Source organism: Paenibacillus sp. PastF-3 (genome assembly GCF_029893135.1).
Lineage (GTDB): Bacteria > Bacillota > Bacilli > Paenibacillales > Paenibacillaceae > Paenibacillus_AQ > Paenibacillus_AQ nitricinens.
In genome coordinates this window covers 1-57,671 of the sequence record NZ_JARXWM010000029.1, presented here as the reverse complement: position 1 = coordinate 57,671, position 57,671 = coordinate 1, and the positions used below count along the sequence as shown (strand labels likewise).

At 43.3% G+C, this 57,671-nt stretch carries 58 protein-coding genes and 1 pseudogene (1 of these 59 running past the window's edge); 48 read left to right on the top strand and 11 right to left on the bottom strand.

Going from position 1 to position 57,671, the window contains the following annotated elements; genetic code table 11:
* From M2444_RS32010 to M2444_RS31980, 7 genes are all read left to right on the top strand, one after another.
* On the top strand, nt 1–83 hold the final stretch of the coding sequence (locus M2444_RS32010; RefSeq protein WP_280789004.1) for a (Fe-S)-binding protein. Its footprint begins 646 nt before the window's first position; the window shows 83 of its 729 coding nt (coding positions 647–729); its start codon lies beyond the left edge, outside the window; its stop codon occupies nt 81–83.
* Nucleotides 80–1,633, top strand: coding sequence for a LutB/LldF family L-lactate oxidation iron-sulfur protein (locus tag M2444_RS32005; RefSeq protein WP_280789003.1), 1,554 nt, complete (start codon nt 80–82; stop codon nt 1,631–1,633). Before M2444_RS32010 ends, M2444_RS32005 begins: the two co-directional genes overlap by 4 nt.
* Nucleotides 1,626–2,354: a LutC/YkgG family protein gene (locus M2444_RS32000; protein WP_094870145.1), complete on the top strand. Its 729-nt coding sequence runs from the start codon at nt 1,626–1,628 to the stop codon at nt 2,352–2,354. Before M2444_RS32005 ends, M2444_RS32000 begins: the two co-directional genes overlap by 8 nt.
* Before the next feature lie 27 nt (nt 2,355–2,381).
* A complete protein-coding gene (gene rhaB / locus M2444_RS31995; RefSeq protein WP_280789002.1) occupies nt 2,382–3,869 on the top strand; it encodes a rhamnulokinase in 1,488 nt (495 codons plus the stop codon).
* Between the two features lie 249 nt (nt 3,870–4,118).
* A complete protein-coding gene (rhaA, locus tag M2444_RS31990; protein ID WP_280789001.1) occupies nt 4,119–5,393 on the top strand; it encodes an L-rhamnose isomerase in 1,275 nt (424 codons plus the stop codon).
* Between the two features lie 119 nt (nt 5,394–5,512).
* Nucleotides 5,513–6,151 carry a Vat family streptogramin A O-acetyltransferase gene (locus M2444_RS31985; protein WP_094870142.1) on the top strand — a complete coding sequence of 213 codons (639 nt, stop codon included), beginning with the start codon at nt 5,513–5,515 and terminating at the stop codon, nt 6,149–6,151.
* 111 nt (nt 6,152–6,262) lie between these two features.
* Nucleotides 6,263–6,634: a YkvA family protein gene (locus M2444_RS31980; protein ID WP_094870141.1), complete on the top strand. Its 372-nt coding sequence runs from the start codon at nt 6,263–6,265 to the stop codon at nt 6,632–6,634.
* Nucleotides 6,635–6,650: 16 nt separating this feature from the next.
* Here the strand turns inward: M2444_RS31980 and M2444_RS31975 are convergent, their stop codons facing one another.
* Nucleotides 6,651–7,043 carry a winged helix-turn-helix transcriptional regulator gene (locus M2444_RS31975; RefSeq protein WP_094870140.1) on the bottom strand — a complete coding sequence of 131 codons (393 nt, stop codon included), beginning with the start codon at nt 7,041–7,043 and terminating at the stop codon, nt 6,651–6,653.
* A gap of 151 nt (nt 7,044–7,194) precedes the next feature.
* Here M2444_RS31975 and M2444_RS31970 point away from each other — a divergent pair, with 151 nt between their 5' ends.
* The 12 genes from M2444_RS31970 (at nt 7,195) to M2444_RS31915 (ending at nt 13,862) form a co-directional block, all read left to right on the top strand.
* Entirely contained in the window at nt 7,195–7,869 is a 675-nt protein-coding gene (locus M2444_RS31970; protein WP_094875121.1) for an NAD(P)H-dependent oxidoreductase, read from the top strand.
* 209 nt (nt 7,870–8,078) lie between these two features.
* Nucleotides 8,079–8,489, top strand: coding sequence for a CidA/LrgA family holin-like protein (locus M2444_RS31965; RefSeq protein ID WP_280789000.1), 411 nt, complete (start codon nt 8,079–8,081; stop codon nt 8,487–8,489).
* Nucleotides 8,489–9,175, top strand: coding sequence for an LrgB family protein (locus M2444_RS31960; protein ID WP_280788999.1), 687 nt, complete (start codon nt 8,489–8,491; stop codon nt 9,173–9,175). Before M2444_RS31965 ends, M2444_RS31960 begins: the two co-directional genes overlap by 1 nt.
* A 91-nt stretch (nt 9,176–9,266) precedes the next feature.
* Entirely contained in the window at nt 9,267–9,446 is a 180-nt protein-coding gene (locus M2444_RS31955; protein ID WP_042126589.1) for a hypothetical protein, read from the top strand.
* 177 nt (nt 9,447–9,623) lie between these two features.
* Complete coding sequence (locus tag M2444_RS31950) at nt 9,624–9,812, top strand: hypothetical protein (RefSeq protein WP_280788998.1); 189 nt, start codon at nt 9,624–9,626, stop codon at nt 9,810–9,812.
* A 163-nt stretch (nt 9,813–9,975) separates the two neighbouring features.
* The gene (locus M2444_RS31945; RefSeq protein WP_280788997.1) at nt 9,976–10,542 is read left to right on the top strand and encodes a putative ABC transporter permease; all 567 of its coding nucleotides are present in this window, start codon (nt 9,976–9,978) and stop codon (nt 10,540–10,542) included.
* Between the two features lie 226 nt (nt 10,543–10,768).
* Complete coding sequence (locus M2444_RS31940; protein WP_156113097.1) at nt 10,769–10,915, top strand: hypothetical protein; 147 nt, start codon at nt 10,769–10,771, stop codon at nt 10,913–10,915.
* Between the two features lie 209 nt (nt 10,916–11,124).
* The gene (locus tag M2444_RS31935) at nt 11,125–11,598 is read left to right on the top strand and encodes an NUDIX domain-containing protein (RefSeq protein ID WP_094870182.1); all 474 of its coding nucleotides are present in this window, start codon (nt 11,125–11,127) and stop codon (nt 11,596–11,598) included.
* Between the two features lie 18 nt (nt 11,599–11,616).
* Nucleotides 11,617–12,204, top strand: coding sequence for a histidine phosphatase family protein (locus tag M2444_RS31930; protein WP_280788996.1), 588 nt, complete (start codon nt 11,617–11,619; stop codon nt 12,202–12,204).
* A gap of 185 nt (nt 12,205–12,389) precedes the next feature.
* On the top strand, nt 12,390–12,626 hold the full coding sequence (locus M2444_RS31925; protein WP_280788995.1) for a hypothetical protein: 237 nt from the start codon (nt 12,390–12,392) through the stop codon (nt 12,624–12,626).
* Between the two features lie 9 nt (nt 12,627–12,635).
* Nucleotides 12,636–13,046: a ribosomal maturation YjgA family protein gene (locus tag M2444_RS31920; protein WP_280788994.1), complete on the top strand. Its 411-nt coding sequence runs from the start codon at nt 12,636–12,638 to the stop codon at nt 13,044–13,046.
* A gap of 24 nt (nt 13,047–13,070) precedes the next feature.
* Nucleotides 13,071–13,862: a lipid II flippase Amj family protein gene (locus tag M2444_RS31915; RefSeq protein ID WP_094870132.1), complete on the top strand. Its 792-nt coding sequence runs from the start codon at nt 13,071–13,073 to the stop codon at nt 13,860–13,862.
* 18 nt (nt 13,863–13,880) lie between these two features.
* Here M2444_RS31915 and M2444_RS31910 read toward each other — a convergent pair whose 3' ends face one another.
* Nucleotides 13,881–14,657 carry a hypothetical protein gene (locus tag M2444_RS31910; protein ID WP_094875126.1) on the bottom strand — a complete coding sequence of 259 codons (777 nt, stop codon included), beginning with the start codon at nt 14,655–14,657 and terminating at the stop codon, nt 13,881–13,883.
* Between the two features lie 195 nt (nt 14,658–14,852).
* Between M2444_RS31910 and M2444_RS31905 the strand changes: the two genes are divergently transcribed.
* A complete protein-coding gene (locus M2444_RS31905; RefSeq protein ID WP_094875127.1) occupies nt 14,853–15,710 on the top strand; it encodes an SDR family oxidoreductase in 858 nt (285 codons plus the stop codon).
* A 368-nt stretch (nt 15,711–16,078) separates the two neighbouring features.
* Nucleotides 16,079–16,441, top strand: a complete 363-nt coding sequence (locus M2444_RS31900) for a DUF4265 domain-containing protein (RefSeq protein ID WP_280788993.1) — start codon at nt 16,079–16,081, stop codon at nt 16,439–16,441.
* A 108-nt stretch (nt 16,442–16,549) separates the two neighbouring features.
* Here the strand turns inward: M2444_RS31900 and M2444_RS31895 are convergent, their stop codons facing one another.
* Nucleotides 16,550–17,527: an alpha/beta hydrolase gene (locus M2444_RS31895; protein WP_094875129.1), complete on the bottom strand. Its 978-nt coding sequence runs from the start codon at nt 17,525–17,527 to the stop codon at nt 16,550–16,552.
* 169 nt (nt 17,528–17,696) lie between these two features.
* Here M2444_RS31895 and lepB point away from each other — a divergent pair, with 169 nt between their 5' ends.
* A complete protein-coding gene (lepB, locus tag M2444_RS31890) occupies nt 17,697–18,194 on the top strand; it encodes a signal peptidase I (protein WP_094875130.1) in 498 nt (165 codons plus the stop codon).
* A 126-nt stretch (nt 18,195–18,320) separates the two neighbouring features.
* Complete coding sequence (locus M2444_RS31885) at nt 18,321–19,358, top strand: HD-GYP domain-containing protein (RefSeq protein WP_094870125.1); 1,038 nt, start codon at nt 18,321–18,323, stop codon at nt 19,356–19,358.
* 105 nt (nt 19,359–19,463) lie between these two features.
* Here M2444_RS31885 and M2444_RS31880 read toward each other — a convergent pair whose 3' ends face one another.
* Nucleotides 19,464–19,781 carry a MazG nucleotide pyrophosphohydrolase domain-containing protein gene (locus M2444_RS31880; protein ID WP_094870124.1) on the bottom strand — a complete coding sequence of 106 codons (318 nt, stop codon included), beginning with the start codon at nt 19,779–19,781 and terminating at the stop codon, nt 19,464–19,466.
* A 97-nt stretch (nt 19,782–19,878) separates the two neighbouring features.
* On the opposite strand from M2444_RS31880, the gene M2444_RS31875 reads away from it, so the two are divergent.
* The 5 genes from M2444_RS31875 to M2444_RS31855 all read left to right on the top strand — a co-directional run bounded on the left by M2444_RS31875 (nt 19,879) and on the right by M2444_RS31855 (nt 24,790).
* Nucleotides 19,879–20,457 carry an LOG family protein gene (locus M2444_RS31875; RefSeq protein ID WP_094875131.1) on the top strand — a complete coding sequence of 193 codons (579 nt, stop codon included), beginning with the start codon at nt 19,879–19,881 and terminating at the stop codon, nt 20,455–20,457.
* 185 nt (nt 20,458–20,642) lie between these two features.
* Entirely contained in the window at nt 20,643–21,392 is a 750-nt protein-coding gene (locus M2444_RS31870) for a GTP pyrophosphokinase (RefSeq protein ID WP_094875132.1), read from the top strand.
* Nucleotides 21,393–21,547: 155 nt separating this feature from the next.
* Nucleotides 21,548–23,173, top strand: a complete 1,626-nt coding sequence (locus M2444_RS31865; RefSeq protein ID WP_280788992.1) for a glycoside hydrolase family 9 protein — start codon at nt 21,548–21,550, stop codon at nt 23,171–23,173.
* Between the two features lie 124 nt (nt 23,174–23,297).
* Nucleotides 23,298–24,047, top strand: a complete 750-nt coding sequence (locus M2444_RS31860) for an ABC transporter ATP-binding protein (RefSeq protein WP_280788991.1) — start codon at nt 23,298–23,300, stop codon at nt 24,045–24,047.
* Nucleotides 24,044–24,790 (top strand): ABC transporter permease, encoded by a 747-nt coding sequence (locus tag M2444_RS31855; RefSeq protein ID WP_280788990.1) that lies wholly within the window; start codon nt 24,044–24,046, stop codon nt 24,788–24,790. Before M2444_RS31860 ends, M2444_RS31855 begins: the two co-directional genes overlap by 4 nt.
* A 25-nt stretch (nt 24,791–24,815) precedes the next feature.
* On the opposite strand, the gene M2444_RS31850 is transcribed toward M2444_RS31855, so the two are convergent.
* Complete coding sequence (locus M2444_RS31850) at nt 24,816–25,085, bottom strand: excalibur calcium-binding domain-containing protein (protein ID WP_280788989.1); 270 nt, start codon at nt 25,083–25,085, stop codon at nt 24,816–24,818.
* Between the two features lie 180 nt (nt 25,086–25,265).
* Here M2444_RS31850 and M2444_RS31845 point away from each other — a divergent pair, with 180 nt between their 5' ends.
* A complete protein-coding gene (locus tag M2444_RS31845; protein ID WP_280788988.1) occupies nt 25,266–25,763 on the top strand; it encodes a hypothetical protein in 498 nt (165 codons plus the stop codon).
* A gap of 280 nt (nt 25,764–26,043) precedes the next feature.
* Here M2444_RS31845 and M2444_RS31840 read toward each other — a convergent pair whose 3' ends face one another.
* Complete coding sequence (locus M2444_RS31840; protein WP_280788987.1) at nt 26,044–26,901, bottom strand: alpha/beta hydrolase; 858 nt, start codon at nt 26,899–26,901, stop codon at nt 26,044–26,046.
* 172 nt (nt 26,902–27,073) lie between these two features.
* Between M2444_RS31840 and M2444_RS31835 the strand changes: the two are divergent.
* Nucleotides 27,074–27,661: pseudogene (locus M2444_RS31835) on the top strand (cupin domain-containing protein); the annotation flags it as partial.
* Nucleotides 27,662–27,979: 318 nt separating this feature from the next.
* Here the strand turns inward: M2444_RS31835 and M2444_RS31830 are convergent.
* Entirely contained in the window at nt 27,980–28,975 is a 996-nt protein-coding gene (locus M2444_RS31830) for an acrylyl-CoA reductase family protein (protein ID WP_280788986.1), read from the bottom strand.
* A 224-nt stretch (nt 28,976–29,199) separates the two neighbouring features.
* On the opposite strand from M2444_RS31830, the gene M2444_RS31825 reads away from it, so the two are divergent.
* The 6 genes from M2444_RS31825 (at nt 29,200) to M2444_RS31800 (ending at nt 34,108) form a co-directional block, all read left to right on the top strand.
* Nucleotides 29,200–29,700, top strand: a complete 501-nt coding sequence (locus M2444_RS31825; protein ID WP_094874567.1) for a GNAT family N-acetyltransferase — start codon at nt 29,200–29,202, stop codon at nt 29,698–29,700.
* 84 nt (nt 29,701–29,784) lie between these two features.
* Nucleotides 29,785–31,203: an NAD-dependent malic enzyme gene (locus M2444_RS31820; protein WP_076298432.1), complete on the top strand. Its 1,419-nt coding sequence runs from the start codon at nt 29,785–29,787 to the stop codon at nt 31,201–31,203.
* A gap of 255 nt (nt 31,204–31,458) precedes the next feature.
* The gene (locus M2444_RS31815; RefSeq protein WP_094874566.1) at nt 31,459–32,688 is read left to right on the top strand and encodes a sensor histidine kinase; all 1,230 of its coding nucleotides are present in this window, start codon (nt 31,459–31,461) and stop codon (nt 32,686–32,688) included.
* Nucleotides 32,681–33,127, top strand: coding sequence for a hypothetical protein (locus M2444_RS31810; protein WP_094874565.1), 447 nt, complete (start codon nt 32,681–32,683; stop codon nt 33,125–33,127). Before M2444_RS31815 ends, M2444_RS31810 begins: the two co-directional genes overlap by 8 nt.
* A 52-nt stretch (nt 33,128–33,179) precedes the next feature.
* The gene (locus tag M2444_RS31805; protein ID WP_094874564.1) at nt 33,180–33,623 is read left to right on the top strand and encodes a GNAT family N-acetyltransferase; all 444 of its coding nucleotides are present in this window, start codon (nt 33,180–33,182) and stop codon (nt 33,621–33,623) included.
* A 14-nt stretch (nt 33,624–33,637) separates the two neighbouring features.
* Nucleotides 33,638–34,108, top strand: coding sequence for a DinB family protein (locus tag M2444_RS31800; protein ID WP_280788985.1), 471 nt, complete (start codon nt 33,638–33,640; stop codon nt 34,106–34,108).
* A gap of 28 nt (nt 34,109–34,136) precedes the next feature.
* Here the strand turns inward: M2444_RS31800 and M2444_RS31795 are convergent, their stop codons facing one another.
* Nucleotides 34,137–35,831 carry an ABC transporter substrate-binding protein gene (locus M2444_RS31795; RefSeq protein WP_094874562.1) on the bottom strand — a complete coding sequence of 565 codons (1,695 nt, stop codon included), beginning with the start codon at nt 35,829–35,831 and terminating at the stop codon, nt 34,137–34,139.
* A gap of 111 nt (nt 35,832–35,942) precedes the next feature.
* Between M2444_RS31795 and M2444_RS31790 the strand changes: the two genes are divergently transcribed.
* The 10 genes from M2444_RS31790 to M2444_RS31745 all read left to right on the top strand — a co-directional run bounded on the left by M2444_RS31790 (nt 35,943) and on the right by M2444_RS31745 (nt 49,353).
* Nucleotides 35,943–37,448 (top strand): DUF4153 domain-containing protein, encoded by a 1,506-nt coding sequence (locus M2444_RS31790; RefSeq protein ID WP_280788984.1) that lies wholly within the window; start codon nt 35,943–35,945, stop codon nt 37,446–37,448.
* Between the two features lie 24 nt (nt 37,449–37,472).
* On the top strand, nt 37,473–37,997 hold the full coding sequence (locus tag M2444_RS31785; RefSeq protein WP_094875145.1) for a hypothetical protein: 525 nt from the start codon (nt 37,473–37,475) through the stop codon (nt 37,995–37,997).
* A 97-nt stretch (nt 37,998–38,094) separates the two neighbouring features.
* Entirely contained in the window at nt 38,095–38,793 is a 699-nt protein-coding gene (locus tag M2444_RS31780; RefSeq protein WP_094874559.1) for a Crp/Fnr family transcriptional regulator, read from the top strand.
* 160 nt (nt 38,794–38,953) lie between these two features.
* On the top strand, nt 38,954–40,648 hold the full coding sequence (locus M2444_RS31775; RefSeq protein WP_280788983.1) for a methyl-accepting chemotaxis protein: 1,695 nt from the start codon (nt 38,954–38,956) through the stop codon (nt 40,646–40,648).
* A 366-nt stretch (nt 40,649–41,014) separates the two neighbouring features.
* On the top strand, nt 41,015–44,887 hold the full coding sequence (locus M2444_RS31770) for a discoidin domain-containing protein (RefSeq protein WP_280788982.1): 3,873 nt from the start codon (nt 41,015–41,017) through the stop codon (nt 44,885–44,887).
* Between the two features lie 153 nt (nt 44,888–45,040).
* Nucleotides 45,041–45,961 carry a cysteine synthase A gene (gene cysK / locus M2444_RS31765; protein ID WP_094874556.1) on the top strand — a complete coding sequence of 307 codons (921 nt, stop codon included), beginning with the start codon at nt 45,041–45,043 and terminating at the stop codon, nt 45,959–45,961.
* Nucleotides 45,962–45,981: 20 nt separating this feature from the next.
* Nucleotides 45,982–46,935, top strand: coding sequence for a hypothetical protein (locus tag M2444_RS31760; protein WP_280788981.1), 954 nt, complete (start codon nt 45,982–45,984; stop codon nt 46,933–46,935).
* Nucleotides 46,936–47,180: 245 nt separating this feature from the next.
* Nucleotides 47,181–47,999: a sensor histidine kinase gene (locus tag M2444_RS31755; protein WP_094874554.1), complete on the top strand. Its 819-nt coding sequence runs from the start codon at nt 47,181–47,183 to the stop codon at nt 47,997–47,999.
* Nucleotides 47,996–48,661, top strand: coding sequence for a response regulator (locus tag M2444_RS31750; protein WP_094874553.1), 666 nt, complete (start codon nt 47,996–47,998; stop codon nt 48,659–48,661). Before M2444_RS31755 ends, M2444_RS31750 begins: the two co-directional genes overlap by 4 nt.
* A 50-nt stretch (nt 48,662–48,711) precedes the next feature.
* Nucleotides 48,712–49,353, top strand: a complete 642-nt coding sequence (locus M2444_RS31745) for a YcnI family copper-binding membrane protein (protein WP_280788980.1) — start codon at nt 48,712–48,714, stop codon at nt 49,351–49,353.
* Between the two features lie 209 nt (nt 49,354–49,562).
* Here M2444_RS31745 and M2444_RS31740 read toward each other — a convergent pair whose 3' ends face one another.
* Genes M2444_RS31740 through M2444_RS31730 form a run of 3 tightly spaced genes read right to left on the bottom strand, consistent with a single transcriptional unit; the run spans nt 49,563 to nt 52,923 of the window.
* Nucleotides 49,563–51,446, bottom strand: coding sequence for a CotH kinase family protein (locus tag M2444_RS31740; protein WP_280788979.1), 1,884 nt, complete (start codon nt 51,444–51,446; stop codon nt 49,563–49,565).
* A gap of 32 nt (nt 51,447–51,478) precedes the next feature.
* Nucleotides 51,479–52,207, bottom strand: a complete 729-nt coding sequence (locus M2444_RS31735) for a DUF4956 domain-containing protein (protein ID WP_094874550.1) — start codon at nt 52,205–52,207, stop codon at nt 51,479–51,481.
* 2 nt (nt 52,208–52,209) lie between these two features.
* The gene (locus M2444_RS31730) at nt 52,210–52,923 is read right to left on the bottom strand and encodes a polyphosphate polymerase domain-containing protein (RefSeq protein WP_094874549.1); all 714 of its coding nucleotides are present in this window, start codon (nt 52,921–52,923) and stop codon (nt 52,210–52,212) included.
* Between the two features lie 219 nt (nt 52,924–53,142).
* On the opposite strand from M2444_RS31730, the gene M2444_RS31725 reads away from it, so the two are divergent.
* Entirely contained in the window at nt 53,143–54,384 is a 1,242-nt protein-coding gene (locus tag M2444_RS31725) for a purple acid phosphatase family protein (RefSeq protein WP_280788978.1), read from the top strand.
* A gap of 351 nt (nt 54,385–54,735) precedes the next feature.
* Nucleotides 54,736–57,671: X2-like carbohydrate binding domain-containing protein (locus M2444_RS31720; protein ID WP_280789007.1), on the top strand; the 2,936-nt coding region annotated here is incomplete at its 3' end.

The following is a 57,671-nucleotide window of genomic DNA, read 5'->3' as shown; positions in this document are numbered from 1 at the left end:
CTGGGAATTTGCGTTATCGCCACAAACCGGTCCGAGTCATGCATTTAGCAGAGCTACTGTATGAGGGGGTGAGTGGACAATGAGTCAGAATGCCGCTCAGACTAAATCGGAATCGAATAAGGTGAAGCCAGCTACGGTAAAACAGCGTGCAGATTTGGCGCTGAATAATGATTTTTTACGCAAGGCGGTTCGCTTTACTACGGAAAGACTGCGTGACGGGAAACTGAAAGCAGCGAACGATCATGGGCACTGGGAAGAATGGCGCGAACGTGGGCGACAAATTCGCCTGCATACAATCGCTCATCTGGATTATTACTTAAATCTATTTGCGGACAATGCAAGAGCGAACGGCACGCATATTCATTTTGCGGCAACGGGTGAAGAGGCAGTGAAGATTGCTTTAGAGATTGCGCAGCGGAAACAAGCGGCTTCCGTGGTCAAATCAAAATCGATGGTGACTGAGGAGCTGCATTTGAATACGGCGCTTGAATCCATTGACGTGGAGACGATTGAGACAGATCTTGGCGAATATATTATTCAGCTTGCCGGAGAAACCCCGTCTCATATCATTATCCCAGCCATCCATAAAAACCGCTATCAGATTGCTGAACTGTTGTCCAAGGAGGCAGGGGAGGAGCTTTTGCCTGAGACTACAATCCTTGCAGGATTTGTACGGCGCAAGCTACGGGAGAAGTTCCTCGAAGCGGATATTGGGATGACGGGATGCAATTTTGCGATTGCAGAGACAGGTTCCATGGTGCTATTCGAGAATGAGGGCAATGCTCGTATGGTCACTACCTTGCCGAAGACGCAAATCACTTTGATGGGGATGGAGCGGATTATTCCTTCCTGGAGCGACCTTGAGGTGATGGCTACTTTATTGCCTCGTTCAGCAACTGGCCAGAAGCTAACAGTGTATATGTCCGGTATTTCGGGACCCCGTAGGAAGGATGATGGGGACGGGCCGGAAGAGCAGCATATTATTATCCTTGATAATGGTCGATCTGAGCAGCTAGGCGATCCAGAATTTCAGGAGCTACTGAACTGCATCCGCTGTGGAGCCTGTCTGAATGCCTGCCCTGTCTACCGTCATATTGGCGGTCATGCCTATGGTGGGACTTATAGTGGACCGATCGGAGCGGTGTTGACCCCAGCGCTGAACAAAAATGTAGATCAATGGGATGATATCGCGGGTGCATCAAGTCTGTGCGGTGCGTGTTATGAAGCTTGTCCAGTCAAAATCCCTCTGCATGATATGCTTATCTATTTACGTCGGCGTAAGGTAGAGCGAGGTTACGGAGACAAAGCGGAAGGTCTTGGCATGAAAGGCTTTGGTGCGATTATGGCGAAGTCACAGCGATTCAGTAATGTGATGAAAGTAGGCAGAATCGGACAAAAGCTGCTTGTGAGAGACGGCGGAATTCCGTCTAAGTTTGGGCCGCTGAAAGGCTGGAATAACTATCGGATCGCTCCGAAGCTGGCGGATGAATCCTTCCGCGAGAGCTGGAAAGGGCTTCAGGAGGAGTTAGACAATAATATTCGCGAGATGGACCCGTCGATACAGAAACGGATGGAAGATTTATTAGCGAAGCGAAAGCGTGAAGAGCTGAAAGGAGAGCCCGGATATGACTGAGGAAACGCACATAGAATGGCTGGAGCGTATGGACCATGATTCTCGTGAGAAACAGCAGGTATTCATGAACGATATCGCTCGTCGCTTGAAGCATCCAAGAACGACTACGGCTCCTGCACATCCTTTTCGCGGCGCTCCAGATTATTGGCAAGAATTCCAGTGGAGTCCAGAAGAACGCATCGATCAATTTACTGCGAATTTTCAAAGTGCAGGTGGACATGTGTTTCGCGTGGCAACGATGGATGAAGCTAAAGCTTTTATCGTCAATAAAGCGAGTGAGATGCTCGCCCGTTATATTCTTCGGCAAAATGTAGCTGAGCTTGCGGCACTTCGATTAGAAGAGGAACTTGAAAATACTCGGGTATCTGTCTGGAATACGGATATGCAAGAAGCATGGAAAGCTAGGGCGGCGGAAGCTGATATTGGGATTGTGCTCGCGGATTATGCAGTTGCTTATACCGGCTCAATTACAGTGTTATCTTCTGCGGATAAAGGGCGCTCTGTCAGCCTTTTACCCACCGCATTAATTGCCATCATTCCGCTCGAACGGCTGAAGACTCGTCTGGGTGAGGTGCTTATTGATTTTGATGAAGCGGGACAATCGGGTCTCCCCGCAGGTATCCACTTTATCTCTGGACCCAGCCGTTCAGCGGATATTGAGAATGATCTGACGATAGGTGTGCATGGCCCGGGAATCGTATTCGCCTTGCTGGTAGGTTGATGAGGAGATAAGGAGTGTTGTTTAAGAATGAATGCTGGGGCGCATAAACAGGGTCAGAATCATATTGCTATTGATATTGGAGCCTCTAGTGGGAGAGTCGTTTGCGGAACCTTGCAAGAACCGGAAGGAAACTTATCATTAACAGAAATCCACCGTTTTAGTAATGGGTTCTCTGAGAAGAATGGTAATCTTTATTGGGACGTCGATTATTTATTTGCTGAAATAGTAAAAGGCTTGCAGAAGGCGAAGTCAAAAGGAATTGAGCAGTGTACCGTCGGAATTGACACTTGGGCCGTGGATTACGTACTTCTGGATCAGAAGGGTACACGAATTCATGAAGTTTTTTCTTATCGTGATTCCAGAACAGATAGAGCGGTACAAAGCCTACATCGTAATATATCAACTGTAAGCGTTTACGGTAAGACGGGGATACAAGTTCTCCCGATTAATACGTTGTACCAGCTGTTTGTGCATGATCAGGCAGATCTTGAAGCAGCACATTCAATCCTGCTGGTCCCTGATTATCTCTATTATCGGCTTACGGGACGCAGAATTAGTGAAGTCACGAATGCTTCAACCACGGGTCTGCTGAATCTGCAAACTCGGGATTATGATACTGATTTACTGGCACTGCTTGGTCTTTCAAAAGAGAAATTTCCCCCCTTAACGGAACCTGGGGAACAAATTGGCGGATTGACTGATGACCTGGCGGCACGCGGTGATCTTCCAGATTGTGAGTTCATAGCAGTTGCCACTCATGATACAGCATCAGCTGTACTAGGCGTTCCTGCAAGTAGCGACAAATGGGGATTTCTCAGTAGTGGTACTTGGTCACTCATCGGGGTGGAACGAGCTTCAGCTATCACAAGTCCAGAAGCGATGGAGCGCAATTATACAAATGAATGGGGAGCCTTCGGATCGTTCCGTTTTCTTAAGAACATTATGGGGATGTGGCTGATCCAAAAGGTTCGTGAGGAATATGGTGGTCAATACAGCTTCGGCGAACTGGTGGAGCTGGCAGAGCAAGAGATTCCTTTTAGATCCATCATCTACTGCAATGATGAACGATTCATGAATCCATCCAACATGATCAGCGAGATACAGGGCTATTGTGCGGAAGTCGGACAGTTGGTACCAAAGACACCAGGGGAGATTGCCAGATGTGTGTTTGACAGTCTTGCTCTTTCTTACTATTTCTATGTTCAGGATCTTCAGCTATTAACCGGCGAGAAGTGGGAGCGTCTGCACATTGTAGGCGGAGGGGCGAATAATGGTTTGCTATGCCAAGTTGCGGCGGATTTGCTAGCGATGGAGATTTACGCTGGTCCAACGGAATCCACCGCATTAGGTAATGTAGTTATGCAAATGATCAGCGTGGGTACGGTCGCAAACATTAAAGAAGCAAGAGAAATTATATATCGTTCATTTGATGTAACAATCTACATTCCACATGAGATGGAGGCTTCCCTAAAAACCGCGGCATTGGCTGAGTTTGCTCGGCTGCAGGTCGTTTAAGAGTAACTTTGATTGGGTGAAATAGCTGCGGGTGAGCGGAGAAGGGCGAAAATACCCCACATTGGGAGTGAAAAGCGGAAAGTGAGTGAAAAAGGGGTATAAATGCTCCAGATTGAGCTAAAGTAGCGGGAAGTGAGCGAAAGAGAGGTATAAATCCCTCTCATCGGGCGCAAAAAGCGGAAAACGTGCCAAAGTGGAGCAAAAATCCCCCTAAATGAAATCACAAAGACAATAACAGGAGGCTCAAGCATGGATCAGAATACAGAAAGCTTAAGGAGCATTCAGACGAGCTATAATGAGGCGAAAAAGCTCTACGAACTGCACGGCATTGACGTAGATAAAGTATTAGAGCAGCTTGCAGCAATCAAAATTTCATTGCACTGCTGGCAAGGAGACGATGTAAAGGGCTTCCTGAATAAGGAAGAGGAACTAAGTGGCGGGATCGCGGTCACGGGCAGTTACCCGGGGCGAGCTAGAAATCCGGAGGAACTGCGCCGTGATTTGGAGCAAGCACTAGCACTTATCCCAGGACGTCATAAAGTTAATTTACATGCTATTTATGCCGATACGGAAGAAACAGTAGATCTTGATGCGTTAGAGCCTAAGCATTTTGAAAGATGGGTGAAATGGGCTAAGGAGCAGGGACTAGGATTAGATTTCAATCCCACTTGCTTCTCTCATGAAAAAGCTAATGATGGCTTCACACTAAGTCACTCGGATCCTGAAATCCGCAACTTCTGGATTGCTCATTGCAAGGCTTCACGCCGAATCTCCGAATCTTTCGGTCAGGCACTGGGTCAGCCTTGTGTAACCAACTTCTGGGTTCCAGATGGATATAAAGATACACCGATCGACCGTCTGTCACCGAGAGTGCGACTTCAGCAATCACTGGACGAGATCTTCAGCGAGGAGATCGATCAGCAATATAACATTGATGCTGTAGAAAGTAAGCTGTTCGGAATTGGCTCGGAAAGTTATGTGGTAGGTTCGCATGAATTTTATATGGGTTATGCACTAAGCCGGGGCAAAGCGGTATGCTTCGATGCTGGGCATTTCCACCCAACCGAGACTATCTCGAATAAATTATCCTCTTGGCTGATGTTTGGTGATCAATTGTTGCTGCATGTTAGCCGTCCAGTACGCTGGGACAGTGATCATGTGGTGACTATGGATGATGAACTGCTGGAGATTGCTCGTGAACTAGTTAGAGGTCAATTCCTAGAAAGAACTCATATTGGACTTGATTTCTTTGACGGAAGTATTAATCACATTGCCGCTTGGGTGATCGGAACACGTAACACAATCAAAGCCCTGCTACGTGCGATGCTGGAACCGATAGAGCTATTGAAGCAAATTGAACTGGATGGAGATTATACTACTAGACTTGCACTGGTAGAGGAATTGAAATCTTATCCATTCGGAGCTATTTGGGATTATTATTGTGCGACGAATGGTGTGCCTGTCCGAGAAAGCTGGCTGAGCGATGTGAAGCAATACGAAGTAGATGTTTTATCAAAGCGATAAAGTACTTGTAATGGCGGTTACCACACGGTAGCCGCTTTTTATGTTCATGATTCGTACTTATTTGAAAAGATCTTTGATCTCTGGTATGTTTTATCAAAAAAAGAGAGAGAGGCTTTATTATGGAGAAATATGGACCCGATCCGAATGCGCTCTATCCAAATGAACAGATCAAAAGCATCTGTTATATCAAAAATGTGATTACAAGAAACAATATTACGGTTGGCGATTATACGTATTATGATGATATAGACGGTGCGGAAAAGTTTGAGGAGCATGTGACTCATCACTATGATTTTATTGGGGATAAGCTTATTATTGGGAAATTCTGCGCGATTGCTAAAGGTATTGAATTTATCATGAATGGTGCGAACCATCGAATGAATTCCGTTACGACCTACCCTTTTAATATCATGTCTAATGGCTGGGAGCATGCGGTTCCAGAACTATCAGATTTACCCATAAAGGGAGATACGGTGATCGGCAACGATGTGTGGATTGGACAGAATGTTACGGTTATGCCGGGTATACATATTGGAAATGGAGCCGTCATCGCGGCCAATTCAACAGTTGTGAAAGATATCCCGGCTTATAGTGTCGCTGGAGGAAATCCATGTAAAGTAATTAGACAACGTTTTGATGACGAATTGATCGAATATTTAGAAGCGCTTAAGTGGTGGGATTGGGATGCCGAGCGAATCTTTAAGAATCTTGAAGCGTTATGCAGCAGTGATTTGAATAAAATCAAAGAAATTAAATGATATTGTGTAAGTTTCATAGAACGAGCTATAGTTTATCTTAAAGATATAAATAATAGCTGAGGGTATACTGACTGTATGAACTTCATATGAACCTTGCGGAGGGAAATTCTAATGAAGAAAGATGATGATAAGATCACCACGGAACTCACAGCAGAGAAGTTTCCATACAGTAAAGAGAACGAGGAGATGGTGACGCGGAATTTTTGGACAAAAACTAAAAAGTTCGCAGGCAAGATCCCATTTACTAAAGATGCTATTGCGATGTATTATTGCGCAGTCGACGCAAAGACCCCTTTATGGGCAAAAGGAATTGCCTTCGGAGCGTTGGCTTATTTCATCTCCCCGATTGATGCGATACCGGATGCGATTCTCGGACTTGGATTTACGGATGATGCTGCAATTATTGCAGCAGGAATCAAAGCGATCTCAGGTCAGGTTACGGATGAACATAAGGAAAAGGCTGAAGCATTTTTTGAAAAATAGAAGGTGCAGCTTTGAGCTACACCGTAATATCCATACCTTCTGGACAGCTTTCTGCGGAAAGCTGTTTTGTTTTGTAAACCTCTCCCCAGTCTTTCATGAGTTTAATAATAGGGGTCAGCGTCTTGCCAAATTCAGTTAACGAGTATTCGACTTTCGGGGGAACCTGATGGTAGACCTCACGGTGAACAACTCCATCTTCTTCCAGCTCTCTAAGCTGCAAGGTTAACATGCGTTGAGTGATTCCTGGGCATATCCGTCGAAATTCGTTAAAGCGTTTCGTTCCATCCATCAAGTGATAGATGAGGATCCCCTTCCATTTTCCTCCTATAACATCGAGCGTAAATTCCACAGGGCAAGCTTCCTTATTGCTTTCTGGGTGATCTCCGAATCCACCTTTTCGATCACGCATAGCCGTTCAACTCCCATAGTATCATTTTGTATACTACATAACATTAATGTGCGTACTTTTAAAGAAGTGATATATATTCTAATATTATGCATGAGAACGGCAAACAGTCAAATGGGTCGTTGGTTCTAAGCAAACAAAAGGAGTGTTAAATATGGGTACTTTATCATTAAACAAAAATGAAATCCTGTCTGCCTACCAATTCAGACATGCAACTAAAGAATTTGATAGTCATAAGAAAATTAGTGAGTCAGACTTTCAGTTTATTCTGGAAACAGGACGTCTGTCACCAAGTTCATTCGGATTTGAGCCTTGGCGTTTTGTCGTAGTACAAAGTCCGGAAATACGCGAGAAATTACGAACTCATGCCTGGGGAGCACAAAAGCAATTGCCAACTGCAAGTCACTTTGTATTGATTCTCTCCCGTCTTCCTAAAGATATGTCTGCTGATTCCGACTATATTAGAGGGATGATGGAGCATGTCCAGGCGCTGCCTCCAGAAGTGATGGAAGGGAAAGGTAATATGTACGATAAGTTCCTGAAGGTTGATTTCGGATTGATGGAGAATGAGCGGGCAATGTTCGAATGGAGCTGCCGGCAGACTTATATAGCCCTTGGTAATATGATGACATCAGCCGCTTTAATCGGAATCGATTCTTGCCCAATGGAAGGTTTCGATAAGGCGAAGCTAGAGCAGATTCTTACCGAAGAGGGGATTATGGAGGCCGAACATTTTGGAATCTCCTGCATGGTAGCCTTTGGATATCGTTTGAATGAACCGCGTGGAAAAACACGACAAAGCGCAGAGCAAGTCATTCAGTGGGTTTAAATAAGCTGGGATTTCAATTTAGAGCAGCATAACGAAAATAACTAACCTGTAAAGTCTCCGGCGTTCCGGAGATCATACAGGGTATTTTTGTTTAATTCTTACAAGATTCGAAAAGTAATTGAAATTTTCATGAAAACTCTGATACTCTTATTGAGGTGACCCATTTTAAGCTTTATCGAGTTAATTTAATAATGAAGGGATCCTGCATCATGAAAATCATTCGCATAATTATCCAAGTGCTCCTGCTTTATTTGTTCTACTTGGCTGGAGACTTCCTGCAAAAGCAGCTGCATCTTCCTGTTTCTGGGAGTATCGTCGGATTACTTCTGCTCTTTGTTTTATTGCTATTCAAGGTTGTACCAGTGAAGTGGATTGAAGAGGGTGCAACAACAATATTAGCTTATCTTCCGTTATTTTTTATTCCAGCGACGGCTGGGATCGTGAAGCATATGGATATTTTTAGTGGGAGAGGTTTGCTGTTAATCTTGATTCTTATCGTTAGCAGCGTACTCACTATTGCAGTCGCAGCACATACCAGTCAATGGCTTTCAACCTTGAAAGACAAGAGTAAGGCGGGCTGGAACAGCAAGAGCTTAAGCGAAAAGGGGAAGGAAATATAATGTTTTTTATCGCGACAGGAATTGTCCTGCTTAATGTTGCAATTTATTTATTGATGTCCGTGGTATATAGACGTTTTCGGTTTCCTGTTCTTATTCCCGCTCTAACAGCCACAGCCCTTGTTGTAGCAATACTTCTATACTTTCATATTCCGTATGATACATATATGATAGGCGGTCAGTGGATTAATCAGCTACTGGGACCTGCTGTAGTGGCGCTAGCCTATCCATTATATAAACAACGTAATGTGTTAGTTGAGAATTTTCCGGCGATCCTAGGGGGCGCTATTGTAGGTTTGTTAATAGGGATGTTTAGTGGTTTGCTTTTAGCGGCAGGGCTAGGATTCTCTAAAATATATGTTTTGTCCATATTACCAAAGTCGATCACCACACCTGTAGCGATACAGATCTCGAATGGTTTAGGTGGGGACTCCTCGCTAACCTCCGTATTTGTAATGATTGCCGGATTTACAGGTGCAATTGGCGGTCCTCTCATTATTAAGCTGTTTAAGATTCGAAGCGAAGTTGGGATTGGGATCGGGTTAGGAACGGGTTCTCATGCACTTGGAACTGCAAAGGCACTGGAATATGGAGAACAGTCAGTTTCAATGAGCTCCGTAGCGATGACCGTCTGTGCTATTGTCGGTTCATGTATCGGTCCGGTGGTAGCTTGGATCATGTACCCTTAAATTCAATCATCATAACTATGTTTGCAAAACACTCCATCGGGTAACTATAACTAAAGAACAAATAAAGCAAAGCACCTGAGGAGGATTTCACATGTCAGATTATTCTCAAGATGAAGCGGAAATCCGCAACAAGGAAAATAAAGACGGCGATTCATTAGCTGAAATTAAGAAGATGGAGAATGGCGTGGACATCGAGCCAGAAGCAGACGATTGGGTAGCCAAGCCTGCAGAGTCCTCTCATCCTGATCCGCTTCCTAACGATTTAGACTAAATGATTCGGAAGACAGGCTGTCCTTCATCGGACAGTCTGTTTTTTCTTGAGATCGTTTTAGTAATTATTGTATAATGGAATCAAGTACAACCTCATCAGAGTATTTTATCCAAGTTCGTCGTTGCTTTTCGCTAATTCCACAGATCTCAGCCATTCTTGTTGCAGGGAGGAAATGAAATGCGTAGTCGGAACGAGAACAGCCGATATCGGCAAAAACGTGGCGAGGCTCTAGCAGGTAACTCTGAGAAAAAATATGGTTCAAACTTTGGCGTAAGAAGTGAGCTTACAATGGATACGTTAAAGAAACAATACGACGATCAGTCGCTGACCCCGGCTCAGAATCCTGAAGAACAACTTAAACCATAAGCGTGGAAGGCTAGAGAATCCACTTTCCTCCTTATATTTTGTAATGAAGGCATAACCTATGGGTTATGTCTTTTTTGTTGCGCATATCTCCTGAAGGATTAAGGCATAATAGGGCCGGATGGATATTTAAGAAAATAATGACAACTAGGAGCGGTGTATAAATATGATGACTTCTATATTTTCTTCAAGCGGAGAACCTGCGATGGCAGTGGCGGGCCAATATTTCTTTTATTTTATGATCTACTCTTTTTTAGGCTGGGTATTGGAGGGTACATATAACTTATATAGTAATGGAAGCTTTCGCAAAGAAGGCTTTCTAAAAGGTCCTTTTAAACCAATGTATGGATTTGCACCACTGCTTCTACTGATTGCCAGAGACTTAACCCTGCCTTTCCCAATTTTCCTCCTGCTTGCGTTAGTCGTTCCTTCAGCTGTTGAATATGTAAGTGGTAGGTTGCTGAAGACTGTCTTTCAAAAGCAATGGTGGGATTACTCAGGGATGTCTTATCAACTGCAAGGGCATATTTGCCTTCGATTCTCCCTATATTGGTGGGCGCTATCGGTAGCTTGTGTATTTGGGATTCAGCCGTTCATGGAGCTTTTATATTCACAAGTCCATAACGTTTGGGGAATTATTTATCCTTTCGTGGGACTCTATCTTATGGCTGATTTATTGTGGACTTGCTGGAGTCGGTATAGAAGTGAGAAGACCCCCCAATATCAAGATTAATGATGTCTATATGAACAACATAAGCATTCTTTTGTATATGAAGCACAAACATATCAGTTTTGTATAATGGTGATGTGCCGTGTCTGGATGCTCATTTCTTGAAGTGGTATGAGGAAGGACGTCTTGTCCAAAAATGGCTTTAAAGTGTTCGGCGAAGATCAACTAGATGATGTGGAAGTAATAATTGGAACTCATGTTACATAGTGTGTATAAGGGGAACGAAGCAGTGTCCTTGGGAGAGGAAATGCCGTCCGAAGAGCCATCCTTCATTTGGGATTGGAGGCGGACGCAGATGAGTATTGACCAGCTCATTTCATTGCTTGTTCTTGTCATCATGATCGTACAGCTTGCCGGCTACAAAGGGAAACATTAAGCTCAAAGTCTCACCTCATTGTAACTGCTTCCGGACCTCAGAAAGTATTGAGCCGTTCGGAAGCTTTTTTTGTTCTGCGCTAAGCATATTGCCGAATCTAAAGGATTCCATCACAGAGATGTCTAATATATACATAATGTGGATTTTTGGGAAGCCGGAGGAAAATGGATGATGTTCTATAAAACAGTGTGAGAGGGTGGATGAATAACGTGCCGATGTCTGAGTATTATCAGGAGATCCGAGGAAAAGTGGGTTCAGAGTTATTAATGATGCCTTCCGTAGCTGCAGTAATAAGAAATAAAGAAGATGAAATTCTGTTTATTCGAAAACCTGAAGAGTCTTTGTGGGGATTGCCAGCAGGCGCCATCGAGCCAGGGGAACGACCGGGAAGAACTTTGCGCAGAGAAGTATATGAAGAGACTGGATTAATGGTGCATCCTACTACCATTCTTGGGGTATTTGGCGGAGGGAAATATAGATACGAATATAACAATGGAGATCAGGTGGAATATACAGTCATCGTATTTGAGTGTTCTATCATCCGTGGAACGCTGAGAGCAATGGATGGAGAAGTCGAAGAATTTAAGTTCTTTAAAGAGAGTGAGCTGCCCGAGATGGCCATTCCCTATCCAGTGGAGATTTTCAAGAAAGACCGCGAAGTGACAAAGACGATATTTGAATGAGCTGGAGAGGAGTAATTCATGAAGACTTTTATTTATATGATTAGACACGCCGTATCACCTTTTGTGCTTGGGGATGAGAGAGAACGAGGATTATCTGAAAAAGGTCATGAGGACGCATTTAGAATTAAAGAACTGTTGGCGGAGGAAGAGATCACACATTTTGTCTCCAGTCCTTATAGACGAGCGATAGATACCATTAAATATTTGGCTGAAGCTTCGGAGCAAGAAATTGAGTTGTATGAGGAATTTAGAGAAAGAGCCATAGCAAGCATGGAGATCGAGATCAGTGAACAAGAATTTCTTCAGGCGATCCGGACATCATTCACAGACTTACAATATAAAATGCCGAATGGAGAGAGTACTCAGGAAGCGCAAGAGCGTGCGATCCCCATCATGAAGCAATTGATCCAGCAAAATAAAGGCGGCAAAATTGCACTAGGTACCCACGGGAATATCATGACCATTATCCTGAATTACTTCAATAAAGAGTATGGTTATGAGTTCTTTGAGCAGACTTCGAAACCAGATATTTATAGGCTGGAATTTGATGAATTAGAGCTTACTAGTGTGGAACGAATGTGGAACCCCGAAGTACTGAGTAAATGAAATATTTTATTAAGCTTAATTCGTTAAGCGTACTTTATGCCTTTATGTTGTTTGTCGTAATAGAGCTACTAGTGAATATTTATCGTATTAGTAGAATTTCTGGCTTGGAGCTGGATAAAGTAAATAACTTAGAGCTTATCTTCATATTTGTGTTATTTATATTTTGTTCTATTGGGTTTGTTTGGATGACAAAAAAATATTTGAATGGTAAAAAATCCAAGTATTTCACTACGATACTGTGGTATCCATATTTGATTCTGTTCATTAATTTATTCGCAGCATGGTTCCCGATTACAGAAGCTGCGGATAAACCAGTACCAGTAACAGGGTTAATCATAATAGGGGCCATGATTATTTATCCGTTTTATATCGTGATGATAAATATTATAGCAAGCATAAACTTCAAGTCAGACGCAGGATAGAGGATGGAAATGAGAGTCAAGGCTTTAAAAGAAAGAGTTATTTATGGATGCATCTGCCTAATTGTTATTGTACTTGGGTTATGCTCTAGAGCATTCTCGGAACAGCTACCCTTGTTTGTAACGAGACATTTTGGAGACGCGCTGTGGGGCAGTATGGTTTACTTTATGTTTCGCGTTCTGCTAGTGAACCGGAAGCTGTGGATCGCTTTTATGTGGAGCCTGATGTTTAGCTTCGGCATAGAATTTAGCCAACTGTATCAAGCAGAGTGGATCAGCAACATCCGTGCTACCGTACCCGGCGGGTTGATTCTCGGAAAGGGATTCCTATGGATTGACCTTGTACGATATACCGTTGGAATTACGCTTTCTTACGGACTGGATCAATACTTTCGCTCAAAACTGCACCGAATAGATAAATAGTTCTCAATGGAGATGAACCTACAAATGGTAAATAGCTTGATTGTAGTATGCTTGCTTACAATGATTATTCATACAGCAGAAACGTTATCTTATTCGGTAAGATACGCCGGGGTGAAGCTGAACAAGATAGCTATTGCTTTGTCTTTGACAGGCATTATTGTTCTCGTGTCAAGAACTGCAAACATGATTCAAGCTCCACTGACGGCTAAATTCGTAGATTATGCCAAAATACATTCTGATTTCCCACTACTTAATTACCTGAGAATTATATTATTAGCTTCTTCATTAGGGACATTAATAGCCATTGCTATTTTTCCAACCTTCGTAGGCTTGTTTGGGAGAATCATCTCAAAGCTTGAAATTGAAGGTTCTATTCCCAAGCTGCTTACGAGCGTAACGATCGGGCAGTTAAAAAATACTAGAAAATACATAAGAAAACCAAAAGTGAATCTATATAACTTCAGATACTTGGGGATTCCTAAACGTTTTATTGTTATGAATGTTTTTGTTACAGCCTTTTACACCGTAGGGGTCATTTCATCTTTGTATGCTGCTCATCTAATGCCTCAATATAGCACGACTGCTTCTCAAGCCTCTGGATTGATTAATGGAATGGCGACTATACTGCTGACCATATTTATCGACCCACAGCTTGGTCTTATTACCCATAAAGCCACTGAAAATGTAGAATACCGTGATCAGCTAGGAAAAATATATGTGGTATTGATGGGTTCACGATTTCTAGGTACTATATTTGCTCAGCTCCTGATTGTGCCCGCAGCCCAACTAATCAGTATATTAGTGAAGCTGATATGAGCCGGTGGGAGCGAATCATTATGGAAGCTTAGACTCTGCAGATCGTAGAGCTAGGGAGATCTTCTGCTCCCAGCTGTAAATATTTTGATGCATGTCATGAATTCGTTTCATTTGCTCAAAGGATGCTTTCATTTTTATTGCTGCCGTAATCGCATCCCCTTGTTTTACAGCCGATTTATATTGTTTATCTGCTTCTGAACGAACTTTCTGTGCTATAGCGATATTCTTGTTCTCGGCGGTGATTTGCTTCTTCAAAGCTGTGATCGGGGCCAGAGCATCTTTGACAGGCTTGATCTTGGCAGCGGTTTGCTTGCGGGCAGTTGCCAATGCGTCTGTCTTCGCCTTCATTTCAGTGCGAGCGAGTGTTACCGCAGCTTTGAGCTTATTGCGTCTTAGATCCAGGAGAGTGGCTGTCTTAAAATCCTTAGCTTTCTTGGCTGCGGTAGACTGCTTACTGAGAGTGCTGTATTGTTCCAGCAGGGGAGCATGTTTCTTCTGAGCTGACGTAGCTTCAGATGATAAACGACTCAGCAGAACCTTATCTGTTGACTCTATGACAGAATGAATAGATTTCAGTGTTTCATTATTCTGCTTACGTAACATTTGAATTTTTGAGCTATAGGACTTGAGGGCTACTTGAAGTGAGGTATAATTAGCATGGAGACCGTTAATGTCATCTAAGGCTGACTCCCAATCTGTACCTGCTGAAGCTAATGTTAGGTTGATGTTGAGGAGGGCTACTACTAGAATGAATTGGACAAACCGCTTTAAATAACTAAAATTGTGAATAAACATTCATTTCAGCTCCTTAATTAGTCTATGCGCGCAAAAAAGCACCTCCAAGATAGGCATGAATGCCTATCTTGCGAGGTGCTTCTCTCGCAGAAATATAAATGATACACTTACTATAACTTGAAATTAATGGATAGTCAATCTGAAAAAGAACATTTGTTTGCTTTTTGGAATAATGAAACATAAGGAGAGTCAAAGATGAATTCACATCTAGATCGAATGCATGATCGAGTGGCCTTAATAACCGGAACCTCTAGTGGATTTGGACTGCTCACAGCCTTGAAACTGGCTGGACAGGGATTCAAAGTTGTAGCAACCATGCGCGATTTGAGTCGTAAAGGCGCGCTTGAGCAGCAGGCAGAGCAAGCAGGACTCTTAAAGCAGCTTCATTTTATGACTATGGATGTTACCGATAGTGAGTCTATACAGGCGACTATATCCTCAGTACACGAAACATTCGGAAGAATTGATGTTTTGGTAAATAATGCAGGCTTTGCTATAGGTGGCTTCATAGAAGAGCTACGTATGGAGGAATGGCGCCAGCAAATGGAGACGAATTTTTTCGGATTAGTCGCGGTGACAAAGGCTGTGCTGCCAGTTATGCGAGAACAGAAAAGTGGTACGATTATTAACGTGGGGAGTATAAGCGGGTTGTCCGGGTTTCCGGGGTATGCTCCATATGCAGCTTCCAAATTTGCAGTAGAAGGATTCAGTGAAAGTCTGCGTCATGAAATGTCTCCTTATGGAATACGTGTAGTATTAATTGAACCTGGCTCATTCCGTACTCCGATTTGGGGAAAAGGAATGGAACAAATTCGTCCAGCCGAGGATTCTCCTTATAGAGATCGTCTGGATGCTGTGCTACGATATTCCAAGCATACCGCTGAAACTGCACCTGATCCAAAGCAAGTGGCAGATCTCATCGGTCGAATTACTGAAATGAAGTCACCAAGGCTTCGGTATCCTATCGGCAAAGGCACCCGGATCTTGATCTTAGGCAAAACGCTGCTCCCGTGGAAATGGCTGGAGAGAATGATTGCGAAAGAATTGAGGTGATGGAATGGAGCAATCCATAAACTTAACAATCATTAAACTTATTGGATATGTATCCAGTTTGATGACCGTTTTTTTATGGTTTATATTTATATTCATTAATCCGTATGCTGAGGTTACGAATCAATCCAGTATTATAATAAGTATGGTAATGCTGGTGTTGCCTGCCGGATTACTTGCGATAGGTATCTCTTTAGATAGAAGTCCTCTCATGCTTCTCGCCTTTATTTGGAGTTTTCCATACAGTATATATATGTTTTTAACGCCGGGAATCTTCAGGTTGTTCGGGATTACAAGCTTAATGTATTTATTGTGTTTTGCGTTATTTAGAATCATCAAGATCAGATTTTGAATAGAATTGAGGTGTGTCGATGCTAGATTCGTCGGGACTACATATTTGCTTCGATCCAGCAGGCCGGGAAATTGAAATCCTTGATGTTACTCCAGTGGGTAAAGATAAATACCGCATCGAAGAGACTCCAATTTTTAATCCAAGTGTTACAATGGGTGATATTATACGGGTGAAAGAAGAACTAGGGATCTATTACTATCAGGAAACGGTACAGAAATCTCATTTCAAAAGGTACGCTTGGCTCCTCAGTAAAGAGGCTGTTGATTCAACAGCCATTTCTGCTTTTAAACAACGGATCACAGAGAATGATGGGAAATGTGAACAGATCTTTGGCGGTTTGTTGGTCATTCATAGTGGGTACGTAAATATTAATGAAGTATGAGTAAGAAAAAAATGCTGCGGCATGAAATGCAAGGAAGCTTGCACATGATGCAGCAGCACGGAGAATAGGTGAAACGCGTTTTAGACAATCTGAGCGATACAATCTATATTATTTTATTTCTTTCATAAATGTCTTGAAATTTTCTGCGATTTCTTTTGATTTGGTATGGTGCAGATAATGACCTGCATCAAGTTTTACCAATTTTCCTTGCTTGGAATTTTTGACCTGCTCTTCATGCAATGATATCCAATCTTTTAAGAGAGTATCATCCCCTTGTACAAAGAGCAAAAGAGGAAGATCTTTTGGAAAAGTTGAATTTAGAGCCCCTTTATAATTAGTAGCCATATGTCCCATTTCATTTAAGTGAGTGTAATTATAAGTGTTTCTAAGCGTAAACAATCTCAATTGTTCTTTAGTTTCTTCATCAAACGGCAATCCAGCATAGGGATTTCCACTAGATTTCAATACCAATCTGCCCAAGCCCGATGATCTAAGTAGTTTTAATTTTCCTGTTGGTATTTTAACATCTATTCTGTCTTCCGTTGCAATACTGTTATCAATCCCGACAAATGCACTCACTTCGTTTGGATATTTGTTCACATAATTCAAACTGTACATACCGGAAATAGAGTGTGCCATTAGAATATAACGGTCAATATTAAGTTGTTTTACAGCTTCATGAATTTCACTTACAATATTTTCCGTGGTTCGTTCTTTTTCAGTTCTATCACTTAATCCATAACCGAAAGGCTCAATCGCGACAACTTTGTAAAATGGGGATAGTTCATCTATTAACAGCTTAAAATCAAGTCCCGGTGCCACCGTTCCATAACCAGGTAAGAGCACGACTGTCTCTTCGCCATTTCCTTGAATCAAAACATTCATTTTTTTACCATCGACGCTTACAGACTGACCATAGGGTTTTATTTTAGCTTGGTCCGATTTATTTAAGAAAATATTAGCTACAAAAACAGTCACTAGAAAAAGTACTATTGCAGTAGCTAAAGCCCCTAAGGATATAAGTATAATTTTAAGCGGTTTATTCATCTTTTTTTTAATAACCTCTTCTTCTGGTTTCACTTGCATCTTCTCCTGTTCTAATCGGTTTATTCTAGCTATCTTAATGAGTTGCTAAAGGAAGCTTACCCCATGAAGGTGAACCCTACATGACGACAATATGAACTGAATATGAACGAGCGTAAAAAGCTTCTGCACCGATCAAAGTGTCTATAAAATGAATATGAGGTGAGCAATTATGTTGAAATTTATCAAACAATATTTGCCAAGTGTTGCTATTGCAGTGGTCCTATCTTTGTTTGTAAGAACTTATGTTGCTGAAGCCATGAGGGTTCCTACTGGCTCTATGATTCCTACAATTGAAATTAATGACCGTCTAATCGTGGAAAAAATGTTATGGATGACGACACTCGATCATGGAGATATCGTCGTGTTTACGCCCCCGGTAGCGGGTGATGAGCATAAAAGATATGTAAAGCGGTTGATAGGGTTGCCAGGTGATACCATTGAAATTAAAGATGGAGCGCTTTACAGAAATGGAACGGAGATCAATGAACCCTATCTTAATGAGCGGATGGACTATACTTTTGGGCCCGTTACAGTTCCGGCGGATCATTACTTTTTTCTCGGAGATAACCGGAATATAAGCAATGATGCTCATCTCTGGGCTACTCCTTTTGTAGCGAAGGATCAGTTGATCGGAAAAGTGATAGCGGACTTTAGTATTCCTTTTTAGGTGATGTAGCGGGGGTCTTTTGAACTAATTGTGAGTGTTAATGAGACTTTAACCATATTGTGACTTTGGAATAATTTAGCTATCCTTAAGGTAAAATATACCTATTGATAGGAAGGGTGCAGAATTTTGAAAGCTCATGTCACGGATCTCAAACATGGCGATTGTCTTATGTTGGACACTTTTAATAGTGTTGGTTTACACGTGCTCCCAAAAGGGACAATTGTTTACCAAGAAGAAATCACCCTCCTGATGAGACATCGTATCGATTATGTTGATATTGAACCTCGCAGCATTGCGATGGATAATGAGGGAACGAATCTGGAACAAAGCCTAAATGGAAACTTTGATCTAGCGATCCAAAACTATGAATCTATTTTTCTAGAGGCACTCAGCAAGGGCAGTTTCACGCAGTCAGATGTAGATCTTACGTTGCAGCCCTTGCTGGAAAAAATGGATGAACATAAGGATGTAGTTTCCTTATTGCTGCTCCTTGAACGGGAAGACGTTGGTACATACAATCATTCATTACAGGTCGGACTGCTATCCTTTTACATAGCGACTTGGTTAGGTTATACCAAAGAAGAACGCTACGAGATTAGCCGGGCAGGGTATTTACACGACATAGGAAAAAGTCAGATCGACCCCTCTATCTTAAATAAGACGGGGATCTTAACCCCCGAAGAAACTGAAGAACTAAAGCGTCACACTTCGTATGGATACGATATTATTCTTAAATCTATGAATGACGAGAAGACCGCTCTGGTGGCGCTTCAGCATCATGAATTCGAGGATGGGACCGGTTATCCTAATATGCTTCGTAAGGCGGACCTGCACCCGTATACACTGATTGTGGCTGTTGCTAATGCCTATGTTGGGATGACCTCTGCAAGAGTGAATCAACCCAAACAAGGGCTGATAACTGTTCTGCGCAAGGTGCATGAGCTGGGCTTTGGAAAGCTGAATGGAAATGCGGTACAAGCTTTGATTGGACATTTACTGCCGAACTTTGTAGGTAAAAGTGTTCAGCTTAGCAACGGAGAGCAAGGTACGATTATTATGAACAATCCTTTGGATATTTTTAAACCGTTAGTGAAAGTGGATGAATCTACGTTTAGGGATTTATCCAAGGAGCGAAATTTGACCGTTGAGGAAGTATTTATTTAATAAATATTTTCGTTACGAAAATAAAGGGAAGGCTATCCACTCGATCACTAAGATCGTGGGGTAGCCTTTTTTAAATGCCTATTGTAGCCCTTTTCCTACTTCTCCTTAGGAATTAAAGCGTTTAACTAATTTTTCCTTATGTGCAGTAAATGCCTCTTCTAAAGTGATACCATACAAATCGGCTAACAAGGCTATATTTCCTAGCACATCACCAATTTCCTCAATCAAGTCGTGTTTCAGTTGCTCTGGTGGAGGGGTAGATTCATCTGGGCGATCTCTTCCGATTTCATAGGAGCGTACTGCCCGTGCAACCTCACCGGTCTCTTCCATAAGAAATCCAACCCGTATAAAAGGACCATAATCGGTCCAGCCTCTTTGTCCATAATAACTTTTAATCCATTTCTGCACTTCATTGATCTCCATATTATGTAGCACTCCTTAATCTTTTATATGATTTATTCTCCAACATATAGTATATTAGATGTCGGATATTATCAATATATAGTTTGGAGATGAGGATTTGAAATCAATTTGTGTTTTTGCAGGGTCGAATTTAGGGGTGCATGAGGAATATAAAGCTAAAGCTGTTGAACTTGGTAACCATATGGCTATGAACGATTATCGCTTAATTTACGGGGGGTCAAGAATTGGATTAATGGGTGAAGTCGCTAATGCTGTCTTGAACGGTGGAGGTGAGGTGATCGGAGTTATGCCTAGGGGATTGTTTAATGGAGAGATGGTACATAGAGAATTAACACAGCTGATAGAAGTGGACGATATGCATGGACGAAAAGCAAAAATGGGGGAGCTGGCAGATGGCTTTATTGCTTTACCCGGCGGTTTTGGGACGTATGAAGAGCTGTTTGAGGTTTTGTGCTGGTCACAAATCGGTATACATAAGAAACCGGTAGGGGTTTTAAATATCAGGAATTATTTTGATCCTCTGATGAATCTGATTCAACACAGCATTAACGAGGGATTTTCTAACGCTTCACATCTTAGCTTGTTAAATATAGACCAAGAACCCTCGGAACTATTAAAAAAACTAGAAAGCTATGTCCCTCAAACGTTGGAACAAAAGTGGAAACAGCTTAACTAGAGAACAGTTACTGTAACAGATGAATGGGCTGCCGAGAGGGAGCTCTTTTTCTGCTAATCATTTGTTGTGGTAGAATATGGGTAGGTGAATACCCCATTTGAAATATGGGATTTGCTGAATTTGAATTTCACTAGTGGATTGGCTATGATAAATATAGAGAAAAGCTACAAGAGGAGAAATGGATAATGACCCCCGAGAATCAAATCGAACAATTTAAGAAGCTTAAGCACGAGATCACCCGATTTATGTTGATTTATAAATTTGCACTTGATGAGATGGAGACGAAGATTGAGATCCTCAAACAGGAGTTTCAGTCTCTTCACGATTACAGTCCAATTGAACATACTAAATCGAGAATCAAGTCTCCCGAGAGTATTATGAACAAAATGCTCCGTAAAAATGGAGATTTATCTCTAGATTCTGTGAGAAATTGTATTAAAGACATTGCAGGTCTACGAATTACCTGCTCTTTTATCTCAGATATTTATCATGTAAGTGAAATGCTTCAGAAGCAGGACGACTTAACGGTTCTTGAAGTGAAGGATTATATTAAGAACCCCAAGCCTAACGGATATCAAAGTTTACATTTGCTGATTCAGGTACCTGTGTTTATGTCAGATCGTCAGGAGTTAGTGTGCGTTGAGGTACAAATTCGTACCATTGCCATGGATTTCTGGGCAAGTCTCGAACATAAAATTTTCTATAAATATAATAAGTCAGTACCAGAGAGTATGACGCGTGAATTGAAAAATGCAGCGGATGCCGCTCATGCACTTGATCTGCAAATGGAGCGACTGCATCGGGACATTAAAGAAATCAAAGACGACGATGAAGATGATGATCTTAGTTCCTTTGAGGAGCTTCGCCGTATAGTGATTCACAATCAGCAATTCACACTTCCGGCTAACTTTATTAAGCTGCTTGGAGACAAATAAGCTGATCACATCACCTAGAGTTACCGTTTCTGGTTAACTCTAGGTTTTTTTATTGTAGTTATCATTGCCACGTACAACTAGAATAGAGTATTCTCAACTTGAAAGAGAGACTTGTAATCATTGGCTTCATCAAATTGATATGAAGGAGAATGAAGATGAGTGAGCGTAGACTCCGAACCATCACTGTAAATCAAATCGGATATCCGGTGGGTGGAGAAAAGATTGCAGTGTTTACTGGTGCAGAACATGACTTTCAGGTTGTTGATGTTGATCATGGAAATGTTGTATTTGAAGGGCAGACAGGTGCTCCCAGATTTGATGAGGCAAGCGGAGTAACTGTACATACAGGTGATTTTTCTGAGGTTCATGCAGTGGGCAGATACCGGATTGAGCAAGGTGAGGGGATAGCTTCGGCATCATTTATTATTTCAGATAAACCTTATCACGAGCTTCAACAGGGCTTGCTGAAGGCCTTTTATTATTATCGTTGCGGGGTTGAGTTAACTGAAGAGTATGCTGGCGAATGGAAGCATAAGGCATGTCATACAGCAGAGGGTATTGTGTATGGTGAAACGGAGCGTCGGCTAGATTGTTCTGGGGGCTGGCATGATGCAGGTGATTATGGCAAATACAGCGGACCTGGAGCCAAGGCCATCGCTGATCTATTCCTAGCGTATGAGTTATATCCTTCTGCTTTTGTAAGCGCTATCCCGATTCCTGAAAGTGGGGGGATAACTCCAGATGTACTGCTGGAATGCAAAGTGGAGCTGGATTGGTTGTTCAAAATGCAAGACTATAGAACAGGTGGAGTGTATCATAAACTGACTACACTGAGCTTTCCCGGCTTGGATGTCATGCCAGAGGCTGATACAGCAGATCTATATTTCTCACCGGTGTCATCCACCGCCACTGGCGATTTTGCTGGAGTCATGGCCATGGCAGCACGGATATATGAGCCCTTTGACTCAGCCTATGCGAAGAAATGTCTGGATGCCGCAACATTAGCTTGGGAATGGCTTGTTCAACATCCAGATGCACCAGGGTTTATAAATCCGCCAGAAATCAGCACCGGGGAATATGGAGATGGGAACGACAAGGATGAGCGGTATTGGGCAGCTGCGGAGCTCTATCGTACGACGGGGAAAGAAGAATACCATCATGCTGTTATGCAGCTGGTGGAATTATCTTTTCCAAAATACAGTCTAGGCTGGGCGGATATGGGGGGCTATGGCACACTTGCCTATCTGTTAAATGGTGAAGATCTGTCAGACCGTGCTTTATATGCTTCCTTAAGAGAAGGACTTCTAGCAGAAGCGGATCGGTTAGTGGAACAGAGTCGTGGGGATGGTTATAGGATCTCCTTAAAAGAGGACGACTATATTTGGGGAAGCAACATGCTCGTAATGAACAATGCTATGCTGCTAGTTGTGGCTGAATATTTTAGTGCCGATATGAGCTTTGCGGACTGTGCGCTAGATCATTTGCACTATCTGATGGGGCGTAACGTACTGGATATCAGTTATGTTACCGGATTTGGCGATCATCCAGTGATGCATCCGCATCATCGTCCATCTGTTGGTGACCATGTTGCTGATCCAGTCCCGGGTCTGGTATCTGGGGGGCCGGATCGTGGGCTCCATGATGAATATGTTGTAGAGCATTTACAAGGGAAACCTGCTGCTCAGTGCTTTGCAGATCATGAGCTTAGTTATTCTACGAATGAGGTAACGATCTATTGGAATTCCCCAGCAGTGTTCGTTACGGCTCGATTTAATCAATAAATTAATTAATATTAGGGAAAGGCGTGTCTCATGGGGGAGATGCCTTTCTCTTTTTTTATGCAGCTAAAATGCTATAATACGAAATGGTATGATATTTTTTCGTTTGGCAATAGGAGGTATGGCATTGAACAGTATTTTTGAAATTCAAAAACTTGCAAAATTGAACTGGAAAAGCAGTGAACAAGCTTCGAAATATCTATTCTCGGACATCTCTGCTGAAATATCTGAATCGGACCGAATTGCTCTGATTGGTGCCTCGGGACAAGGTAAAAGCACACTACTTAGAATAATGGCTCTGCTGGAAGCTCCGGATGAAGGGGATATGCTTGTTAATGGCACTTCATTCAAAAGTATGGATTCTAGATTATGGAGAATGAAAATAGGGTTTGTGGCTCAACAAGCGGTTATGCTGCCTGGCAGTGTGGAGGATAACCTGAAAACCGTCAGCAAGCTGCATGACAGACCTTATGACCTTAAACTTGCACAACGACTATTGGAACAACTGGGGCTAGAACAATTGGATCTAAGTAAAAAAGCAGCGGATTGCTCAGGTGGTGAAAAACAGCGGATTTCTTTGATTCGGTCATTGCTATTGCGGCCTAATGTGCTACTGCTCGATGAAATTACTGCATCACTAGACATTGACAGCACTCAAAGGGTTGAGGACTTAATAGAACAGTGGCATAAAGAAGAAGGGACTTCAATGATTTGGGTGACCCATGACCTGAAGCAGGCTAGCCGAATAAGCACTACCACATGGTTTATGGGGAAAGGTAAGCTGGAACAACACTTGAGTGAATCTTTTTTTGCTGAATCTGCAGAAGCTTTAGCCAAAAGGTTTATCCGACCGTTAGAAGGAGCGTCATTCATATGAGTTATACTGCACTGAGTTTCACGCTTCTGTTTGTGTTAGGGACGATGTTGGTCTCGGTATGGCAAAAGCTCGGACTAGAAAAAGATATTATTGTAGGCACGATAAGGTCGGCGATTCAACTGCTTGCGGTCGGATATGTACTGCAATTTATTTTTAAAACCGATCAGATGATCTATGTCATTTTGATTATAATCTTCATGATAAGTGTAGCCGCATGGAATGCAGCGAAAAGAGGCAAAGGACTGCATGGATTAGTCTGGAGAATTGGACTTGCGATCGCTACTATGGAGCTCCTAATGATGGGGATTCTACTCGGCTTACATATTATTGAAGCAACTCCGCAATATATCATTCCCATTAGTGGCATGACCATTGGTAGCGCTATGGTTGTCTCCGGTTTGTTCATTAACCATATCAAGCACGAAATACAGCAGAGCAAAGGGGAAATCGAGACCCTGCTGTCACTCGGTGCAACGGTTCCACAAGCGATCCATGAAGTTAGAAAAAGATCTGTGAAATTCAGCATGATCCCTACCATCGACGGAATGAAGACTGTAGGACTTGTTCAGCTTCCAGGCATGATGACGGGTATGATTATAGCAGGCGCTGATCCAGTAATCGCTGTTCGCTATCAAATTCTGATTGTGTTCTCATTCACCGCCTCTGCGGCCATAACAAGTATACTGCTAAGTGTACTGAGCTACCGACTCTTTTTCACGCCTGATCAACGGCTTAGACAATAGATGGAGCAGGAGTCAGGGGTAAATCTTATTTCTCACAAGCGATTCCGTCTTTGTCACGGTCGCTTTTTTTGTTGGCTTCATAGAGCGCCTTAGATACAAAAGGTTTATATTTCGTTTTTCCACCTTTGTTCTTGGTTGAGCTGGAAATGGCGACGCCACCTTTGTAAACTTTGTTTAGCTCTGTACAGTTTTTATAGGTTTTCACCTTGGATTCAGCACTTGCTGTACTTACGGTACCGATGGCTAGAGCAAGCAGCAGACCTGCCGATAGACAGAGCCTTAAGTATTTTTTCATGGGGACATCTCCTCTAAAGTTTAGTTATTAAAATAACCTCTCTTTTTATATTACCAGTTTATTGCACAGGGGGGTATATTATGAAAAATCTAGACAGGTAGTCCTAACATACATAATTATCAGCGACGACGGGGAATAATTAGAATTCAATTTACATGAGGTGAAAAAGCTTTCTATGAGGTGATTCTAATTAGAACAAAGAAATTGGCAGCCACCCTAATCGCAGGGCTGTTGCTTCTGCCGGGAATCGCGATAGGTGCGCCTGATAACAACGGAACGGTGATCCAGTCTAATGGAAAGCTGCTCTCAGCCATGCCTTTGCCAGCCCCGGAGTCTAAACGAATTATATTGCCTTCTGCATTTCAAGCTGCTGAGCTCTACGGGTTCGGTTTGCAGCACCGGAATGCGTCAATTCAATATTCGATCTTTTCCAAGGAGCTCAAAAAGGTTATGTATCCGCAGTTTGTTGAACTGAATTGGGTAACGGGCGTATCCAGTCCGTGGATTACAAAGTACGAGGTTACTAAAGAAACAGTAATTAACCCAAATTCAGAGGTCATAGAAATGCGTATAGATACCGCAACCTCAAATGGTCCAGAACCATCCATGCTACTGACGATCTCACTTGTTAAAGATCATAATAGCTGGGTGATTACCGGAGTGAAGCCGAATCCTTAAATGTCATGCGGAGAATTGTAAAAAGAGCAAGCGTAGTAGGGAAGATTCCCTTACGCTTGCTCTTTTTTATAAGATTTGTAGCACTAGCGATCAACTGCACGCATGTCTCATCATAAGAAATCAGCGTACGCTGACGGCCAACTCAAAAAGTATCTCTTCACTCGAACATTGCGGACCGTATAGCTCTTATTCCCCTTCAATTCCGCATTATTGGAGCAGTTTTGGGTGAATAGCTGCATCTGAGTCCGATAGCTTCGCTAATTTGCTCACCATAATGTCTCTAGTCTCTACCTGCCTTAACCATCAATTCCGCCATCATTTTTGGCTCGGTTCGGACAGTGGTCATATGATCACCTTTGCCTTCGATGAAGCGGAAAACGCCCAAATGACTGGACTGAGTCGGGTGAAACCCATATGGGCCTTGTGGGATAGCCGTGTCTTCCGTCAGATAAAGATAACTTTTAGGGATTTGGAGACTGTAGAATTTCTTGAGATCCAGCTTTTCAAATAGTGGAGTAGCTGGTTCAGGCGGAGCTTGTTTATAAAAGGCATGTGCCTCTGCAAGACTGGCAGTGTTGACGAAGGTATCCCGGAAAAGCGGGAAAGGGAGCGTGATGGTATTATTACCGGAAGCGTCTCTTAGCTGTTCAAAGGATTTAAGTGACTCAGCAGGAAATTGATCTGCCACACTTTGCCCGTCAAGCGGCGCGAAGGCATCAAAGAACACGATCCGTTTGATCCGATCAGGTACTTGCTGGGAAACTGTTTGAATGACTGATCCACCAAAGCTATGTCCAAGCAGAATAAAATCCTTCAAGTCTTTTTGTTTGATATAGTCGACAACGGACTTTGTGATTTGCTCATGTGTTACATTATTATTCTTATCCGCGCCATGTCCCGCATATTCCGGTGTGTAGACGGTATGCCCTAACTTACGAAGCTCGGCGGCTGTTTCATCCCAAAAACCTGCTGTAGCCCAAGACCCATGAATCAGAACAAAGGTTAATGGAGTCTGTTTGGTAGAGGATTTGTGGTTAGCGGCCGCAACCGTGGAGTGCTGATTCAAAGGCTGCAACCCCATAATAGTGAAGATAGAGATACATAACGCTAATACTATTTTAGTGTGAATCGATTTCATACTTTGCCTCCTGTATAGTGTGAGAATTTAACATTATAGAGGATGCCCCGTTTAACAGGGAAAGATGAATTTTTATTGGAGTCACTGAATCTCCGGCACCTAGGCATAGGCTAACGCATATGTTGTTCTAGGAAATCAAAAATTTACGGGAACAGAAGGGTAGGAATAAACAGTGACTTCATACATGGATTATACGTCCCCTGATACACAATTTACTTTCGATGTGAACACTAATACTCTCTTTAAAAAGGATGCCAACAATTTCATTAACATGCTGTCGATTAAACAACTAAACACATTGGAGAATATTTCACTCCTTGATATTTTCCTCAGTAAATCGAATGTGGTAGAGCCTCATTATCATCAAAATGCGGCAGAGCTTGTCTATTGTATCTGTGGGTCAGCAGTAGTGTCTATACTCAATCCGTTTACAAATGAACTTCTTCATTTCCCAATATGTCCAGGTCAAGTGGCGAACGTGCCGCAAGGCTGGTGGCATTATGAGGTGGCAACCGTCGATAATACACATTTGCTTGCGATTTTTGATGCGCCTATTCCAGAGGTAATCTTAGGCTCGGATATCCTGAGCAAAACACCTGCGAATGTATTAGCTCATACTTACTGTTTGAATGAAGCCTTGGTAAAGGAAGCCTTAGCGCCTATTAAACCTGGAACCTTTATCGGCCCACCTGCCGACTGCTGTGAGGAAGATAAAGTAAAGGGAGTAAGTAATATGGCTCCAAATATGGCTCCGAATATGAAACCAAATATGGCACCAAGTATGAATATGCATGCAAATATGAAACCTAACATGCAACCGAACATGCATCCAAACATGCAACCATACGCTCAAATGCAAGCTCAACCGATCCCTATAGCTTCACAAATGCCCCAAGCTACACAAGCGTTCACGTATCAGCCTTATCCAATGCAAGGATACTACACTCAAGGCTATGAACAGCACTATCGCCAACAGCCTTATGTACAACAACAGCCGAATTATCAATATTCAAATAATCAAGAGTAACTACAAAAACCTCCCGAGATTAAATCTCCCGGGAGGTTTACTTGTTAGGGTTTAAGATAAACGGACAAGCACTCTGCCGCGTGTGTTTCCTTGCAGAATATCTTCCAATGCTTGTGGCAGTTCATTTAAGGTTACTTCACGATCTACAAGGTTCTCAAGCTGTGCAGGCTTTAAATCAGTCGCCATCCGGGCCCACACCTTTTCGCGTAGCTCAGCAGGACACTCTACGGAATCAATACCGAGCAGGTTAACCCCCCGAAGAATAAAGGGAAGGACAGTAGTTGGAACAGAAGTGCCACCGGTCAGGCCGCTTGCAGCAACAGAACCTCTGTAGGAGATTTTACTCAAAATCGACGCAAGTGAGTTTCCACCAACGGAATCTACGGCACCTTGCCATAGTTGTTTCTCTAATGGTTTGCTAGATCCGCCTGTAACATCTTCGCGTGAAATGACTTCTCCCGCGCCAAGAGTTTTCAAATATTCGTTAGCTTCTTTATTACCAGTGCTGGCCACTACGCTATAGCCTTTTGTGCTAAGCATAGCGATAGCCGATCCACCCACACCACCGGTCGCTCCCGTTACCAGTACTTTGCCTTTGTCTGGTGCTAAGTCATTGTCTTCCAGAGCTTGAATGGACAAGGCTGCAGTTAGTCCAGCTGTACCATAAATCATAGCTTCTCTTAGTGTAAGTCCTACCGGAATTGGGGTGATCCAAGCAGCAGGAATTCGTGTATATTCGCTAAATCCTCCAAAATGAGATACACCCATACCATACCCTGTAGCGATAACTTGCTGTCCTTCATGAAACCGCTCGTCTGTAGAAGACATCACAGTACCGGATAAGTCGATGCCTGGAATAAAAGGGTATGATCTTACAATTTTCCCGTTAGGGATACTGGCTAATCCGTCTTTATAGTTCACACTGGAGTATGCAACCTTTATTAAGACTTCTCCAGCGGGTAAATCGTCTAAGGTAACTGGATTAACAGCGACGGAGAACGATGAATCTGTTTTGTCGACAACCAAGGCTTGAAATGATTCTGTCATAAGTGTAAGCTCCTTCAACTACGTTATAGGTGAGGCATTTATATAATATTTATTCTGCCCAATTAACTTGTCATTGTCTATGATATAACGCAAGTGAGACTCCGTGAAGGACTTTTTAAATGTGTATTGCAACATTATAATCAAACTCTCCATGTTATTTGTGCAGTGGACATGTTAAGTTCAGACTGCTGATACATAACTTGTTTTTGAGGGAGAATTGTTGAATGTCTATTATAAAATTAATTCGTGAACATGAGATCGAGCCGTACTTGGATCTCTTAGCAGAGGTTGAACATATCCATCTGGATAGAAACAATCGTAACCATGAGCAGTGGTTGAGACGTCGCATACAATCACATTTTCAGCGAGGGGCGTTGTTTTATGCCTATCATGAGAATGCACAATGCGATGCTTTTGGTATTGTTGCCGTTCTGCATGAGGAGGCACCGATTGGTATTCCCGCGCTTGGCGCAAGAGCTGAAGTTTTAGACATTGGAGTAAGTAAAGAACATCGTAGAAAAGGAATAGGAGGTATTTTACTTCAGCATGTAGAAAAGGTTGTTAAGAGTAGAGGAGCTTACTGTTTACTTATGCTGACCTATGCAGAAGATTTTGATGTGATTGCTTTTTACGGTAAAAATGGCTTTGTGCCCGTTGCTACGATCCCTGATGTATTTGGTCCTGGTGCCGAAGGAAATACTATATTAAGAAAAATACTAAGGTGATCTATTCAATAGGAAGAAAGTTTGTTTAAATGGTATAGTATAGTGTATTTGAAATCTTAGGGTTGAAGAAAGAGAGGCTAATTCATGGCTATTGCAACAACGATGATTGTCAGGCTCGAAATTCGGAAATCGGTTGCTTCTTTTGGTGATGTTGCTTCAGGAATTGCCACTGCAGGTGGAGATATCGTCGCTATTGACGTGATTCGTGCAGGTAAGGATGTAACAACTCGAGATATAACAATAAACGTGCAAGATGCCTCGAATGGAGAAATGATGTCTATACTATCGAAGATGCCAGGAGTCAAAGTAATTAATGTATCAGATCGAACTTTTCTTGCTCATCTTGGCGGAAAAATTGAAATCACACCAAAAATGCCTATCAAAAATCGGGAGGATTTATCGCTGGTGTATACTCCGGGAGTTGCCCGAGTGTGTACGGCGATTGCCGAAGATCCAAACAAAGCCTATTCGTTGACGATGAAGCGGAATACTGTAGCCGTTGTTACAGACGGAACGGCTGTACTTGGACTAGGAGATATCGGACCGGAGGCGGCTATGCCTGTTATGGAAGGTAAGGCTATGCTGTTTAAGCAATTGGCGAACATCGATGCTTTTCCACTCTGCTTAAATACTAAAGATTCAGATGAAATCATTAATATCGTTAAAGCAGTATCTCCTGGATTTGGGGGTATCAACTTAGAAGATATCAGTTCTCCGCGTTGTTTCGAGATTGAACGTCGGCTTGCCGAAGAGCTGGATATTCCGGTATTTCATGATGATCAGCACGGTACATCTGTTGTAGTTTTGGCAGGTCTTTTGAATGCGCTTAAAGTAGTAAATAAATCTATCGAAGATGTTCGAATTGTCGTTGTGGGTATAGGTGCGGCTGGTGTGTCCATCTGTAATATGCTTCTGGCGGCAGGTGCTCGCAAAATCTACGCGGTAGATCGTGAAGGTGTTCTTAGAAAAGATCTTCAGTATGATAATCAGGAATGGCGGAAGCTTGCTGATGCAACTAACCCGGAAGGTATTGAAGGCGGACTGACGGAGGTTATGCAGGGAGCAGATGTCTTTATTGGGGTGTCGCGTGGCGGGATTCTATCGGTCGATCATCTCAAGAGTATGGCCAGCGATAACATTGTGTTTGCAATGGCTAATCCGACACCGGAGATTGAACCAGAATTGGCCGAGCCTTTTGTTCGCGTATTAGCGACAGGTAGAAGTGACTATCCGAATCAGATCAACAATGTGCTGTGTTTTCCGGGGATCTTCCGTGGCGCCCTGGATTGCAGAGCAAAAACAGTGAACCTTGAAATGAAGCTAGCCGCGGCAAAAGCGATTGCTTCAGTCGTTCATCCGGATGAGGTTAATGAGCAATATGTAATCCCAAGTATTTTTAACGAAAAAGTGGTAGAGTTAGTGCGTCTGGCAGTGATCCATGCAGCTATTGCAACGGATGTAGCCCGCCGGATCCCTAAGGATATTGATAAGGATATGGAATAAAAGCGATACTATAAATGGACTGCTTTGCTTAGTGAGAGAGCAGTCTATTTTTTTATAGATTGACACATAACTGAGAGGTTGTGGCGTATCATAATTAGGGCTAAAAGTATTTATTCCCATTTTAGTAAAGTGGCTGATATAATTACAATAATGTATGAGATGTAGAAAGGGCATCCAATTGGGTGCCCTTAAATTTTGCCTCTAGAGAGGGTAGTATTTAAAAAAGGGTTAAATTAATATAGAAGTGGTGAATTCATGAAAGAGTTTTACAGTCAGGTGAATCGAAAAATCTATTACATTGTAATGTTATTAAACATTACCCTTATGATATCTGGATTAATACTGTCTACAACAGAGTTGAATGGAATTAATTTTGGATACATTGTACATTTTTTGTGCGTGATGATTCTATCCATTAGTTTATGGATCTATCCTAAGTATGAGACATATACTTTTAGAAAGATCATCATTCTTTTTGGATTTGCTTACTTCTATACGCTTTTCTTTTTATATCCACAAACTTGGACCACCTATATTTTGATTTGCCTTATTCCTGCACTTTCTATTCTATTTTTCGATTTAAAATTGTTTTACTTTTCCTTTATTATAAATGGAATATTGATGGTAATTACTTTTAGTTATGTCATTTTTATTGACAAAGGTGAATTATATACTTATTTACATCATGACATTATTGGCAACATTATAAATATAATAGCTGTTCAAGCATTATTATTTTTCATTTTCCATTTATCATTTAAACGGATGAAAAAGCAGCAACTGTATTATGAACAATTACAGCAATCCGAGCGGTTAAAGATGGTAGGACAATTAACAGCTGCTGTTGCACATGAAATTCGAAATCCAATAACCGTGGTTAGAGGTTTTTTGCAATTGTTCAAAGAGGACGATTCATTTGATGGTTCTAAAAAAAGTAAATTCAACTTAATGATTGATGAATTAAACACAGTAGAACAGATTATCTCTCAATTTCTAACCCTATCCAAACCAAATGGAGATCAAAGACTAGAGAAAGTAGATGTGAAGGATGTCCTTCAAAGTGTTACGGGTCTGCTTCATTCCTATGCCATGTTATCTGATAACCAAATCGATATAAAGGTAGAGGAAGGCTGTTATATTTCCATTAATAAAATTGAGTTTAAGCAGTTACTCATTAATATTATAAAAAATGCGCTGGAAGCCTCGGATGTAGGGAAATCAGTCTCCGTCATAGCAAATAGAAATAATAATTTTATCGAGATCATGATCACAGATGAAGGTAGTGGGATGTCCGAGGCTGAGGTTAAGTCGCTGGGCACACCTTTTTATTCCTTAAAAAGTAATGGAACCGGTTTAGGATTAATGATTTGCTTTAATATTGTAGAAAAATATGGCGGGGAAATTTATTATAATAGCTCTAAAGGTAAGGGGACAACCGTTACAATTCGCTTTTTATCAGAACCGGGAGGGATCTTTAATGATTAAGAAGCTATCCGCACTGATGCTGTCTGGAATAATCATAGTTCTTCTTGCTGCCTGCAATACAACTACCTATAAGCATAATTATACCTTCTCAGGTGAAGGAGACGTTTGGTCGGCAGAATATGTTCAAAAGGCGACTGAGAAGTTCATCGATAAAAAGGGCGTAAGGTCAGAGTATGAAACCTGGTTTGATTCAACCTTCGAGCTTAAGTATAAAGGTGAACTTACCGATCTCGATAAGATCAGTTCTTTTAAATATAGCTTCAAGGGAACATCAGGTGGAGGAAGTAAAACCTTAGAAGATGTTAAGGGAGTAAGAAAAAGTGAGTTGAAGTCCGAAAGAGCTGGAAGCGGGGCGTTTGAACACGAGGACTCGATTATTAGGGTTGTTGTAGAGTGGGATGGGCAGAAGGATGAATTTGAACTGAAGGTTCGTAAATAGTGGAGCATATATGAAAAAATTTCTTGAATTAAAGAAAGCAGGTTGAACATTCATGGTCGTTATTAAAGAAATAGAAGTGGAGTCTCTTCATGAACTTGGTGATTTATATCAGGAGCTGATGGATCAACCATCGGATCATAACAAATTCGAAGAAGTATTTAAAGTGATTAAGGCAGATCATCGATACATATTGTTGGGCGCTTTTGTGGATGGGGAGTTGATGGGGTCTGTGATGGGGATTCTCTGTCATGACCTAATAGGGGATTGTAAACCGTTTATGGTGATTGAAAATGTGGTCGTTTCCTCGCGGGCTCGTCGTCAAGGTGTTGGTAAAAAATTGATGATCGCCATTGAAGAAATGGCCCGTGGGAAAGATTGTTTCTATATCATTTTAGTTTCTGGAGAGAAGCGTAAGGAAGCGCATATTTTTTATGAGTCGTTAGGATATAGAGATGAGAAGGTGGAAGGTTACCGGAAACATCTAAGCTCTCATTAAAAGGAGGTCTTGATTTGCAAACATTCTTTAAATATAACTGGATGGTTCGTGAACAATGGTACGAGTGGTGTGAGAGTATTTCTGAGGAAGAGCTACTTGGGGCACGTACGGGTGGCGTAGGCAGCATATTGAAGACTCTCTTTCACATTGTTGATGTAGAGTGGAGCTGGATTCAAGTATTGCAAGGTAAACCGGATTTTCAGGAGGAATTCGAGCATTACAAGTCTTTGCAGCAGGTAAGAGAACTGGATGCGAAATTTCGGGCCGATGTAGAACCCTTTGTACTTTCTTGGCATGCGGGCTTGCAGCAAAATATTTTTGAGGATCACTTGGCGGATGGCCGGGTCGTGACTGATACTTGGGGTGAAGTGATGCGTCATGTGATCGCTCATGAGATTCATCATGTCGGACAGTTGTCCGTCTGGGCAAGAGAAATCGGGAGGGAGCCAATTTCTGCTAATTTGATTGGAAAAGGGCTCCGATGATTCGGGAATTAAAGGAATATGGCGTATATCATGTAGTGCTGCCGCTGGAGAGCAGCGGCGGGAACCATACATGTCGAAGATCAACCCAGCCCTGACTATTAAAGCTTACGCCTCGGACAGAGGGGAGATAAGCAGTTTGGGTGGGTTTTTCATACAAGATGTGTAGATGATGCTCCTCAAGAAGACGGTTCTCGATAATCCTAAAGCTCTCAGATCTAGCTTCAGGATTGGGTTCTCTTGCAATGGTATAGAGCCAGCCTTCAATATCTGCACGGGTATGTGGTTCTATATGTTGAGAGAGCGTGAGGTATAAATCAAATAAACGAAGCTGTTCATCCTCATCACGAAATAAAGAGAAAACAATCAGGTCAGATTCCAGCCGAACCGGGCCTTTAAACTCTTCTGGAGACACGGAAACAACCGTACAGGGATAACCTTGATGCTCTAGTTTAGTAGCAATACAATCAGCATCGTTAGCATATTGCGGAATGGTAGTTATTTGCAAGGTGACCTCATGGTCTTCCATCGACTTATGCGATACAGACACTGAATCATCTTTTAAACAGGATACGATCTTTGCCCGAAGAAGGGGGTCGCTAAGCGGTCCTTTTTTTTGCGTGTTGCAGGTAACAAATTTACGAATGTAGGACTCTGAATGAATCCGGCTCCAAGAAGAAGAATTGGTGGATGAAGGATTCTGAATCACATGAAAAGCTGAGCTAGTATCGGAGGAACCAGACTCAGTATCCCACGGAACATACATTATTTCGACTCGATCTAAATGAGCTCGTCCTTGAAAGTAATAAGGAAAAACCTCCAGTACACAAGTGTCCTCATTCATGTCCACAACCTTAAATGGTCCTGTCCCCACCGGTCTACGGCCAAAACTAGGTTCGTCCATGCCTTCTAAATCACGCGGAACAATTGCCGCTCTACTCGTACACAAGAAAGGGAGAAATAGCTCATTGGGCTGTTTAAGCGTAATTTGAACGGTGGATGGATTTAGCGCGGTAACTTGCTGGATTTCTTTGAAAATATAACTATAGAGTGTCCGCTTTGAGGTTTGCATCAGCCGTCCCAAGGAATAGACTACATCTTTTGCAGTCAGTACTTTTCCATGATGGAACAACACTTCTTTGCGTAGAAAAAAAGTCCAAATCGTACGGCTCTCATCCACTTCCCAGGCATGAGCAAGACTTGGTACAATCTTATCCCGCTCTCCGCTGCGTCTCACTAATCCGTCGAAGACATGACTGGAAACAAAGGACTCTGCCAATAGATTCATATGAAGCGGGTCGAAGGTATGTAGCTGCTGGGTGATGGGAAGCCGCAAGGTATCAATCTGTTTGTCACTACGGATTTCGGAATGATGACCAAAATAGGTCAGCAGCCAACCTTGTAAGGTATCCTGCAGCGAGGAAGAGCTGGCATGGGTTTTGATGCCTTCAATGGCTTTGTGAACATCTTTACGGCTGATGGCCTGCATCATAGATTGAAGTGCAATTTCTTCAGAAGGGACAAGGAATTGTAACAAAGAACGACTTCCGCGCCCACGCTTTGGTATCCATTGCACCCATTCGAGCTGTATCATTTTATTTACAATGTGCATGGCATTACGATGTGTACATCCGAAGGTCAATGCTAGTTCATCCATCGTAACTGAGATTTCTGTCGCTCCCCCAAACTGAGAGTGTAGTTTTAAATATTGGCTATGCAGCTTCATGGTTTAGATCCCTTCGTAAAATAGGAAATTATTAAAAAATTCTTTCTCTTTTTTTTCTTATTTTATCATTTAAAATAAGGATAAGAAAGTAAAAATATGGGGGTGTTTACCATGACCGATGAAACGGAGCTTAAGCCTAATCTTAATCGATCACTTGCCGCTTTAATTGTTGCCTTCTTTCTGGCGATTGTTCATCAGTTGTTGTTCTATGGAAATTTGCCGGGTGTTTCTTATCCTATCTTTGTGTGTCTATTTTATGCGTATATGCTTTATTACGCTAAGGCTAAGCTGCGTAAACTCACTAAAATAAGTTACTTCTGGTTCGGAGCGATTTTCCTACTCTCGTTGACCTATGTGTTATTTCATAATCTATTCTACTTTGGGCTCAACCTTTTAGTAATTCCAGTGCTCATTTTATTACATATGACTTATTTACTAAGTGATAAACGCCCCTCTTGGAGTCAGTTCAAAATACTTTGGGATACGCTCGAGCATTTGCTTCCACAGAATTTTCGTCACTGGGGTACGGTGTTCAAGGACATTAAAAGTAACAGTGATAGTAAGGTGAAGGATGAACGCAAGCAAGTGCTGGGGAAAGTGTTCACAGGACTTGCGATCTCTTTACCGATATTGCTTGTTGTGATTACTCTGCTGGCCTCGGCCGATGGTGTGTTTCATCATGTGCTCATTTGGCTGCCAAATATGCTGGATCGAATTTCATTTGGTGAAATTATTGTGCGGACGCTGTGGATACTGCTGTTGGGTATGGGTTTTTTCGGTTTAGTGTGGGGTTTTGTGGACTCGAAGATCTATGACTGGAATGTGCAGCCAAAGGAGTATGGTCCTGCGCTGGCACCTGTCGCCTTTAAGATTGATCCAGTAATTATGACGACAATTCTTATAGCTATTAACACGGTATATGTACTGTTCGTAATCGTCCAATTTTCTTACTTGTTTGGAGCTTGGGAAGGGATGGTGCCAGAGGGGAGTTCCTATGCTGATTACGCTCGCAGTGGATTTTTCGAACTAATGATGGTGACCACGATTAATTTTGTGATTTTATTACTGGCTGTGGGATCGGAAGAAAAGCGGGGCGGGCTGCTCCAAAAAGTCATTAATATTCTGCTGTATATCTTGGTCGGCTGTTCCACAGTCATGTTGTTTTCCGCTTTTAGTAGATTAACGCTGTATGAAGAGGCGTATGGTTATACTACGATTCGATTCCTGGTTCATGCATTTATGATTTTTATGGGATTGCTGTTGATTCTTGCCGCTGTGCGGATAGCCGTTCCACGTTTGCCGCTGGCTAAATGTTATATTGTGCTAGGTCTGGCCTCTTATGTGGTAATGAACTATATCGGGATGGATGTCATTATTGCTAATAAGAATATGGAGCGTTATGAGGTAAGTGGTAAGCTGGACGCAGATTATTTGGTCGGTCTATCACCGGAGGTCATCCCTTCTCTGATTAAGTTCAGCCGGAAGGAAGACGGGATGCTGGATCAATTTTTGAAAAACGAATGGTGGAACGGAGCACAACGAGAGCGCAATTGGCAGTCTTTTAATTTTCCAGAATATCGGGCACAGCGCGAGCTGGAGAAATATTTTGCACAGTAAAGGTTAGAAAAAGGTGTGAGGACAATGAGGAAGAAGCCATTTAGTAAAGGTTGGTCATTTATTATCATTTTTATTGTGGTAGGTTTAAGTTATGGGATTTATCATATCTATTTATATAATGCACCAAGGCAAAGTCATTACTCTCGTGTATCCAGCAGTAATCTAGAACAGGAGCGACTGGGAGATATTCAGCTGCTTCAGAGCCTCGAATCACTCAATCAGGTGCCTAAACCACGTGATGACATTGAACGGTATCAATATTATAATTTGGATAACGAGACAACAGTAGCTACTGCGCGTGGTGATCACCAAATCATTCTAATCAGCGTCTATTCCGATCAGAAGATGAGCACTAGCAGAGGGATTCATGTGGGATCTTCTGCTGATGCTGTGATTGAAGCTTACGGCTCTTCTTATTATAAAAGAGGGGAACAAGGGGCTGATATTATCGGGTATGTGGATAAAATCAATTATCGGAGTTTAGAATTTTGGTTACAAGATCACAAAGTGAATATGATCCGATATAGTGTGGACTCTGTTGTGATGTGAGGTGTTTTAGGATATATCTTTAAAAAGGACATATGTCCTTTTTTTGTGGGGTATTCTAAATTACACTTATTTGAGCAAACACTTGAGGGGGCACAACATGCAGACGATAAATGACCGTGAGGCAGTCCGTGCCTTGGCAGTGAAGAACGGTCTGGATGGAATATTTAGTCCGCTAGTAACTTACAAAATGGAATTGAGACGTTATACGGATGAAGAAAAGCTATGTTTGGTTGGAGATCAATTGGATGGAATGTTCATATTAGTCGAGGGCAAGCTCAAAATTCAGACGCTGCTGCCAAACGGCAAGTCTATGCTGGTGCGGTTTACAAATCCTATATCAGTCATAGGGGATGTGGAGCTGCTTCATCGCTTTCCTGTTAAGAATCAAGTGGAGTCTGTGGGTGAGAGCTTGATTCTTTTTGCGGGGAGAAGATTACTGCTGAGAGAGCTTGAGGAAAATACAGCGTTGCTCCGTTTTCTAGTAGGAGAACTTAGTCATAAATTGCATACGCTCGGCCAAGCCTCCGCACTTAACCTGTTGTATCCGGTGGAGAATCGCTTTGCCAGTTATTTGATGTCTTTATTCGCTGATAAAAACGGAGACCGACGAGTGGAGGAGATTAGAACCTCCAGCCTTATAGAAACAGCAGAACTGCTTGGTACAAGCTATCGGCATTTGAATCGAATCGTACGTCGTTTTATTGATGAAGGAATTATTACAAGAAATCGAGGACGCTTAAGTGTGCTTGATGAATCCAAGCTCGCTGAGCTGGCAAATGGAAATTTATACGAATAAAAAAAGATCTCTGAAGACCATTAGTTCCTGCCTGGGCCGGAAGTAGGGGTCTTTTTGTTTTTTTAAGCAAATATTCAGTTCAAATTCAGAGTGCCTTAAGAAAATGATAGTAGGATAAAAGTACCAAGTAGATATACATACATAGAGATGAGGAAATACGATGACGAAAAGTATTCGTGGAAAAATAGTCCTAGGCTTTGCTGCGGTAATTGTAGTCTTTTTAGTCGCTATAGCCGGAAACACTTTGTTTCAAGGTAAGGTTACCTTACTGACAGATCAGGTCAATCATAACTGGGACAAGCTATCATTAGTTCAAGACTTAACGGATAAGATTCGTACAGCAGACGAACTGGGTGCCCGTTATGTGATGAGCAACACAGAGGAGGAACGAAAGTCCTATTTGTCTCAGTATGAAGAAATGCTTCCATTGATTGAGAATGCGATTACAGCGCTGGAGAGTGCGAAATTAAGCGAAGCTGAACTAACAGGTGTAACAGAACTAAAGACTAAATGGAATGATTATTTACTAGTATTGGAGGAAGCGTTTGCCTTAGCCAAGGAGGGTAATTTCCCTGAAGCGCAGAAGAAGTTCACGAATCTATCTCTAGATGCTATGGTCGAATCTCAGATTGTGTTTCAGAATATGCTCATAGAGGAAATTCAGAATGGGCAGAGTCAAGCAGATTCGCATCGCAACAACGCCTTGATTACTAGCCTGGGTGTGACCGGTTTGTCAGTCATTCTCGCCGTCATCCTTGCCCTCTTAATCTCTGGGAGAATTATTAAACCGCTTCGTGATGTGAACACACAGCTAAAGGAGATTGCCGATGGGGATGCCGATCTTACTCGTAAGCTGAGCGTCCGTTCTAAGGATGAGATTGGTGAGCTGGCTTCTAATTTTAATAAAATGACAGATAATCTGAGCACGATGATTGAACAGGTCAAGCTATCAGCCAATCGTTTAGCAGATTCCTCTTCTAAGCTTACTTCAGATAGTGGAGTGACGGCAGGTGCTACAGAACGAATATCGGATATTATGGGTGAAGTGGCCTCGGGAACCGCTAAACAGATGAATGATTTACAGACTAATACGATTACAATCTCGGAAATATCGCTAGGAATCGGACAAATTGCTGCCAGCGTGCAGGATATATCCGAAGCCTCCCATCGTTCCGCAGCGTTTGCCATCGCTGGAGATGAATCCATTCAGGCTGCAGGACAGCAGATGGAATCGATTAATTGTTCCATTCAGTCCTTATCCCAGCAAGTCCAAGGCTTTGTGAATCGATCTCAGCAGATCAGCACTATTGTAGGCGTCATAAAAGGAATCGCATCGCAGACGAATATGCTGGCCTTAAACGCGACCATTGAGGCGGCGCGCGCTGGTGAGCAGGGTAGAGGTTTCGCTGTAGTTGCTGACCAGGTTCGAAAGCTTGCGGAGCAATCCGCAGAATCCGCCAATCAAATTGCAGAAATGGCGAGTGGGATTCAAAGTGAAGCAGATGATGCCATGAAAGTCATGAGGAGCAGTATGAGTGAAGTAAAGGGAGGTACGGAAATTATTGAGGAAGCGGGTCGTTCCTTTAGTGAGATTCGCGTATCTATAGATTCACTAGCTGAACAGGTTCAGGACGTATCTGGTGCGGTGGAGGAGATTACGGCGGCATCGGATGAGATCGTGGAATCGATTCGCAGCGTCACGCAGATCTCAGAAACAACTGCAGCGAGTACACAGCATGTATCAGCAGCCTCGCAAGAGCAAATGGCTTCGGTCGAACAAATTGCTTCTTCAGCAAATAATTTAAGTACGATGGCGCGTGGACTGCAGGGTTTGGTAGCTAGATTTAATGTATAACACGAAGCTTCAGAGAGCTAAGGGATTTCATCCCTGCTGTTTTCTCTGAGGCTTTTGTTTTGTTGAACGTAATATCCCACATAGAAAGCATAGAAATCGCCATCGACGGATATCTACCTATAACTTATATTATTACCATTATTAGTTAGTTATGGTCAATCACTTGATACATCTCAGAGACTTGTTAAAGTGAGAGTCAAGGATACAGGAGGATGACTGTCAGCTAATAATAGAGAGTGATTGTTAAGTTTCGTCGGAACACTATCAGATCAGTTTTAGGAGGCGAATGTCTATAACAATACTATTTTGAAAGCGTATTCTTAATAGCTGCATAGCTTCACAAAATCTTTGGGAGGTGGTTCTCTAATGATAGCAGCTTCTAAAAAATTTATGGGTAAGTCAGCAGTGATGTATTTTTTAATTGTCATTTTATTTGTAGGTCAATTAGCGTTATATCCCTCGGTGAGTTTAGCGGCGGGGAATTTAGCCCAAGGGAAGACGATTACTTCAAGCTCATTTGGTGATGTATACGTAGCAGCTAATGCTAATGATGGAAACCAAGGAACGTATTGGGAAAGTGCAAGCAACGCATTCCCGCAATGGATTAAAGTGGACTTAGGTGACGTAAACAGCGTCAATCAGGTCGTTCTAAAACTACCGACGAACTGGGAAGCAAGAACCCAAACCTTGTCGGTGCAAGGGAGCTCAGATGACTCAACGTACACTACCTTAGCTACCTCAGCCAATTATACATTTAATCCTGCAAGCGGATCTAATACTGTAACCATTAACTTTACGGCTGCAAGCGCCAGATATGTTAAATTGGAGTTCACCGCAAATACAGGATGGTCAGCAGCCCAGTTATCGGAATTTGAGATTTATGGCAGCACTACAACACTTCCAACGACAGGATATGAAGCAGAAAATGCCTCTTTATCCGGGGGAGCAAAAGTTAATACAGACCATACTGGTTATACCGGAACCGGTTTTGTAGATGGTTATCTAGCGCAAGGAGCGACGACTGCATTTAGTGTCAATGTGGCCTCTGCTGGAAACTATGATGCTGCTTTGAAATATGCAAATGCTTCAGGCAGCACAAAAACAATTAGCATTTATGTAAATGGGACGAAAATAAAGCAAATTTCGCTTATTAATCTAGCCAACTGGAACACATGGTCCACAAAGATTGAAACGCTGGCCTTGAATGCTGGCGCTAACACAATTACTTATAAATATGATGCTGGTGATACTGGAAATGTGAATCTGGACAACCTGATCCTTACTCCATCTTCAGCACCGACAGCAGCCCCAACAACAGCACCAACACCAACACCAACCACAGCACCGACAGCAACACCAACACCGACACCGACACCGACAGCAACGCCAACGCCGACAGCAACACCGACGGCAACACCAACAGCAACCCCAACGCCTGGGACGGGTTCTAATCTGGCGTTGAACAAAGGAATAACAGCGTCCTCCTCGGTCTTTACCTTTGTGCAGACCAATGCGAATGACGGTGATGTAACCACTTATTGGGAGGGAGCAGGGGGAAGTTACCCGAATACGTTAACGGTTAATTTGGGCAGTAATGCTGATGTTACATCAGTTGTCCTTAAGCTAAATCCTTCATCGGCTTGGTCCACACGTACCCAGACTATTCAAGTACTTGGGCATAATCAGAATACAACGGATTTTACTAGCCTTGTACCTGCGACCGTGTATACCTTTAACCCAGCAACCGGCAATACAGTGACGATTCCGGTAACGGCTACGGCTAGTGAATTGCAGCTGAAGATCACCACTAACTCTGGTTCAAGTGCTGGACAAATTGCTGAATTTCAAGTGATGGGTACACCATCTGCAAATCCAGATTTAACGGTCACAGCTCTTACATGGACACCAGCAGCTCCAGTAGAGACGGATGCCATTATTCTAAACGCAACAGTTAAGAATATCGGCACCCTTGCTTCTACCGCAACTAATGTGAATTTTTACTTGGGCACAACACTTGTAGGCACTAGCCCCGTGGGGGCGTTAGCAGCTGGTGCATCAACGAATGTGTCTCTGAATATGGGCGCAAAAGACGCAGCTACCTACTCCTTAAGTGCAAAGGTCGATGAGAATAATACAGTGATTGAATCAAATGAGGGAAATAATAGCTTCACTAGCCCGACTTCCCTTATTATTGCACCTGTATCCAGTTCTGATCTGGTGGCTTCCTCCGTCAGCTGGACACCTGGAAATCCAGCAGCCGGCAACGTTGTAAGCTTCTCAGTTGCCATTAAGAATCAAGGTACAGCAGCTTCCGCGAGCGGGGCGCATAACATAACTCTGACGGTTTTAGATGCTACAACTAATGCGGTAGTTAAGACTCTTACAGGCACCTATAGCGGTGTGATCGCAAGTGGCGTAACCACAGCGCCTGTCGCTCTTGGCAATTGGACAGCAGGAAATGGAAAATATACTGTGAAGAGTGAAATTGCAGTAGATGCTAATGAGCTGCCTGTAAAACGGGCTAATAATATTCAGACGCAGTCTCTATTCATCGGTCGAGGTGCGAATATGCCTTACGACATGTATGAGGCTGAGGATGGTGTTATTGGTGGTGGGGCCGTGAAGCTTTCAGCTAATCGGACCATTGGTGATCTGGCAGGTGAGGCTTCAGGCAGAAGAGCAGTTACTCTGAACACCACAGGTAGCTATGTTGAATTCACGACAAAAGCCAGCACGAACACGCTGGTTACTCGTTTCTCGATTCCTGATTCAGCGAGTGGTGATGGCACAAATGCTACGCTTAACATCTATGTGAATGGTGTCTTTAACAAGGCAATTAACTTAACCTCTAAATATGCATGGTTGTACGGTTCTGAGACAAGTCCTGGTAATTCGCCAAGCGCAGGTTCACCGCGGCATATTTATGATGAAGCAAACATTATGTTTGATAGCACGATTCCGGCAGGAAGTACGATCCGGTTACAAAAAGATACAGCGAACACTTCTCAATACGCCATTGACTTCATCAGTCTAGAGCAGGTTTCACCGATTGCTAATCCAGATCCGGCTAAATATACTGTTCCTGCAGGTTTTACGCATCAGGATGTCCAAAATGCGCTAGATAAAGTACGCATGGATACCACAGGAAATCTCGTTGGGGTGTATTTGCCAGCCGGCAACTATCAGACCTCTAGCAAGTTTCAGGTCTACGGCAAGGCAGTGAAGGTAATCGGTGCTGGCCCTTGGTATACAAGATTTATAGCTCCAACCACCCAAGAGAATACTGATGTCGGATTCCGAGCCAGTGATACAGCAAATGGATCTACCTTTGCAAATTTCGCTTATTTCGGGAACTATACTTCACGTATCGACGGTCCTGGTAAAGTATTTGATTTCTCCAATGTGGCGAACATTACGATCGATAACATCTGGACTGAACATCAGGTATGTATGTACTGGGGTGCCAATACGGATAACATGGTGATTAAAAACTCGCGTATCCGTAACACCTTCGCGGACGGCATTAATATGACGAATGGAAGCACGAACAACCTTGTATCTAATATTGAAGCACGGGCAACAGGTGATGATAGCTTTGCGTTGTTCTCGGCAATTGATTCCGGCGGTGCAGATATGAAAGACAATATCTATGAGAACCTCACTTCCATTTTGACTTGGCGTGCTGCTGGTGTAGCTGTCTATGGTGGATACGCAAATACCTTCCGTAACATTTATATTGCAGATACACTTTGCTACTCTGGAATTACGATCAGCTCGTTAGACTTTGGATATCCGATGAATGGGTTCGGAGCTTCACCTACTACGAATTTTGAGAATATTTCTATTGTTCGTGCAGGTGGGCATTTCTGGGGCGCGCAGACTTTCCCGGCGATCTGGGTATTCTCGGCATCCAAGGTGTTCCAAGGTATCCGAGTCAATGATGTGGATATCATTGATCCAACCTATCATGGCATCATGTTCCAGACCAACTATGTAGGTTCCACTCCACAATTCCCAGTAACAGATACCATCTTTAATAATGTTACAATTACCGGTGCGCAGAAGAGCGGCGATGCTTTTGATAGTAAATCCGGGGTGGGTATCTGGGTGAATGAAGCAGCTGAGGCAGGTCAAGGTCCAGCCAGAGGCTCAGCAACCTTCAACAATCTGAAGATTACGAACACGGTAACGAATATTAAGAATAATACATCTACTTTTACGATTAACGTGAATCCTTAATAATCATTGATACCATGCCAATAATGAACAGCCGTCTCCGCTTATAATGCGGAGGCGGCTGTTTCAGGTTAGAGGAACGGGAGGTCTGAATCGACAGGAGGTGCCGCTCAAGTTACAATAATGGAAGGAAAAGAATTGAAGGAGGCTCTAGGAATGACATCCCTTGTTGTTAACAATATCACTGAGCTGATTGGGAATACACCGGTTGTGCGACTAAATCGGTTGACCACACCCCAAGATGCAGAACTATATGTAAAGCTGGAACGCTTCAATCCCAGTGGCAGTGTAAAGGACAGAGCCGCTTATAATCTGATTCTGCAAGCAGAACTAGCTGGGCTACTGAAACCCGGAGGGACTATTATAGAGCCGACAAGTGGAAATACAGGCATTGGATTGGCTATGAATGCCGCTGCAAAAGGTTATAAAGCGATTCTTGTCATGCCTGATAATATGACGAAGGAACGAATCAATATTCTAAAGGCTTATGGTGCTGAAGTGGTCCTGACACCTGCAGCGGAGCGGATGCCGGGGGCTATAGCGAAAGCAATCGAGCTGGGGAAAGAAGTGGCGAACAGCTTTATTCCACAGCAATTCGAGAATAAAGCGAACCCTGACATTCACCGGACAACGACAGCGCTTGAAATTATGGAGCAAATGGAAGGAAAGCTGGACGTGTTCGTTGCATCGTCAGGGACAGGAGGCACGATTACAGGAACTGGAGAAGTATTGCGTGAGCAGCTTCCTGATATTCGCATTCTTGTTGTTGAGCCGCAAGGCTCGCCAGTGTTATCCGGGGGAAAGCCCGGACCGCATAAACTGGTTGGAACCAGTCCGGGCTTTGTACCCGCCATTCTGAATACGAAGATCTACGATGAAATCGTTCAAGTTTCGGATGAAGATGCATTGCAAACGTTGAGAACGCTGGCTGCACTGGAAGGGATTCTGCTCGGTCCATCAGGTGGTGCCGCAGTATGGACTGCATTGCAGGAAGCACGGCGCCTCGGACCCGGCAAGCGAGTGCTATGTATTGCGCCTGATGCAGGGGAACGTTACCTGAGCATGGGAATATTCTAACTTCGTTTGGAGGAATAAGAATGAATAAGGTCATGATAAGTTTCTTAATTGTTCTTATGTTGGTGGGTTGTTCTGGAAACAGCTCGTTGACGAGTAATGAGGATCATTTAGACTCTACACCGGAACAAAGTGCGGAAACTGTATCGCCTTCTCCAGCGCTTCCTCCTAGCGAAGAGCCAACGCCAAGCATACAGCAGACAGAAGCTTATCTAGATACCAAGAAGCTGAGAGGGAATTTTGGCTTTGCGGATGCAGAGGGGCGGAATATGCTAGTCACCGGGCACGAAAAAGGGCTGGACCAGGAGATGACACAATTAAATGAGGCTATTGGTGATCAGGGGAATGTATTAAAGGTTAAATTTAATAAATGGCAGGATGGAACAGAGAACAGTAATGGCCGGGAGATGGCGCATAATTTTGAGAATCTGGCGGGTTATCTTTATACGGTGGAAGAGGAAAGTGCGACCCCGGATGAAACCTACTATTTGACGGATCAAATAGACTTTAAGGTTGATGCGCTTTTGCCGGTTGAAACTTTAGAGGGTCAAGAAGCTTTGTCTACTGTGGAAGTAAGTGTTCGAGAGCGTATTGTAGATACGAAAAAACGTGAAATTCAGAAAATATGGAAGCTGGCAGACCTATCTGCAAATCGGCAGCTGTATCTCGTTCAATTTGTAAGGTTGGATCAGGAGATGTTATTTAGTCTTGTCTGGAAAGAAAAAGATGAATTTACCTTCATGGACTATCCGGCAGTGATTCAAGGCGATGAATATTCAGTTTGGCGGGTGGATGATGGCGGAGAGGTCAGGCCTGAAATGTTCTCCATTCTTTTTGCTGCTGAAACCTCAGAGGGTCCGCTACTCGGTATAAACTGGTGGGGGGCAGAGGGAGTCAATACATTTTTCTTGCATAAAGAAGGAGATTCATTTAAGGAAATGGACATCCAATATGGACGGTATACTTCGCCGATATAGATAGGAATTCACTGTAAACGTAGAAATGGTTAGGTGCATCGTAAGATGTATCTTTTTTTTGCTACAATATAAGAAAGCTTGCTTATGATAGTATAAATGTCGGCATTCATCTTTTAAAATACTTAAATTTGTAACATTAATAGGTCAATATAGCCCGATCGAGTCATGTGGCTAAGATAAGACGGTGATAATGTTATTCATAAGATGTGCAGGAGGGGACGGCAACGTATACACGAATAAAGTACATGATCCTGTTACTGCCAACGCTAATGGTAGGGATCTGGGAAGTCGTACGCCATCAGTTTCTAATGCCTTATATTTCAATGGACTTGGGGAACTATTTGACGCCGGTTCTTGTGTTTTTGGTCAGTCTTGTATTGCTACTTCCTTTGTTTTCTCTTATGGAGCGAAATCAGCGGGAGCTGGAGCAGGAACGTGCGCTAAAAGACGCAATGAAGGCTCGGGAAGGACTAGCCAAGGAACTGCATGATGGGATGGCGCAATCTTTATTCCTCTTATCTGTCAAAATCGACCGGCTAGAAGCAAGCCGCAAGAATGGTGGAGTCAGTGAGGAAAGTGTGGATCAGATCAAAAAAACCGTCCATGAGGTGAATCGTTATGTGCGGCAGGCCATCGCTAATCTGAAGATACCGGTCTCTGAACAGAGTTCTTTTTCATTGGAACAGTCGGTAAAAGATCAGTTAGCCCAGATGGCAAATGAGATTATGATCGAAGCCTCTCTCGATTGGAGCCTGCAAGATGATGCGCTCTTCCCTTCAGAAAAATCAGAATTGTTATCCTGTATCCGCGAAGCGATCATTAATGTTCGCAAGCATACACGAGCGGGGCTGGTTTCAATTACTGGAGCTGGCGATGAGAAGCGCTGGAGAGTAGTTGTTGCAGACAATGGAGAGGGATTTGAGCATGATCCATTTGAAGTGAGTGGCAGCTATGGACTTCAGATCATGAAGGAACGTGTTGAGGGGATGGGCTGGAAGCTTAGGCTGACTTCTGGTGACACAGGCACCCAGGTTGAAATTATGAAAGGGGAAGTCAGTCTATGAGCCGATACCGGGTTTTAGTTGTGGATGATCATGCGCATGCACGTGAGGCTATGTGTGAGATTTTGTCCATGGATGACAGTTTTGAGGTCATTGGTGTAGTGGAGAGTGGCGCTGAGGCAATCGCTTTTACAGCACAATGGATGCCTGATCTCATTCTAATCGACATTCAGATGCCTGTGATGGACGGTTTGGAGACTACTCGCCGGATCAAGCAGGAATATCCCTATGTCAAAATCGTTATCGTTACAGTATCGGACGAAATTTCCCATCTCCTCGAAGCGCTGAAGCAAGGTGCACAGGGGTATTTGCTAAAGAATCTGGCACCTTCCACCTGGATTCAATATTTGCAGGCCATTGTTAATGAAGAAGCGCCCCTAAGTCGGGAGCTGGCTTTTCAAATCTTGAAAGAGTTCACCGTACCTGCTGTAACGGATGAAGGGGAGTCATTGACGGCAAGGGAGAAAGAAATTTTGAGCTGTGTGTCTTCTGGATCGAAGAACAAGGAGATTGCCTTAAGCTTGGGGATTTCGGAGCATACCGTAAAAAATCATCTGAAGAACATTCTCCAAAAGCTTCAACTACAAAACCGTACACAGCTAACGCGCTATGCCTTGGAGCAAGGGCTTGCTTCACGTAAACGGGATTTTTCTAAAGATGTATAGCAAGAAGTTAAGGATGAAGTTATATAATTATGGATGAGAAGAGGCTAACCATGAACAGATTATCTCGTAAAATAATGACACTATTCGCACCATCGGCTGCAACGCTACTATTGTTTGCAGCTGTAGCTAGCGCACACGTAACCGTGGCCCCAGCACAATCCAGCACCGGAGCTTGGGAGACATACACACTTAAAGTCCCTTCAGAAAAAGAAGTGGCAACTGTACAAGTGGATCTACGAATTCCGGCAGGTGCCGAGTTTAAGCAATATGAAGCTACACCAGGCTGGGATGTTACTATTGACGGGAACAAAGTTAGCTGGATCGCTAACGGAGAAGGAATTAAAGCAGGACAATTCCAACGATTCTACTTCACGGCTAAGAACCCTGATGCCGCTGGTGATATCGCATGGAATGCTTATCAGCACTATGCCGATGGAAGCTTGGTGCAATGGTCCGGTGAGGCTGGAACAGAGAATCCGCATTCTATTACTACGATTGTACAAGCCTCCGATGGTAGTGAGCATTCTCATGGTTCCAGTGACAATGGTATGAGCATGGAAGAGCATAATGCCATCATGGAAAATGAGAACAACTCAACCAGTGTCAATCCAATGGTCTATATCGCAGTCGGGATATCTTTACTTGCCTTTTTGATAGCGGCTATAAGTATATTGCGTGGTCGGAAAGAGTAAGGTGGAATCGTTGTATTCCGTGATCAGAGTAGGATAAAAAAGAAGATTGAACTTATAACTGTGAACCGTTTCGTAGTGAAGTATGAAACGGTTCACGGTTTTTTTGTGTGGAGTTCACAAATGATATGGGATCATACAAGAAGCCTCCGCGATTAAACGACGGAGGCTTCTTGTATGAATGATTGGATAATAAGGATAACTTTACTGAACTACAGACGTTTCCGCTTATAAAAGGTTACAAAAACTGCGGTCAGCAGCAAGAGAAGGATTGCGACGCCAGTTGTGATGGCTTCACTCGTACTGCCTTTTTGCTGGACAGCACCACCGCCACCAAAGTCACCACCGCCCATACCTCCAGGTATGCCGCCACCAAAGCCGCCACCGCCCATGCCGCCTTCAGGGAATCCAGGTCCACCCATGGCACCGGGCTCACCGCCTGCACCTCCGTTAAATTCACCTTGGACAGCTTGCCCATTGGTGTTGTCTTGTCCACCTTGGGGAGCCTGCCCGTTAGTAGCGGTTTTGTCAGCTTGATTGGTCTGCCCACCACCCGCTGCTTGTGAATTACTGCCAGGACCATTGCCGCCTTCAGGGATAGCAGGCCCGCCCATGGCACCAGGTTCGCCACCTGTGCTACCTTGCGGAGCCTGCCCATCCGCAGGTGCTTGCCCACTTTCGGCACTCTGTGCAGTAGCGTCGATTCCAGCAGCAGCACTGTCGCCGTTAGTACCAGCGGCTCCCGGTGCTGCGCCATTCCTAGCACCGCCACCAAAGCCACCGCCGCCCATACCACCACCCATACCGCTTCCCGATCCGTCACCAGAGGAAGGGATGGTGCCGTCGAGCTGCTGTTGGATATTTTTTGCCATGTTCGACATGAAGGTCTTAACAGACTTAATCCCTTCTTCATATTGCTCATAGGTATAGAAAGCAGATGGATCCGCTTTGACATAGCTGGAAATCATCATGTCCAGCTGATCCATCCGAGTTTGGAAAGTGTCGCCTGCTAGATAGCCATTAATCATCTCGCTGACAATCTCGTGATATTTCGCTTTGTATTCGTCGTTAGCAAGCAGCTTCGCAATCAGCGGACGTTCTGCCAATGTGCCTTGAGTGGGCTCGTCAATCAGCACATCTGCACTACCCATACCCCCAAAGGCCATATTATAATCCCATGGCAGTATGGAGAAGACTCCATCATCTTCATACAGGTAATAATTTTGCTTATTACCACCTAAATAGCTGTCCATATTAGCCGTTACCGCATTTAGAGCGATATACTTCAAGGATTCCTCTACGTCGATGTATTTTTCATAATCATTGCCGTTATTAAGCTCATCCAGCATGTCGATGAGAATATCATCGTTGGATTTATCCGATTTCATTTCTAGTCCGGTATATAGCGATGGATCATCGCCAAGCCAAGTCAAATCACTGCCCTGGCCAGTCATAACGCCTTTATAAAGTGCTCCATAAGCGTTGCCAAAATTGCGTTCCAGATAAGCATCACCGATCTGTTCCACCGCGAGATAGAAGCCCTTTAGTTCATCGTTGACATATACATTGACGAAGGAATATTTCGGTGTTGGGAGTCCGACACTTTCAGCGAGCTCATAGGTTAGAAACTCACGCATATAAGAAGCATCGCTGTAATTATTATTCAGGTTGATCTTTGTAATGCCAAACAGATTCTGGTTCACATACTCATCAAAAGATATTTTGAAGCTGTAGCGATCAGAGTCTGTCATTTGCACTACACTTCTGAGACTAAGATTTCCTTTGGTCCGTACGGCCACGTTATCAAATTTAATGCCATTGTACTCCACGGATGCGGCTTTATATTCTTCCGCGCTGGCATTATCCAGCATATCCTGAAAATCATCCGGGTCCAGAGTGATTTTGACATCGGCGACCTTGTCTTTTGGAAAAATCTGATCGTCTAAACTTTTCTCATCGCTTGAAATCACCTTCTCCTGCGTATCTGACGCATTGTTATTTGTTGCAGATGGACTTGTGTTCTGGCAACCAACTACGGCGATGACCAGCAGCAGGCAGCAAAAACTCAGCAGGATTGATTTACCTCTGGCTTTCATCTGTGGCACCGTCCTTCATCTTGTTGTAATAATTAAGATACATAGTCGCCGCTATAGCTGATCAGGAGTGCATTTTTGACACCTTTAAGATCGGAGACAGTGTTGACAAAGCCGCCTACTTTATCATCCAAACGAAGCTCCAGTGTCAATTCAATATTGTTTGCGGATACGGTTTTTTGCTTCACGTTGTAGCGCTTCACAGATTTGGTGATATGGCTGTGAACTTCACGTTCACTTTCATCACTATCACAGTTAATGACCAGTAAGTAGGGTGTTTCGATAGCAGAATGTTTGATGAACAGAAATAGAATTAGACCGATGATGATCGAACCAACAATAGCTAAAGTGAAGAATCCTGCGCCAGTTACGATCCCTGCGACAGCGGCCCAGAATAAGAAGATCAGATCTGTCGGATCTTTGATCGGCGTTCTGAAACGAACGATGGACAAGGCACCGACCATACCGAGGGACAGCACAAGGTTAGAGTTGATGGCAATGATAACAGTGGCTGTAATCATGGTCATGCCCATTAGGGAGACATTGAAGCTTTTGGAGTACAATACTCCGCTAAATACACGTTTGTAGAGCAGATAGATGAAGTAGCCGATCAGAAAAGCTACACCCAGCGTGATGAGCATTTTCGAGATGCTAATATCGGATACAAAGTTGTCCATCACCGAATTTTTAATAATATCTGAAAAAGTATTTGTGGTTGTATCTGAGGTTGCAGTTGCTGCTAGCGATGCAAGTGATGCATTCATAATCAATAATCCTCCCAAGTGTTGGTTTTTAGAAATTTGCGGCAGATCACATATTTTGAAGCGGACTGTCTATTCAGCCCCTCTAACTGCAGCGCGATTTTAATGTATTCCGGAATGTACTCATCGAATTTCACTTCGAAAATAATGAAGTTCTCATCCATTGCCCGAATCGGATGCAGATCTTTATCAAAAATATCCGTCGAATGCAGACCGGTACGTAAATCCTTATCGAACGTAATCCGTACATTGCCGTTATGGCAAACATAGGGCTCGCGAACATAATCCACGATAACCTTCGGCCGAAGCAGGTTATGGCGCATTTGATTGTATAATTCCATGAACAGTGGACTGTCTGGGACATTTAGGACCTCATAGTTGCCTGCCATGATCTCGTCGTACATTTGACGGGTCAGCGGCTCTTTGATTTTGGCGATGTAATCGTCCATTTTTATTTTTTTCTCAAAGTGAATGATATGGTCCTGAATGTTGTAAATTCTAATCCGATATTTGGCGCGTTCTCTGAGACCACCAAGTTTGTCGGCAAGCGCTGTATTGTTGATGTCGTCAAAATACAAACTGCGAATATGATATTCGCCACTCTCATTGGCGTGTTGGTCTGTATCAATCAAGCTCTGTAATCGCTGGCGCAATATAAGGTATTGATGATAGTTAATAAAGAACTTTAGCTCATGCCGGAATTGCAGCTTGTTACTCATTTTCCCACCTCGTTTCTATCTCTATCTCTGTTGTTGGCTAACCTTCTTGCACAACTAATTCTAGGAGACAGACCTTATGTTTAACTTAAAATAGACTGAATGTTAGCTGAATGTTTTACACTGCGTTAACAAAAGTATGGATCTATGAATTTGACTTCTGACTTTCTGGAAGGCTATCTTAGTTAGAAGACTAGAGAGTGGACTTAAGGAGGAACCGTGATGAAAGACTATAAATTCGCCATCATCCTAGGGATCTTAGTGATTGTATTAATCTTGGTGGCTGTTGGGATGGAGTGGTCCAAATCCGGGAGTTCCGCGAAATCATCAACCCCGTTTGATCTGATCACCACCTTTAAGGGAGATGCGGGCACGAGCCGTGCGTTTACTTGGTATACTAATGATTCCAATGCCGCAGGAATTTTGGAGTTCGTAAAGGGACAGGTCGCCTCTTTTGCAAATTCGGATGTATTAAGGGTAGAAGCAGATAGCAGTTCTATAAAAACAGATAAGGGTACCAGAGGTGTTCATAAAGCTGAGGTAACCGGACTTGAGCCTGGGACGTTATATTCTTACAGGGTGGGCAGTGGTGTTGAGGGGGAATGGAGTACAGTTGCAGAATTCACCACAGAAGAGACAGGACTCGATAGTGTTACGTTTATCAACGTTACAGATTCCCAAGGAGAGTCTGCGGAGGATTTTAAACTGTGGGGGAAGACAATGAATAAGGCTTTTCAGACCTTTCCGGAAGCCAAGTTTATTGTACATAACGGGGATCTGACGGAGAACCCGGAGGATTCGGCGGGCTGGGATGAGTTTTTTAGCAATATTCAGGGCTGGATTTCAGGGATCCCGTTAATGCCAGTCACAGGCAATCATGATGAGGTGGATGATGACGCGAAGTATTATATTTCACATTTCAACCTGCCAGATAACGGGGCAAAAGGCTCCATTGCAGGCACCTCGTATTCGTTCGATTACGGACCTGTGCATATCACAGTATTGAATACAGAGAGTAATATTAAAAAACAAACAGAGTGGCTCAAAGAAGATTTAAAGAAAACAGATAAGAAGTGGAAGATAGTCGCTATGCACCGCCCGGCTTACGGGGGGAATTCGTATAAGAAAGTAGAAGATTGGACAGGTGTTTTTGATAAATATGAGGTTGATTTGGTACTGCAGGGTCATAATCATGAGTACTCCAGATCCTACCCGTTGCGAGGCGGAACAATCGTTCCAGAAGGCGAGATTCCTAAAGGGGCTTACCGGGGGACTGTATATGTGGTGACCAATGCCTCCGGAAGGAAATTTAACGAGAAAAAAGAGGATCAGTTCTATCATGCGGTACATTTTCAAAACTACAAGCAAATGTTCGCAGGGATTAGTGTTACCAAGGATAGTTTAACTTATCAAGCTTATGATGTGGATGGAAAAATGCTGGATGAATTTGTGCTTACGCATTAAGTAGTAATAGCTTTTGCGCAACAAATCAATAAAGTAAACCATCGAGAAACAGATGTCATCTTATAAGGTGGCGCCTGTTTTTTTGTGAAATGTAAGCTATGGTGTGAAAATGGTACGATTTTTAGTGACAAACTTCATAAAGAGATAACCATTTTCTCTCGATAATGAAAAAGATTGACATTATAATGAAAGCGTTATCAGTATTTTTAGAAATTCATGTTTAGGGGGAGGGGTGAAGCGGGGGATTAAGAGTAGGAGAAAAGAAAAAGCAAACCAATAAAATTGTAGGAGGCGTAAAACGTGATTCGTAACCGTATCCGAAAAACAGGACTATTAGTCCTGCTTGGCGCGATGGTAGGCTCTTTATTCTCTGCATTCCCAGCTACTACCCATGCAGCTTCAAGTGAACCGTATACCTGGAAAAGTGTTGTAACGGGAGCAGGCGGGGGCTTTGTGCCCGGTATTATTTTTAATCAGTCTGAACCCAATTTAATTTATGCCAGAACAGATATCGGGGGTGCCTATCGCTGGAATCAGGCTACCTCTAGTTGGACTTCAATTAGTGACTCCGTAGGCTGGGTGGATTGGAATAAGAATGGCGTGGATGCCCTTGCTACAGATCCTATTGATCCAAACAAAGTCTATATGGCAACAGGCACTTATACTAACTCCTGGGATAATAACGGTCAGATCATGCGCTCTAATGACCGGGGAAACACTTGGCAAACCACTCCACTGCCTTTTAAGGTAGGTGGCAATATGCCGGGCCGCTCTGCGGGTGAACGCCTCGTCATCGACCCGAATAAGAATAATATTTTATTCTTCGGAGCCAGAAGTGGTAATGGACTATGGAAAAGTACGGACTCCGGTGTGACTTGGGCGAAGGTAACCTCTTTTACGAATGTAGGAACATATATTCAGAATCCGACACTGGATTATGGAAATGATCTCGTTGGCTTATCCTGGATCACGTTTGATAAAAGCACAGGAACACTTGGCAATGCGACTCAAACGATATATGTAGGGGTTGCCGACACAGCAAGCAGCGTTTATCGCAGTACAGATGGAGGCGTGACTTGGACAGCTCTGGCAGGACAACCTACGGGCTACTTGCCACATCATGGCGTGCTTTCATCTACAGGCGATCTATATATTACTTATAGCAATGGTGTAGGTCCTTATGACGGAAGTAAAGGTGAGGTTTGGAAATACAATAAAACAAGCGGTGCTTGGACGAATATCAGTCCTTCAACCGGAACGGATAATTGGTATGGCTTCGGTGGTTTAGCTTTGGATGCTCAAAATCCTAACACAGTTATGGTATCCAGTTTAAACGCTTGGTGGCCTGATGAAGTGATTTTCCGCAGTACGAACGGTGGTGCAACATGGAGCCGGATTTGGGACTGGGGCAATTATCCAGAACGAACTTATAAGTTCAGTATGGATATCACAGCAGCACCTTGGCTCGATCATGGAACGACTTCGACCTCGCTTGATCCTTCACCGAAGCTCGGCTGGATGATGGGCGATCTGGAGATTGACCCATTCAACTCTAACCGGATGATGTATGGTACGGGGGCTACCATTTATGGCTCGAACAATTTGACCTCATGGGATACCGGAGGCAAGGTGAATATCTCTGTTATGGCAAAGGGTGTGGAGGAAACGGCTGTGCTCGGACTGATAAGCCCGCCAACGGGAACCTCCCATTTAATCACTGCACTTGGTGACGTTTCTGGTTTCCGTCATGAGGATTTGTCGGTAGCTCCAACTAAATTCCAGACCAGTCCTTCATGGGCAACAACAATGAGCATTGATTATGCTGAGTTGAGTCCGTCTTTTATGGTACGGGTAGGCAGCGCAGATAAAGAGAAGACACTAAGTATGAAATCCATTGGTATCTCTAACGATGGTGGAGTGAACTGGTATATGCCAAATTCCGAACCTTCAAATGGGACCAAAACAACAGTAGGGCATGGACAAGTTGCAGTGTCTGCAAGTGGGAACTCCATACTGTGGAGCACCTCGGATATTGGTGTGTACTACTCCAAAACTTCAGGGAATTCTTGGACAGCTAGCACAGGATTACCTGCAGGAGCAAAAGTAGCATCTGACCGAGTGAATGCTAGCAAATTTTATGGATTTTTTGCTGGGGTCTTCTATGTTAGTGTGGATGGCGGAGTTACATTTACTGCCACTTCAGCTTCAGGATTCCCAACGAATAATGTAGCTGGATTACAGCCGAATGAAGCTCAGATCAGTATGAAGGCCGTTCCCGGTATTGAAGGTGACCTCTGGTTTGCTGGAGGAAATACGACTGAGAATAAGTATGGTTTGTGGCACTCCACGAACTCTGGTGCGAGCTTCACAAAGTTAAGCAACGTACAAGAAGCTGATCTCATTGGTTATGGAATGGCTGCTCCGGGTCAAACTTACATGGCACTGTACACGGTAGCGAAGATTGATGGCGTGCGGGGTGTCTTCCGTTCTGATGATGTTGGCGCAACTTGGGTTCGTATTAATGACGGTGCCCACCAATACGCCAAGATTAATATGGCGATTACTGGTGACCCAAGAATTTACGGACGTGTATATCTTGGAACGAATGGCCGAGGCACTTTGTATGCTGACCCTGTCAATCCACCAGCTACAGGCTCAACCATTACTCCAACAACCGCAAGCTTTGATAAGAAAACAGTGAATCAAGCAGATGTAGCACTAACCATGACGCTGAACGGAAACACACTCAGCACGATCAAGAACGGAACAGCCACCCTCGTAGCTGGAACGGATTACACAGTCAGCGGATCGACGGTGACGATTAAGAAATCATATTTGGCGACACAAGCGGTAGGAACAACCACGTTGACGTTTAGCTTTAGCGCGGGAGCTGCGCAATCCCTGGCAGTTACGGTGACGGATACGACAACACCAGTATCCAATTCCACGATAACGCCAACAACAGCAAGCTTCGATAAGAAAATAGCGAATCAAGCTGATATAGCAGTAACTATGACGCTGAACGGAAACACACTCAGCACGATCAAGAACGGAACAGCCACCCTCGTAGCTGGAACGGATTACACAGTCAGCGGATCGACGGTGACGATTAAGAAATCATATCTGGCGATACAAGCGGTAGGAACAACCACGTTGACGTTCAGCTTTAGCGCGGGAGCTACGCAATCCTTGGCGGTTGCGGTGACAGATACGACAACACCAGTATCCAACTCCACGATAACGCCAACAACCGCAAGCTTTGATAAGAAAACTGCGAATCAAGCAGA

Bases quoted from the DNA above. Each gene is read 5' to 3' on its own strand.
- M2444_RS32005 (WP_280789003.1), top strand. From the start codon at position 80: ATGAGTCAGAATGCCGCTCAGACTAAATCGGAATCGAATAAGGTGAAG.
- M2444_RS32000 (WP_094870145.1), top strand. From the start codon at position 1,626: ATGACTGAGGAAACGCACATAGAATGGCTGGAGCGTATGGACCATGAT.
- rhaB (WP_280789002.1), top strand. From the start codon at position 2,382: ATGAATGCTGGGGCGCATAAACAGGGTCAGAATCATATTGCTATTGAT.
- rhaA (WP_280789001.1), top strand. From the start codon at position 4,119: ATGGATCAGAATACAGAAAGCTTAAGGAGCATTCAGACGAGCTATAAT.
- M2444_RS31985 (WP_094870142.1), top strand. From the start codon at position 5,513: ATGGAGAAATATGGACCCGATCCGAATGCGCTCTATCCAAATGAACAG.
- M2444_RS31980 (WP_094870141.1), top strand. From the start codon at position 6,263: ATGAAGAAAGATGATGATAAGATCACCACGGAACTCACAGCAGAGAAG.
- M2444_RS31975 (WP_094870140.1), bottom strand. From the start codon at position 7,043: ATGCGTGATCGAAAAGGTGGATTCGGAGATCACCCAGAAAGCAATAAG.
- M2444_RS31970 (WP_094875121.1), top strand. From the start codon at position 7,195: ATGGGTACTTTATCATTAAACAAAAATGAAATCCTGTCTGCCTACCAA.
- M2444_RS31965 (WP_280789000.1), top strand. From the start codon at position 8,079: ATGAAAATCATTCGCATAATTATCCAAGTGCTCCTGCTTTATTTGTTC.
- M2444_RS31960 (WP_280788999.1), top strand. From the start codon at position 8,489: ATGTTTTTTATCGCGACAGGAATTGTCCTGCTTAATGTTGCAATTTAT.
- M2444_RS31955 (WP_042126589.1), top strand. From the start codon at position 9,267: ATGTCAGATTATTCTCAAGATGAAGCGGAAATCCGCAACAAGGAAAAT.
- M2444_RS31950 (WP_280788998.1), top strand. From the start codon at position 9,624: ATGCGTAGTCGGAACGAGAACAGCCGATATCGGCAAAAACGTGGCGAG.
- M2444_RS31945 (WP_280788997.1), top strand. From the start codon at position 9,976: ATGATGACTTCTATATTTTCTTCAAGCGGAGAACCTGCGATGGCAGTG.
- M2444_RS31930 (WP_280788996.1), top strand. From the start codon at position 11,617: ATGAAGACTTTTATTTATATGATTAGACACGCCGTATCACCTTTTGTG.
- M2444_RS31925 (WP_280788995.1), top strand. From the start codon at position 12,390: ATGACAAAAAAATATTTGAATGGTAAAAAATCCAAGTATTTCACTACG.
- M2444_RS31920 (WP_280788994.1), top strand. From the start codon at position 12,636: ATGAGAGTCAAGGCTTTAAAAGAAAGAGTTATTTATGGATGCATCTGC.
- M2444_RS31915 (WP_094870132.1), top strand. From the start codon at position 13,071: ATGGTAAATAGCTTGATTGTAGTATGCTTGCTTACAATGATTATTCAT.
- M2444_RS31910 (WP_094875126.1), bottom strand. From the start codon at position 14,657: ATGTTTATTCACAATTTTAGTTATTTAAAGCGGTTTGTCCAATTCATT.
- M2444_RS31905 (WP_094875127.1), top strand. From the start codon at position 14,853: ATGAATTCACATCTAGATCGAATGCATGATCGAGTGGCCTTAATAACC.
- M2444_RS31900 (WP_280788993.1), top strand. From the start codon at position 16,079: ATGCTAGATTCGTCGGGACTACATATTTGCTTCGATCCAGCAGGCCGG.
- M2444_RS31895 (WP_094875129.1), bottom strand. From the start codon at position 17,527: ATGCAAGTGAAACCAGAAGAAGAGGTTATTAAAAAAAAGATGAATAAA.
- lepB (WP_094875130.1), top strand. From the start codon at position 17,697: ATGTTGAAATTTATCAAACAATATTTGCCAAGTGTTGCTATTGCAGTG.
- M2444_RS31880 (WP_094870124.1), bottom strand. From the start codon at position 19,781: ATGGAGATCAATGAAGTGCAGAAATGGATTAAAAGTTATTATGGACAA.
- M2444_RS31870 (WP_094875132.1), top strand. From the start codon at position 20,643: ATGACCCCCGAGAATCAAATCGAACAATTTAAGAAGCTTAAGCACGAG.
- M2444_RS31865 (WP_280788992.1), top strand. From the start codon at position 21,548: ATGAGTGAGCGTAGACTCCGAACCATCACTGTAAATCAAATCGGATAT.
- M2444_RS31855 (WP_280788990.1), top strand. From the start codon at position 24,044: ATGAGTTATACTGCACTGAGTTTCACGCTTCTGTTTGTGTTAGGGACG.
- M2444_RS31850 (WP_280788989.1), bottom strand. From the start codon at position 25,085: ATGAAAAAATACTTAAGGCTCTGTCTATCGGCAGGTCTGCTGCTTGCT.
- M2444_RS31840 (WP_280788987.1), bottom strand. From the start codon at position 26,901: ATGAAATCGATTCACACTAAAATAGTATTAGCGTTATGTATCTCTATC.
- M2444_RS31830 (WP_280788986.1), bottom strand. From the start codon at position 28,975: ATGACAGAATCATTTCAAGCCTTGGTTGTCGACAAAACAGATTCATCG.
- M2444_RS31825 (WP_094874567.1), top strand. From the start codon at position 29,200: ATGTCTATTATAAAATTAATTCGTGAACATGAGATCGAGCCGTACTTG.
- M2444_RS31820 (WP_076298432.1), top strand. From the start codon at position 29,785: ATGGCTATTGCAACAACGATGATTGTCAGGCTCGAAATTCGGAAATCG.
- M2444_RS31815 (WP_094874566.1), top strand. From the start codon at position 31,459: ATGAAAGAGTTTTACAGTCAGGTGAATCGAAAAATCTATTACATTGTA.
- M2444_RS31810 (WP_094874565.1), top strand. From the start codon at position 32,681: ATGATTAAGAAGCTATCCGCACTGATGCTGTCTGGAATAATCATAGTT.
- M2444_RS31805 (WP_094874564.1), top strand. From the start codon at position 33,180: ATGGTCGTTATTAAAGAAATAGAAGTGGAGTCTCTTCATGAACTTGGT.
- M2444_RS31795 (WP_094874562.1), bottom strand. From the start codon at position 35,831: ATGAAGCTGCATAGCCAATATTTAAAACTACACTCTCAGTTTGGGGGA.
- M2444_RS31790 (WP_280788984.1), top strand. From the start codon at position 35,943: ATGACCGATGAAACGGAGCTTAAGCCTAATCTTAATCGATCACTTGCC.
- M2444_RS31785 (WP_094875145.1), top strand. From the start codon at position 37,473: ATGAGGAAGAAGCCATTTAGTAAAGGTTGGTCATTTATTATCATTTTT.
- M2444_RS31780 (WP_094874559.1), top strand. From the start codon at position 38,095: ATGCAGACGATAAATGACCGTGAGGCAGTCCGTGCCTTGGCAGTGAAG.
- M2444_RS31775 (WP_280788983.1), top strand. From the start codon at position 38,954: ATGACGAAAAGTATTCGTGGAAAAATAGTCCTAGGCTTTGCTGCGGTA.
- M2444_RS31770 (WP_280788982.1), top strand. From the start codon at position 41,015: ATGATAGCAGCTTCTAAAAAATTTATGGGTAAGTCAGCAGTGATGTAT.
- cysK (WP_094874556.1), top strand. From the start codon at position 45,041: ATGACATCCCTTGTTGTTAACAATATCACTGAGCTGATTGGGAATACA.
- M2444_RS31760 (WP_280788981.1), top strand. From the start codon at position 45,982: ATGAATAAGGTCATGATAAGTTTCTTAATTGTTCTTATGTTGGTGGGT.
- M2444_RS31755 (WP_094874554.1), top strand. From the start codon at position 47,181: ATGATCCTGTTACTGCCAACGCTAATGGTAGGGATCTGGGAAGTCGTA.
- M2444_RS31750 (WP_094874553.1), top strand. From the start codon at position 47,996: ATGAGCCGATACCGGGTTTTAGTTGTGGATGATCATGCGCATGCACGT.
- M2444_RS31745 (WP_280788980.1), top strand. From the start codon at position 48,712: ATGAACAGATTATCTCGTAAAATAATGACACTATTCGCACCATCGGCT.
- M2444_RS31740 (WP_280788979.1), bottom strand. From the start codon at position 51,446: ATGAAAGCCAGAGGTAAATCAATCCTGCTGAGTTTTTGCTGCCTGCTG.
- M2444_RS31735 (WP_094874550.1), bottom strand. From the start codon at position 52,207: ATGAATGCATCACTTGCATCGCTAGCAGCAACTGCAACCTCAGATACA.
- M2444_RS31730 (WP_094874549.1), bottom strand. From the start codon at position 52,923: ATGAGTAACAAGCTGCAATTCCGGCATGAGCTAAAGTTCTTTATTAAC.
- M2444_RS31725 (WP_280788978.1), top strand. From the start codon at position 53,143: ATGAAAGACTATAAATTCGCCATCATCCTAGGGATCTTAGTGATTGTA.